Origin of the sequence: Bacillus sp. DNRA2, assembly GCF_012843265.1 — a bacterium.
GTDB lineage: Bacteria > Bacillota > Bacilli > Bacillales > Cytobacillaceae > Bacillus_BU.
Genome location: NZ_JABAIT010000025.1, coordinates 1 through 52,146, shown reverse-complemented (window position 1 = coordinate 52,146; position 52,146 = coordinate 1). Strand labels below are relative to the sequence as shown.

The following is a 52,146-nucleotide window of genomic DNA, read 5'->3' as shown; positions in this document are numbered from 1 at the left end:
GCTCGACTTGCATGTATTAGGCACGCCGCCAGCGTTCGTCCTGAGCCAGGATCAAACTCTCCAAGAAAGTTGATTTAGCTCATAAAAGTTACGTTGGCTAGTGTTTTTGACCGAAGTCAATCACACTATAATTTGTTTATTGTTGACGTTTGTTTGTTTAGTTTTCAAAGAGCAATTTTTATCGCTTTGTCGAAAGCGACTTTTTAATATTAACAGATTGTTAATATTGCGTCAACCACTTTTTTAATTTGTTTTTTTAAAATGTTTCTATGTTGTGGCAACAGATAATAATATACCACCATTACAAAATCAGCGCAAGACGTTTTCGTCACTTTTTTTTCAAAATGCTAATAGACAGAATATTTAGACTGATTTTTACCACAAAAAGTCTTTATTTTATTTAAAAAAGCAGGCCAAATTCTTTGGCCTGCTCATCATTTATTAGCGATGACGCATCAATGGGAATAATAATACATCACGAATAGATGGTGAATTGGTTAATAACATCACAAGACGGTCAATACCAATTCCTAAACCTCCAGTTGGAGGCATGCCATATTCTAAAGCTTCCACGAAATCATCATCCATTAGATGTGCTTCATCATTTCCTTGTTCACGTTCTTTTAATTGCGCTTCAAATCTTTCTCTTTGATCAATAGGATCATTTAGTTCTGTAAATGCATTGGCATGTTCACGTGCGACGATAAATAATTCGAAACGATCTGTAAAGCGTGGATCTTCATCATTCTTTTTAGCAAGTGGAGAAATTTCTACTGGGTGCCCATAAACGAATGTTGGCTGAATTAATGTTTCTTCGACCTTTTGTTCGAAAAATTCGTTTACAATATGCCCATATGTCATATGTTCAGTAATTTCCACACCGTGCTCTTTAGCAAGCTGACGAGCTTCTTCTGTGCTCATTTCTTTCCAGAAGTCGGCTCCTGTTACTTCCTTAATCGCCTCAACCATATGGACTCGCTTCCACTCCGGCTTTAGCTCAACCTGGTATTCGCCGTATTGGACAGTTGTTGTACCAAGTACTTCTTGTGCAACGTGGGCAATAACGTTTTCTGTCAAGCTCATGATATCACGGTAATCCGCATACGCCTCATATAATTCAATCATCGTAAATTCTGGATTATGACGAGTTGATACACCTTCATTACGGAATACGCGGCCGATTTCATAAACCTTCTCTAGCCCACCCACAATCAAACGTTTTAGATGAAGTTCAATCGCAATACGCATGTATAAAGGCATGTCCAACGCATTATGATGTGTAATAAACGGACGAGCGGAGGCACCACCTGCAATTGCATGCATCATTGGTGTTTCAACCTCTAAATATCCATTGCTGTCTAAATATCGACGCATGGATTGAATGATAAGAGATCTTGTGATAAATGTGCTTTTGCTCTCTGGACTCATGATTAAATCCAAGTAACGTTGACGATAACGTTGTTCGATATCCTTTAAACCGTGGAATTTATCTGGTAACGGACGTAACGCTTTTGTTAATAAAGTAAACTCTTGAACTTTAACAGATAGTTCCCCAACCTTAGTTTTAAATAGAGTACCGGCAACACCAACGATATCTCCTAAATCAGCACTACCAAATAATTGATACTGTTCTTCGCCGACAGCATCGCTACGAACGTACAATTGTATTTGACCTGTTAAGTCTTGAATATGAGCAAATCCGGCTTTTCCTTTGCCTCGCTTAGTCATAATCCGCCCAGCTATTGATACAGAAACATTTTGTTGCTCAAGTTCTTCTTTTTCTAACTCACCGTAAAGGTTTACTAGTTCTTGAGAGTTGTTGGAACGTTCAAATCGTTTACCGAATGGATCAATACCTATTTCACGTAAATGATTCATTTTTTCGCGTCGAACCCTCAATTGGTCATTTAATTCTTCCTGGCTCATTTGTTTGATCACTCCATTTATAAAACTTTTTATGTCAGCCATTGGCGTTGAGCACTTACACTTTTTTTGCATACTTTATTATTTTACACAATCTTGACAGTTCAGACATCATAAAAGTATTTTAAATACAAATAAACTGCCAGTTTGACACTGGCAGTTTATTGTTTTAACAAAGGTATTATAGAAAAACTTGTTGACAAAGTCAAACTTATCCAACTTGTGAAGTCTGATATTCTTTGATACCGTCTACTAATCCATATAACAGATTAACTAATTCTGCTCTTGTATTACACTCATTTATACCGTTACGAACGATAGCGTTTCCTTTGATGCCCTTTAAGTACCACGCTGCATGTTTTCTCATTTCACGTACACCGATGTTTTCATTTTTCAAAGCAATTAGTCGATCTAAATGGAGTACACAGACATCAATTTTCTCTCGAGGGGTTGGCTCACCTATAAGTTCACCTGTTTCTAAGTATTTCACGGTGCGATAAATCATCCATGGGTTTCCTAGAGCAGCTCGACCAATCATGACTCCATCACAACCAGTCTCTTCTATCATCCGCTTTGCATCCTGAGGAGTATTGACATCCCCATTACCAATGATCGGAATATTGACTGCTTCTTTTACTTGGCGAATGATATCCCAATCCGCTTTACCTTCATACATTTGATAGCGTGTCCGACCATGTAAAGCAACGGCTTGACCGCCAGCTCTTTCAACAGCCAGCGCATTCTCAACTGCATAAATATGGTCCGGATCCCAACCCATTCGCATTTTTACGGTAACAGGTTTATCAACAGCGTCTACCACTGCAGCCACCATTTCGTAAATCTTATTAGAATCAAGAAGCCATTTTGCACCAGCATCTACTTTTGTAATTTTCGGAACTGGGCACCCCATATTAATATCAATGATATCCGCATTAGAATGCTTATCAACAAACTGAGCTGCTTCTACAAGTGTCTTCTTCTCACCACCAAAGATCTGGAGGCTAAGCGGTTTCTCTTGCTCATCTATATATAGCATATTCATGGTTTTTTCATTTTTATAGACGATACCCTTGTCACTAACCATTTCTGCACAAACTAAACCTGCACCGAATTCCTTTACTGTTAAACGGAATGCTGCATTACAGACTCCAGCCATCGGCGCGAGGACAACTGGATTCTTTAGTTCGATATTACCGATTTTCAACAAACAAGTTACCCCTTTCATCTAAGGTGCCTCTATCTATGCTCCAATGTTATTCTAGTTCATCCGGTGGCGTTAGTTCTTTGACGTCAATTTGCAGTATTGCCGCAACCTCCTCAAGAAATTCTTGAGTTGGAATCCGATTGCCTCGCTCGATTTCCCCTAAAATCGAAACAGACACACCGACTTTTTTCGCAAAATTCTCTTGGGTAAACCCTTTTAGCTTTCGAAAAGCGCGAATACGTCTTCCCCATTTATCCGCTTCCATATCCGTACTCCTTCTTTATCAGGTAGTTTCTCCACCCATAATTTCAAAGGTTTCTCTATCTTCGGTACGTGAATGTGATGGTTGATTTCTAAGAGAGGTATTAACACAAATGCTCTTTGATGCATCCGAGGATGAGGAACTATTAACTCTTCTGTTTCAATATTTTCTTGATTATACATTAGAATGTCAAGGTCTAATGTTCTTGGCCCCCATTTAATTTCCCTGATTCTGCCAAGGTCGTTTTCAATTTTTAAAGATAACTTTAGCAGTTCTATTGGGGAAAGTCCAGTTTCTACTTGTATCACCATATTTAGAAATGGGTCTTGGTCGACATAGCCAACTGGTTCCGTTTCATAAATTGATGAAATATTTACCACACTTATGTCTTTTTCGTTGGCTAGCGCCCTAATCGCCTGTTTCAAGTTTTCAAAACGATCACCAAGATTTGAGCCGAGCGCTAAATAAGCTGTATTCCTTCCCACTATGATCTGCTCCTTTTTATTTCAACGGCTACATGCTGGTAATGACCAGGGATAGGTGGGTCAGGTTTAATAACTTTTACTGTACATTCTTCTATTGCTGAATAAGCCGTTAGAATGTTAGTGGATATTGTTTCAGCTACCGCTTCAATTAATTTGAAGGGTGTTCCCTCAACAACTTCTTTACAAATGGAAAATAACTCAGCATAGTTGATTGAATCATCAAGATTATCTGTTTTACCTGCTTGCTTTAAATCGCAAGACACGATTAAATCAACGATAAAACGTTGACCAAGTGCTGTTTCCTCAGGAAATACACCGTGATAACCGTAAAACTCCATTTGTTTTAGTTCAATTTTGTCCACTATACTCCCCCTTTGACATTAAAGCATCCATCATTTTTGCTGCTCTTACGATTTCCTTAACATCATGAACTCTAACGATTTGGCACCCTTTTTGGATTCCATAACAAACCGTCGCCGTCGTCCCTTCTAATCGTTCACTTGGTGGCAGGTTTAAAACATTACCAATCATCGACTTTCTTGAAGTCCCCAATAACACAGGAAAGCCAAGCGCTACGATTTTATCCAAGTTTCGCATTGTTTCCAAGTTTTGTTCAAGATCTCTGGCAAAGCCAATACCTGGATCAAGAATGATGTTTTCGTCCTTCACTCCTGCTTGTCTGACCTTAATAATACTTTCATAGAGGTCGACTAAGACATCACGCATGAAATCATGATAATTACGCTCGGGTCGGTTATGCATCAAAATGATTGGCACCTGCAGATCTGCAGCCACTTTAGCCATGTCTGGGTCCGCTTTTGCTCCCCATATGTCATTAATAATATGCGCTCCGGCCATGACTGCTTGACGGGCTACCTCCGCTTTATAGGTATCAATTGAAATCGGAACTTGAACCTTTTCAACAAGCGCCTGAATCACAGGGATTACCCTGTCTAATTCCGCTTGAACAGAAATTTGCTCATAGCCAGGACGGGTTGATTCCCCGCCAACATCAATGATATCAGCTCCTTGCTCAACCATTTCGATTGCATGTTGAACAGCACGATCGATTTGATTAAAATGGCCTCCATCAGAGAAAGAATCCGGAGTCACATTTAAAATCCCCATAATTAACGTCTTATCACGATAATCAAGTGTATAAGGTCCACACTTGATGATGCTTTTTAGGTCTTTTTTCATTCAACAAACCTCCTGAAAGTTAACCACTGTTCCTGACAGGGGACAAATTCCTTCATAACCTTCTCTTATTTTACATGAAATTACAATATTTTTCATTGTAGCAAGAAAATGAAGTCATGTCTCATTTCATTTCCTTTATCTCCAATATACTGCATAAAAAAAAGGCATCGGCCGAAGCCTTTGCCTTTTTAGCAACATATTAATCTTCAAATTGATAAAGTGGTGTACTAAAGTAACGCTCACCGTTATCAGGAATAATCGCTAATACTTTTTTACCTTTTCCAAGCTCTTTGGCAAGTTTAAGCGCTGAATAAATTGCTGCTCCGCCAGAAACTCCTGCCAGGATTCCTTCTTTGCTCGCTGTATTTCGTGCTGCTTCATATGCTTGTTCAGTTGATACTTGAATAATTTCATCGTAAACGTCTGTATTTAACACTTTTGGTACGAAGCCTGCTCCAATACCTTGGATCTTATGCGGACCAGGTTTTCCACCTGATAATACTGGTGAATCAGAAGGCTCTACCGCATAAACTTTAACACCAGGGATTTCTTCACGAAGAACTTGACCTACACCAGTAATCGTTCCACCAGTTCCAATACCTGCGATAAATGCATCTAATTGTCCGCCAACTTGCTCAACAATCTCTTTAGCTGTTGTATTTTTGTGAACTTCTGGGTTAGCAAAGTTATTGAATTGCTGTGGAACGAAGTATCCGTTTTCCTTAGCTAATTCTTCTGCTTTACGGATTGCACCGCCCATACCTTCAGGTCCAGGAGTTAATACTAACTCCGCACCGTATGCACGAAGTAAATTGCGGCGCTCTAAGCTCATGGTTTCTGGCATTACTAAAATAGCTCGATAACCTTTAGCAGAAGCAATCATCGCTAAGCCAATTCCTGTATTCCCACTAGTTGGCTCAATAATTGTATCGCCTGGTTTTAATACTCCTTCGGCCTCTGCTGCTTCAATCATCGATAAAGCAATTCGGTCTTTTACACTACTTCCAGGGTTAAAATATTCTAATTTTAAGTAAACATCTGCGCTGTTTTCGTCAACTACACGATTTAATTTCACGATTGGTGTTTGCCCAACTAAATCTGCTACTGAATTTGCTACACGTACCATATTCTCTCCACCTCTTAATCCGAGTATTTTCATAGGTTTAATTAAATCCTACCAACTTACTCAGTATTTGTCAATCATTTTTGCGGGAAAAATTAAAAAATTTCTGCAGTAATCACCTTTTAAAATAAAACAGGGTAATAAAAAGGGTATTTGTTATGCAAACAGATACCCTTTTCTCGACTTTATTAATTTTCCTTATTCCCGTAAAACCATTCAACTTTCGCTTCGTTCCAGAAAACATCAGCATTCAATTTAGCTCCCATTTGCTCGAGCGCAAGCTGACGCCTGATTTGGTTTTTAACCTCGCTATATGAGTACTTCTTTTCAGAAATTTTTTCTTTTAAAAGAAAAATAGTATAACCTTCATCGGTTTTGTGTGGACCAGTCCATTTCCCCGGACTTAGTTTCTTGATTTTCATCAGGACTTCTGGCGTAACTCGTTCTTCCTCTTCACTGACAAAGCCAATATTACCACCTTGACTGGCAGATAATGAATCAATCGATTTTTCCATCGCTAACACTTCGAAGCTAGAACCTTGCTCTAATTCCTCGATAGTTTGCTCAGCTTCTTTTTTTGTATGAACAATGATTTGCGCTAATTGAAAGGAATTTGGAATATAAAACTGTTTTTGATTGTCATCATAATAGTTCTTAAGCTCTTTATTGGAGATTGCCACGTCCTTTGTGAGAATTTCCTCAAGCAGCAAGTTTAACTTTATTTGTTCCTTAAGCTTTTCTTCATTTTCTTCAAGGTTTTCCACATAGGAAGAGGTTTTCACAAATAATAATTCGCGCTCTACTTCCTTGTCAGTCACTGTGATTTTGTATTTTTTCGCTATTTGCTTAATAACCTTTTGATCAACTAAATCCTTGAGTACGCTCTCGCCATGCCTTGCTTCCATTTCATTTAGCCATTCCTGACGGCTAATCTTCTCGTTTCCAATCGAAGCGACTGATTCCCCTTGGTCATCTGACCGTAATTGAAAATAAGCAATGGTCGCAATATTGAAGACAACTAGACAGGCAATAACAATAAGATAGTGCTGTTTTTTCACAGACCTTCCTCCACTGCTTCTCCGTTATTGAGCTTCTCTATGTAACTCAGATAGTTCTTCTTTTGTGAACAAATAAAATTCATTACAAAAATGACAATGCACTTCGGCCTGGCCATCTTCTTCAATCATATCCTCAATTTCCTTTTTACCTAATCCAATAATGGCTGTGGCAAAACGTTCTTTTGTACAATTGCAGGCAAATTTAACCGGGAGAGTTTCCAAGAACTGAACATTACCCTTTCCTAACACTTCCTCAAGCAGCTCCTCTGGCGAGAGTCCCCTTTCAATCAAGGTCGAGACCGGTGGCATTTGTTTGAGACTTGCTTCAATCTTCGAGATCGTTTGATCATCTGTATCAGGCATAAGCTGAATAATAAAACCACCTGCAGCTAAAATCGAATTATCTGGATTCACTAGGACTCCTACGCCTACGGATGAAGGCACTTGTTCAGAGGAGGCAAAATAGTAAGTAAAATCCTCACCTAATTCGCCGGAAATAAGTGGTACTTGACCAGAGAAAAAGTCACGTAACCCAAGGTCCTTAACCACCGTGAGCATACCGTCTCTACCAACTGCTTTTCCTACATTCAATTTACCTTGATCATTATTTTCAAAGTGAATATGCGGATTTGTTACATATCCACGTACTTCTCCCTTTGTATTGCTATCAACTAAAATCGGACCGATGGGCCCGCCACCTTCGATTTTAATCGTAAGCTTGGCATCATCCTTCAACATCGCGCCCATCAACGCTCCAGCAGACAAGGTTCGACCTAATGCCGCCGAAGCAATTGGCCACGTGTTGTGCCTCTTTTGTGCTTCCGATACGGTTTCAGTCGATCTAACCGCATACGCTCTAACCTTACCATCAAAGGCTAGTGCCTTAACTAAATAATCGTTCATGGATTTGCTCCTTCCTTGATGACCTGATTATTTCTTTATGTTTTCCATATTTCGTTTATAAATTAATTTAAGTCCCTTTAAAGTTAGATACGGGTCAACCACATCAATCACTTTCGATTCTTCAGCGATTAATGTTGCTAGACCACCGGTAGCAATAACCTTTGGTGTTTCAGGACTTTGCGCTTTCATTCTTTGCACGATACCTTCCACTTGGCCGACATATCCATATAAAATACCTGCTTGCATCGCCGAAACGGTATTTTTACCAATGATATGGTCAGGACGGACGATTTCAATACGCGGTAGCTTTGCTGCTCTAGAATATAAGGCTTCTGTCGATATTCCGATCCCAGGTGCAATTGCCCCGCCCATATATTGATGATGTTCATTTACATAACAATAGGTAGTGGCCGTGCCAAAATCAACAATAATAAGTGGGCTCCCGTATTCATGAATCGCTGCAACTGCATTTACAATTCGATCTGCTCCCACCTCACGAGGGTTTTCATATTTAATATTGAGTCCTGTTTTGATACCAGGTCCGACCACAAGCGGCTTAACGTGGAAATATTTGTTACACATTCTTTCTAGCGCAAACATGATGGGAGGAACAACCGATGAAATAATGATTCCATTAATTTCTGAAAAAGATAAATTAGCATGGTCAAATAATTGCTTTACGATCATCCCAAATTCATCTTCTGTTCTATTTCGATTCGTTTCAATTCTCCAATGGTGTTTAAGTTCATCATTGTCATAAACACCTAAAACGATATTTGTATTACCAACGTCAAAAACAAAAATCACCGTACTCACCACTTTTCAATATTTTATCTCTAATGTGCATCATAACATAATTGGGATTAATCGTGAAAAAAAGGCGCTCGCTTGGAGCGCCTTTCTATGTGTTAATCAATTTTATTGTTAGAATCGTCGTCCTTGTTTTGTATTTCATCCTGCTTGGCAGAAATATTAACAATTACATCATCTAAGGTTGTCGTTGTCGTATCATTGGATGCACTAACCTTGCGATCAGGCAGAGCGCCATGATCTTTAAGGCTCTTAATTTGTTCTGCATCTAATGTTTCAACCTCTAACAAGGTATTGGCAATTAAATTCAAGAGCTCTCGATTTTCTGTTAAAATTTTTCTAGCATTTTCATAACAATCTTTAACGAAACGCTGCATTTCCAAATCAATTTCATATGCAATTGCATCTGAATAGTTTTGCTCGTTGTTAATGTCTCTACCTAAGAATACTTGACCTTGGGCTTGGCCAAATTGCATTGGTCCGAGCTTGTCACTCATTCCGTACTCTGTGATCATCTTGCGAGCGATACCTGTGGCACGCTGGAAGTCATTGTGAGCACCGGTACTTACTTCACCAAATACAATTTCTTCAGCAACGCGTCCACCGAGTAAACCAGTAATTTTATCTAACAATTCAGGCTTGGTCATGAAATAACGATCTTCTCTTGGCAACATAACTGCATAGCCGCCAGCTTGACCACGAGGGACGATTGTAACTTTATGAACCATATCAGCTTGGTCAAGAATAAGACCAATTACAGTATGACCCGCTTCGTGGAAAGCAACAATATTACGTTCTTTTTTAGAAATCACGCGGCTCTTTTTCGCTGGTCCAGCAATAACACGGTCAGTAGCTTCATCGATATCAAGCATATCAACCTTTTTCTTGTTGCGTCTTGCCGCAATTAAGGCAGCTTCATTTAACAAGTTTTCTAAGTCCGCACCAGAGAATCCAGGTGTTCTTGTAGCAATAGCCCGAAGGTTTACTGCTTCATCAAGCGGCTTATTACGAGCATGTACTTTTAGAACTGCTTCACGTCCATTTACATCAGGACGATCAACTGTAATTTGGCGATCAAATCGACCAGGTCTTAATAATGCCGGGTCTAAAATATCTGGGCGGTTTGTCGCTGCAATGATAATAATTCCTTCATTAGCACCGAAACCATCCATTTCAACAAGTAATTGGTTTAGCGTTTGTTCACGTTCATCATGGCCTCCGCCTAAACCGGCACCACGCTGGCGACCAACCGCATCAATTTCGTCAATAAAAATAATACACGGGGAGTTTTTCTTCGCATTTTCAAATAAGTCACGAACACGCGATGCCCCTACCCCTACAAACATCTCAACAAAGTCGGAACCACTAATAGAGAAGAATGGCACGCCAGCTTCACCAGCAACCGCTCTTGCTAATAATGTTTTACCAGTTCCAGGAGGTCCTACTAATAAAACCCCTTTAGGAATCCGGGCACCTAACTCTGCAAATTTGCGAGGGTCTTTAAGAAATTCAACCACTTCTACTAGCTCTTGCTTTTCTTCATCCGCTCCAGCTACATCTTTAAAGCGAACCTTTTTCTTCTCATCATTGTAAAGCTTGGCTTTACTTTTACCAAAGTTCATAACGCGGCTACCGCCACCTTGAGCTTGGTTTAACAAGAAGAAGAAGAGGATAAAGATAATGATAAATGGAATAATCGATGTGAAAAATGTTACCCAACCACTTGTTTCCTTTGCTGGTAACACTTCAACCTCAGCTTTTGCTGCGGCCTTTTTGATTTGGGACAACGATTCCTCACTGTTCCAAACATAAGTTAAGAAGTATTTTCCTTCTTCGTAATTTTTCAACTGTCCGCGGACTTGATAAACACCGCGTTCAGGCTGTAATGTAAGTGTAGTAACCTGGCCTTCTTCCAAGTATTGAATAAACTTATCGTACGTAATATTTTCGGTAGGCTCATTATTACCATTGAAAAAGCTAACTACGCCAATGATGACTAAAAATATCAATAAATAAAAGATGGTATTACGGAAGATCCGATTCATCCCTTACCTCCTCCCTACTGAGCAAACTATATTAAATAGTATCATAAAAAATTGCGGCATTACAAGGAATTAACCTTGTCAGGATTGCGATTCGCAAGCCGATATAGCATCCCACCTGCTTCTTATTTTTCTCTTAGTTGTTATTTGTATATACCTCAGGTTTCAAAACCCCAATATATGGAAGGTTCCGATACTTTTCGGCATAATCAAGACCGTATCCAACTACAAACGCATCTGGAACAACAAACCCTACATAATCAGCTTGTAAATCTGCTTTTCGACCTGTTGGTTTATCCAGCAATGTAACAATTTTAATTGATTTCGCTTTTCGATAACGGAATAGCTCTACAAGATAGCTTAATGTCAAACCACTATCGATAATATCCTCAATAATCAAGATGTTGCGGCCTTCAACAGATGTATCGAGATCCTTTAAAATTTTGACTTCTCCTGAAGAAACAGTTGAATTCCCATAGCTGGAGACATCCATAAAATCCATTTCTAAATAGGTGTCAATTCGCTTTAACAAATCGCCCATAAATGGCATTGCGCCCTTTAAAACCCCAATTGCCAAAGGAAATTTATCTTGATATTCCTCTGTCAATTCTTGAGCAAGATCCTTAATTTTAGCTTGGATCTCCTCTTCAGTAATTAATATCTTTTCAATATCTCTTTTCATTACTAGTTGCCCCCTAGAAGAATCATTGCATTTATATATTAATTGTATAGTGCCGTTTTCAGGTGTTCCCTCAGCGTCAAATTGGGATTTTTTCAGACCAGGCAACCACAGAATATGATCATTACTATCTGCGACAATCGGCCATTGGTTCCGCAAATGGATCGGGACTTTTTGATCAATAAAGATATCTTTTATCTTTTTTGTTCCAGACATACCTTTTATGCTCATTTTATCTCCATTTTTCCGGGTACGAATCACAAGTGGCAAGTTAATTTGCTGTGGATTCAATGTAATGGAAAAACAATCTTGTGTGTGAGGCTCAGCCTGATTAAATTCGATGGCTAATGATTGTCCATTCGGCAACTCAATCGTATTAGACTCCAGAATTTCATAGTGGTAGGTGTCTGCACACTCCTCAGCAAATTGGAAACTACAATTGTTGTATGAGCGTATTACCTTCAAATCATCTGGAAGATCAAGCTGTCCCGATGGATGGATATTCTTAATTAAGTTGAATATTTGATCAGTATGTATAGATTGAAGCTGGTCAAGCCTGTCAAGATAAAGATATTTTAATATTAGTTGAATCCCTCTCCGTTGTAAAGGCATTGGCATTGTTGAAAACATTTTTATGTCAAGAGAAATTTTTCCCGGTTCTGTTCTCATTACTGTATTCATTTTTTGAACCGTTAATTCCTGTAGAAATTCCTCATCACTTTGAAGTTCTTCGCTAAACCGCTGAAAATGATTATGCACTTGTGGATTTTCTTTTTTTAAAAACGGAAGCACATATTTTCGAAATCGATTACGGCTATAAATATCTTTTTGGTTGCTCGGGTCTCTCCTCGGTACAAGTTTACTCCGCTTGCAATATTCTTCTATCTCATCCCGAGTAACACTTAAAAATGGTCTGATAATTTGCCCATTGTAAAAAGGGCGTGCAAATAAAATCCCTGCTCTTGCCATACTTGAACTGCCACGAGTAAGTCTCATCAATATTGTTTCAATTTGATCATCACCATGATGACCGAGGGCTAAATAATGATATTGATAAGCCTCCATAACTTGATGATAAAATTGATATCGCGATTCTCTTGAAGCAACTTGGGCATTCTTATTCGTCTTTGCAATTACAGCCGGAACATCGATATGCGTAATTTCGCAAGGAATTCCAAGCTCATCGCAATATTTTTTAACAAAAGTTGCCTCAAGATATGACTCTTGGCCACGAAACATATGGTCTACATGCGCTGCGACGATAGATAAATTCCACAATTTTCGTCGTGACCATAAATAATGAAGTAGCGCTAAAGAATCCGGTCCACCAGAAACCCCTATCACCACCCCTTTATTGAATAAGTCAATTCCTTGATGCTTGAGAAAGAGGTCCACCTTATTTTCTAGCATGATAATCTTCCTTATTAATATTGTTAATAAAAGCTTATCATTTTTACTATGTTAGTTTCAAAATATAAAGCCTCATTTTACTAGTTTTTTGCTTTTCGCTCATCGTTTATCATACGAATGACATTCATAATAGTTTCAATATTTTACGGTAAAAGTTGTCCAAAAATATAAATCGTATATAAAGTAACGATAATCGCCGCAATAACCAATGTTTCGATGGTGTTGCTTTTCTTTTTTCGTTTCGTGTGTTGGGCCCTACTTTTTGTGCTGTTTGTTTTTCGTGTTGCACTTGGTGCTTGCTGTGTTTGACGTGGAACATGCTTCAAAGTATTAAGCATGTCGGTCCGCATCTGTCCAGCCGAATTGTAATTCCCTTGTAACGCATTAAGCAGTACTCCATCCAACTTCCTTAGTTCACTTTTTTGACGAATCATTTCTTTTAGTTGAAGGATGCCCCCACTTGTCTTCTTAAAGCGTTTTGGATAGATTGTATTAATCATAATCATGGCGACAGCAAATAAATCATAGCTTGGCTCAGCTTTTCTACTCCCAAGCCCCCAATAACCACGGTCGAAAAACTCGGTATATTCTTTAATCGCTCGCCCTTTAATCGTCGTTCCACCAACATCGATACATCGAATTTGCGGAGGAGGTCCTGAGACAATTAAATTCTCAGGCTTTAAATCTCCAAATACCCATCCATTTTGGTGGAGTTGATCCAAATCGGATAACAATTGTAAAATTAACACATTGGTCCATTCCTGGCCCTTTTTTTGAATATAAGACAAAAGGTCTGGCCCTTCGATATACTCCATTACATAAAAGGATATCTTACCAGTTCGTCTTACCCAATCATCTACATCAAGCAAAGAAGGCCCAAGGGTTGAACCCTGGACCTTAGCAAAGGATTTTAGCACATTTACCTCAGAGGTAATCGACATACTATTATCACTCATTTTTATTGCCACCTGCTTCTGATTGGCAGCTCGAGCCAAGTAAACAATGCCGTTCGCACCGTTACCTAGCTCTTTTACAATGGTATAACGGTTCTGGTGCCATTTCCCTTCGATGATTGTTCCAGGATTGACCTTACACTGACTCTTCAAAGAATGATTCATCATCACGAGATAACAAACTCCTTAGTGATCGTTTTTTCTGGAAGTAAGATAATGCCTCCCGAATCGCAGGTCCAGTTGGAGTAATCCCTCCTGTAATCAACTTAGAAAAAGCCTTTGTTAAATCACTCAAATTTGGAGTCCAATCTAACAGCTTTTCGACATCATTCTTTTTCCCGGGAAATACGAATACCGCAAAACGATTACCACCAGACCGAGCATTTAAGCTTAATGACAAGTCTAGTAATGCCTCTTTAACAGTAGGAAGTTTTTGTTTCATACTCGCACTCATATCAACAAGAATCAGCACCTCTAATTGGGCTGTCTCACCAAGTTCATCAACAACCTCCATCACTTCGCCCCGCTTTTCTGGAGGAAGATCTTCAACCGTTTTAGAACCACCAAGAATATGCTGTAACTCCTTATTAACTAAACCCTGTAGAGTTTGGGTCATCGCTTTTCTTGTTACCATTTGCACCGTTTGAGAAAGTTGAGTTGCATAAACAATCTGACTGACACCTTTACCCGCCATGGCGATATCTTCAATTTCCTGCATGCCTCTTTCATCAATTATATCTTGATCCATAACCCCAATAACATTAATGGTAATCCCCTGCTCATAAGCAAGTGCAGCCATCGCTACTGGGTCTTCACCTTGATTTGAGCAGCCATCAGTTATCAATAAAATCTGCCTTAATGTACCTGTCTTCACTTACTTCCCCTCCTGCACATGATTGCTATCAGCATCGCCACAATAAAAAATTTTTATACATATATTGATGGCTTGAAGGGAATAGTAAGCTTTATGCATTTTTCTTTTGTTTCATCACGGGGATTGACGCCCATTTTGGTGTATTATGCTTGATTTTCGACACCAAAATAGTCATATCATCATCAATCGAACCACCTCTTGAGCGAATCACTTCTTCAATAATCAAATCTGCTATTTGTTGTGGATCATCAGTTTGTAGTTCTTGTAACTTTCGTTTCATCCATAAATCATAGTTTTCAACATGCTTCGGACCTTCAAAGACACCATCGCTCATCATGATCAGTAGATCTCCAGCCTTTAATTGCTCGCCAACCACATCCACATCAAAATCTTGAAATATTCCCATTGGTAAATTGCTTGCCTGGATTTTCATGACCTTTTTCCCACGTTTAATAAAACTAGGTGTCGAACCAATTTTTAAAAATTTGGCTGAAGCATTTTGCAAATCAATCATTGCTAAATCGAGCGTTGAAAAAATCTCATCATTAGTTCTCAACGACAATACCGAGTTGACCGATTTTATCGCCACCTTTTCTTCGATTCCTGATTGCAGGATTTTTTGCAATAAGCTTATAGTTTCCATGCTTTCAAAATGGGCTCTCTCGCCATTGCCCATACCATCACTAATCGCAATCGCATATTTGCCTAGGCCCAGTTCAATGGTTGAATAGCTATCCCCAGAAACAAAGCCGCCATCCTTCGCTGCATGAGAAACTCCAGTTTCAACAACAAAAGCTTTCGCCGAGCCGAAGGTAACATGACATAATCCATTCGGATAAGTCGAGCATTCTTCTGCATTCACAACTATTGTCTCACCGAGAATATCTGACAGCATCGGCGCAATCAGCTTTTCACATTCCCCATGACCATTGCAATATGGAATGGTCATATCAATATCGACATTTCCTTTGATTAAACTATAAATTTCGACTTGTTCAACCTGGATTCCGAATTCCTGAATCGCCTCTAATATTTGCTCCTCTTGCTTATGATGATTCTCGCGTTCCCGTTGAATTTCATTTGCAAAATTTTCCATAACCTCTGAAACCCCTAAAAGCTGTTCGGCAACTAATCTACGACTTTCCTGAACTTGCTTCTTTAGTTTTTGATTCGCCTGAAAATAGGTTAGCTCTTGACCGATCATATCAACTACTTTATTTGCTCGAGTGCAGTGTTTTTCCCATTCACGCATCGTTTTTCCAGAAAGAACCCCATCATGATGATCCATCTCTCGCATCATATCACTCATAGATTCATAGGTTGTCTCAAAGTTCCTCGTCCAACAGTAATCCTTTTTAAAACAAGTTTGGCACGTTTTTTCTGTCACATTACTTAGGAAAAAATCCAATTCGCGTTCAGAATCGTCATATCGGTCGTTTTCTTCATGGGCAGTAAAGCTCTTAGACAGCGCTTGGAACACACTCGAAAATTGCGCCACCTTTGAAGCTGTCACATCACGCATTTTCCGCATATATTGCTGCTGTTCTGCTGCATATTCCGCTGTCCCTGGAATATGCCTGGCTAATCTTGTTGTAATTCCTCTTGGCGTGATTAAAAATAAAAAAATGGCAGCCAAGGTTTCATAGATTGTCTTTGATAGCTCTCCGCCTCCTTCCCCATACATTCCAACTAAAACAGTTGCGATTAATAAACCGATTGCGACTCCAATCTTTTTACCTTCCTTAAGAAGTCCCCCTAATAATCCGGAAAATGCCAGTAGACTCATTTGGAAAAAACTTGAGACATTCGCAAGGCTTAAAATTAAACCAGTGACGACTCCAACGGTGGACCCAACAGTGGCCCCGGCAACAAACGCGAATATTAATACTAAATATCTAGCAACAATGTGCTCAATTGATAGATTGTAGACTGACCAACCAATTGTTCCCGTCATGATCGAGGCTAGCATAATAATCATACAAACGATTTCTTCTGTTTTTAATAGCTGCTTTCGTTTGTTGATCGATATGAGCGGAATACTTTGTTGGAAAATCAATGTCAATATCGAGCCTAAGCCTGCTTCAACGCCAGCCATAACTCCATCATAAATCGATAATTGCTGTTCGAGAAATAAAACCTGGAGGAGGTTGCCCACTAGTAAAGTAATAAATACGATTACAGGAACGACTTTTAAATCATTGTTATTCCATCGATGAGTCATTCGGTAAATTAGCAGGAATACACTGGAACAAGCAAATGACAATACTGCATCAGCAATGGATATCGTCGCAGCACCAGCAATAACCCCAATTAATGCAAGCGGTGCTCGTTCTCGTTTCATCAAATAAACAGCCGCAAAAAATGGTAGGCTGAATGGAGTTAGTTTTGATAAGATAAGAGCTCGTCCTAGTAAAAACCCAATAAATAAAAGAATATAGCCCTTTTTAATAAAAAAGCCGTCTAGTTTTAGAAACAGTTTATTTAATCCATTAGTGAATTCCAGTTTCGGACTATTAAAATTTACTTCACCAATTGGCTTAGTAAAATTCTGCTCTGTCTTAGCCATTAACCACACTCCCTTGCTTTCATGATTATGATGCTTATTATAATAAGAAAGATTTCAGAATATTGTCACAATCACAAAGGGTATTCCATTTTTTTCTCGACTTTTTTCACTGTCTTTTTAACATTAAAAGCATTTCCCGACAGATTCACCGAAAAAGTTATTGACACTATTATCATTCGACTGTAATATAATTTTTGTGCTTAATTTTTGGCGGTGTAGCTCAGCTGGCTAGAGCGTACGGTTCATACCCGTAAGGTCGGGGGTTCGATCCCCTCCGCCGCTATAACGAAAAGCGGAAGGCGCTTAGCTTTCGGCGACAAGCATAAGGCAAGCAGGCCGAAAGGTTGAACTTTACCTTTTGGACTGATTGACTTATGACCTCGAGCCGATGGCGCCTGCAGCTAGACATTGAAAAGCGGAGTTCGCTTGCTCAGCCCCGACTGGCATAAGACGAATCACGCAGGAGGCGTTAGCCTCTGGAGTGATTTGGCTTATGACCCGAGGGGCTAGCGAACGGAGCTGGACATCGAAAAGCGGAAACGGCTTGCCTACCAAACCCAACAATTTTATTACGGCCCCTTGGTCAAGCGGTTAAGACACCGCCCTTTCACGGCGGTAACACGGGTTCGAATCCCGTAGGGGTCATACTAAAACGCATGGATTATTTAAATCCATGCGTTTTTTTCGGACATTGAGTTCGTTATTTTCATAAATAATGCTCCTTTAGAAAGATTTCCGGACAATAAGGCCTCTATTCGCCTAAGTATCAAGCTAATGACATCCTTCAAGCTTAATTAAGGAATTGTATGTCCGTTAAACAACTAAAATCACCAATTTTCATTCAAATAAGGGAATATATGTCCTCTCAATTCCATACCAACAAGATGAAAAGGAAAATAAGGTCTTCAACAAAAAATCACTGCAAAAAAGACAAGCCTCAATCGACCTGTCTTAAAATACTCAAAATATATAATAATATATCATAGCTATTTAGCATTAAAATAAGCAACAAGTTATTAGCTTCTTTTGGCGCCTCTACCACCGCGTTTAGACTCCGTATGACGCTTCAGTGACGATAAGCGATCTTCACTATCCTTTAAAAAGCGAGCCATTTTGGATTCGAAATTTTCGACTTTGTTATTGCGGTGATCATTTGTCCGATTATGGCGAGGACGCTGAGAGTGAGAGTGCGAATTCGAATGTGATTGCGGCTTCGATTCAACCCTGTCTTTAGCCTTTTTAATGGATAATCCAATCTTTCCATCTTTTTCAACATTCATAACTTTAACTTCGACAACGTCTCCAACTTTCAAATGGTCATTGATGTCCTTCACATAATTATCCGCGACCTCACTGATGTGAACAAGGCCAGTTGAACCCTCTGGTAGCTCCACAAACGCTCCGAATTTCGTAATGCCCGTTACCTTTCCTTGTAACTTGCTGCCTACTTCGATTGACATATAAAAAATTTTCCTCCTTAAAATTGTAAAAAATCATATTACTCCATATTATACAAAAACGAAAAAAAGCGTGTCAATTTACCAACTATTTAACCTCTTTCTGCTTCTTTTCCTCAGGTATATTGAAGATAATTTCATTATTATCTGATAAGAAATAATCTCGTCGTGCAAGTTTAGCGATATAGTCCTTATCATTAAGTTTAATGATTTCCTCTTTTAAGGCGTTTTGCTCATCCTTTAATTCTGAAAGGTTGTGTTGCAATTTTTCCTTTTCTTCCTGCTTTTTATCAATCGTTGAGGCTTGCGAAATGAGTGTTGAGATCATTAAATATCCTGTTGCAATGACCATTAAAGCGAAGAAAAACAAGCGTCGGATTAATTTTTTTCGCTTTCTTGCAACGCGGACCTCCGCGATTTCATGTTGATGTGTTAATTCGGTTTGAATTTTGGCAACGTTCTTTTTGATGGCACTCAATCTCGCAGACCTCCTTTATTTATTTTTTATGGTGAGTTTTATTTTTAATAAAGGCCATTACCTTACTAAAATATTTCTTGATTTTTCCCAGAAATCCTGCCATTACATTATATAACTTCTCGACGTTTTTTTTAATCCCTTTCGGCAAAAGTTTCCAAAAAATAAACAATATCCATTTGATTGGTTTTAACAATAACAGCAAGGTCCAGGCTAAAATTTTAGCGAGCGTTTTTCCTAATGAAAATAGTCCTTTCCCGATAAATATAATGGTCGATAAACTAAACATCAGTAGCGCCAAAATTGGTTTGTAGACTAAACCCGTAAATAGTTTTACAAGGAATTGCCAAATTGCTACAACCCAGGAAATTGCGATTTCCAACATGTGTAGATAAATTCGCTTTAACAGGCTTTGATAAGCAGCGAAGCCGCACAATAAGGCAATGAAGATGTAAAATCGCATTTCTCCCTCATTTACGAGGAATAATACATAGAAAATCAACAGACCCTGTAGCATCCAAAATAAAACGTCATTCATAAATACAATCCAGCTTTTTCGGGAAGCTCGCTTCAAAAAGCGGTTATACGTATCAAATGCTGCTCCAAAAAAGGAGCCCATGCCAACCATAGTCAGCATGGTAATAAACTGCGTGGACAGGGTCATCGGAACAACTTGCTAAAGAAGCCTTTAGCTTTCTCCCCGTGCTGATCATCTAGATAGAGTAACTCATACACCTTCCCTTTAATAGCGACAATTCCTTTATCAACATCAAGGTTTTTCATTTGCAAATTTTGCCCTTTTATCGCTAGAAAGCCCATAACAGTTTCTAACAGGAACTCCTCATTATCAAAGCTTTCTACCTGCTTTACACCGGTAATTTCCAGCAAACGTCTTCCTCGCATGATTACATCATGGTCCTGTACAGATGATTTCGTTGTATTTTGATCATAATATTGGTTCAACATTGATCCCTCACAGTCATAGTGCTGGTTTTTGTACAAGTTTATGAACTTGCGGGGACAATTAGAACACACTCATAACCACTCTAATTTGCTTACGCCTCTGTTACGCGTTCTTCACTTATAATTGTATACATTTCAGCCGCTTCGTCCTTACGGGAGGTTTCTTGAATTCGCTCAATTTTTACCGTCACAATTCTGGTCCCAAATTTAACCTTTAATACATCGCCAACTTTTACTGTTGAGCTGGATTTAGCTTGTTTTCCATTAATATCGATGCGGCCTTGATCAGATATTTCCTTCGCAACTGTCCGCCGTTTAATCAGGCGTGAAACCTTTAGAAATTTATCTAAACGCATAAAATCTCCTCCTTTACATTGCAATTTATAAGCCTTGTTCCTTCGCTTCATCCCAATATTTATCTAATTCTGCTAACGTATGGTCAGCAAATCCCCGTCCACTTTCCTTAACCCGCTTTTCAACGAATCGGAACCGATCAGTAAACTTTTGGTTTGTTGCTAACAACGCCTCTTCTGGGTGAATTTTGTAAAATCTTGCTAAATTAATCATAGCAAACAATAAGTCGCCAAACTCTTTTAAGGCATTTTCAGTCGGCTTCACGCCGCTGACTTCTGCCTTAAATTCCTGTAATTCTTCGATCACCTTTTCCCAGACCGGTTCAACCTCTTGCCAATCAAAGCCCACCTTTGCTGCGCTCTTTTGCAGTTCATAGGCTCTTAGCATTGACGGTTGTGACAGACTAATATGGTCTAAACGCGAAATTTCATCCTCGTTTGATTTTTCGCGTGATTTAATTTCATTCCAATTAGTCAAAACATCTTCAACGCCATTTACTTCTACTGATCCAAATACGTGTGGGTGGCGGCGAATCATTTTTGCGGTAATGGATTCGATTACATCTTGAATCGAAAAATAACCGTCATCTTCACCAATTTGTGCATGTAACATAACCTGAAGCAGGACATCTCCTAATTCTTCAATCATATGGTCAAGATCATCATGCTCGATTGCTTCGATTAACTCATACGACTCTTCGATTAAGTATTTTTTAAGACTGCTGTGGGTTTGCTCTTTATCCCAAGGACAACCATTTGGACCACGGAGGTCTGCAATAACCTGTCTCAGCTTATCAAATTCCTTATAAAGGATATTTTCTTCGCGAACAGGAGGTACATAAACAGATGTTAAATTATTTACTTTCACGACACGATCTAATTCAAACAAGGCAATTGCTTCGATTTTTTCATCACTGCTTCCGGCTGCACTAACGACAAAGATTTGATAATCGTCAGGTAAGCGTTCCATTAAGGTTAATTTCACATTGGAGGCAACATATGTATCATATACTTGGCCAATAATAACATGTTGCTGTAAATTGAAGCTTTCCCTCGTAAGTGTTGTTGCATCTAATAATTGAAACCCATCAATCGGATCAATTTTTAAAGCCTGAAACATTGCATCAATAAAGCTCTGTCCCCCAGCAAACTCGATTTCAATCTCGCGAGCCGGTCCTTTTTCCAATAAAAGCTGAACGGTTTGCTCGGCGACCATGGGATGTCCTGGGACAGCATAGGTAATCGCCTGGTGCTCTGCCTTTTCAAGCAATATTTCACTAATTTCTTCGTACACATGCTCGAACTGATCATATTTCTCATATATATAATCAAAAGAATTAAACTGAACACCTTCCTGTTCAAGCTCAGCAACAACAGGATGTTCCTTTGTCCGCAAGTAGACAAGCCCAGCTTTAAGAACTTTTTTGTATACACCTAATGGTAATTGGTCCAGATCGCCTGCTCCCAAACCAAGTATCGTAATTTTTTTAGTCAACTAAATCATCTCCCGCTCTTATTCGGCAATAACAACGTTAACTTGTCTCCAAATGGCAGCAATGACAGCTCCGTCTCTTTAAATAGTCCACTTCGAAAAACAATGAATAAATAGAGACTACCGCCAATTACCACTCCAGTAATTGCCTGAATTGTTGCTAACACTCGACTTCCCGTAAAAAGAAAGTCTGTTAAACGCACATAGGCTAGCAAACTACTTCCCATGATAATTGTTGCCAAGACGATGGATTGACGAAAGCCTTTAGGCAACAAGCGCGCTTGTACAGTCTTCTTTAATTTTAAGCTTAAAAAAACGAAAATAAACATCATCGAAACAACCGATGAAATCGCTGCCCCAACCGTACCGTACTTAAGCACTAATGGAATGTTCGCAACGACTTTAAGGGCAAAACCTAATAAAATAATAACTGCAGGATATATCGATGCCCCTAATCCTTGAAGAATGCTTGACATCGTAATAATAACTGATGAGAAAAAAATCACTAAAGCGATAATCGCTAACACATTCGTCCCGTTGGAATTTTCAAATAACATGATATTGGTTGGCCTCATAATGGCTATCAAACCAATCGCCCCAGCAGCCCCAACCATCAAGCTAATTTTTAATGCTGTTTGAATCTTTTCTAATAACACTTGTTTATCACGTTTCACTTTTTCGCTGGAAATGAGTGGAACTAATGATAAAGACATCGAAGTCGCCAGAACTGTTCCTAATTGAATGAGCGGTTGGCCGCGATCATAAATCCCCTTCAGCTGCTTCGCCTCTAATGCATCAATTCCTGACGAAACAAGTAATGTGTATAAATTAATAGAATCTGCTAATTGAATAAAGATTAATAGCATTCCGGAAATACACACTGCAAATCCTTGAAGAGCAAGTGTTTTACTTATGTCGATTGCTTCATTTAACCTAATTGTTCTAATCAACCGCACGATTGATAAATGCCTTGTTTTTTTTCTTTTTTTAAAATAAACCAAAAGTAACACTACCGCAAGGATTCCTCCAGTAATGGAACCTAACGTAGCTCCGCTTCCAACAATATAAAGTGAATAACCTTCATTGATGAATAAAGCAGATAGACCTATGATTGTTGCCACCCGCATTAGTTGCTCGCCTACCTGTGATACAGCAGTTGGGAGCATATCTCCTTCACCCTGAAAATAACCACGCAACACGGCAGTAAACGGGAGAATTAAAAAAATAATCGAGATGACTCGAAATAAAATCGCTAGATGAGCATCATTCATGGTCACAGCCAACCAACCTGCACCTAAATACATCGAAATAAAACTTACCAAGCCTAGACCAAATAAAAAAAAGAAGGAAATCAATAATAATCGTTTTGCATCATTTCCTTTTTTTTCAGCATAAATTTTTGAAATAATGACAGGGAAACCATTTGTTGTCATCACAAGTGCCAAGCCATAGAAAGGATAGACTTGTTGATAAATATAAAATCCGACATCTCCGACCATATTTTGAAACGGAATTCGGTAAACTGCACTTAAAATTTTCGTTAAAATAGCCCCAATTGTTAAGATAAATACACCTTTTAAGACTGTTTTTTGCTCATGTATAGGGCTCACAAGCCCAGCCACCTTCCAGAATTAATTTCCATTTATTTTCCCAACGTATTATAGCATAATAAGAGCTTTGCGTTCAGTTATAAAAACAATAATAGCCTAAGCAAACAATGAAAAAAGGCAGCATAAGCTACCTTTTTATCAAAAACACTATGACTATATTGCAAAATTCCGATGTAAAAAATAGTCTACGTTTACGATTCCATTTGGCGGGCTAAAAAACTTGAAGCTGTTTCTACTGCTTTTTGTTCAACTTCACCCAAAGACCCATCCTTTGCTATAATGATCACAGCTCCAATTGGGTCACCATTAGCGATGATTGGACCAATTGTATACGCTGAAATCGTTTCATCGTTGCCATCAACTAGTGAAACATTTTCCTGTTGGTTCATTAAAACAGAATTACGCTCTTCCATAGTTTTTTCGATTAGGTCACTAATATTCTTGTTTAAGTAATCCTTTTTCGAACCACCTGCAACAGCAATATATGTATCTCTGTCGCATATTAACACGGGGTTGCCAAGGCTGTCATATAATGCCTCTGCATACTCTTTAGCAAAGTCACTCAACTCACTGATTGGTGAGTATTTCTTTAAAATGACCTCCCCATCGCGATCCACAAAAATCTCGAGCGGGTCACCTTCGCGGATTCTTAGCGTTCTACGAATTTCCTTTGGAATAACCACACGACCTAAATCATCGATTCGACGAACAATACCAGTTGCTTTCATCTAATGTTGCCTCACTTTCATCTGATGATTTGTTGTTTGGCAATGATTCATGGTGGTTCATTTGGTAAATCATCACCATGTTAGATATATTATCTTTCATCTGGAAAGTTCTATGCACAATCAATGATTTTTTCTCATAAATGATAATTATCCCAAAATTGTAAAATAGTTACATAATAATCAAAGCTATTCTAAGTCAAGTGATACCCCTTAAGTTATCGTTATGACACAATATTCTTTTCTGATTCTGACTTAGTTTCATATATCGCTTGAATAAGCTCCAAGGCAACTTCCATCCATTTTTGCGGCGCAATTCCTTTTATATGAAGCACAAGTTTAAATTTAGTACCGTCCTGTCCCATTCCAATCATACGTCCGTATTTATTACTAATTTGGACAACTTGTCTCATATCGATATTTTGACTTCCTTTTTCTGAAAAGAGAATCGTCACTTCTTGTTTTACTTGTTTAATAAGCTCAACTTTTGCAATTTGAGAAAATACCTTCATTTCAGCTATTTGGAATAAATACGCAACTTCATCAGGATATTCACCGAAACGGTCAATCATTTCCTCCTGCAACTCTTCCAATTCCTCAATGGCTGTTAATGAACGGAAGCGTTTGTACATTTCAATTTTTTGGTGGCCATCACCAATGTATGTGTCTGGAATATAAGCATCGACTTCGACATCTATTTCTAAACCAGAGGTTTCAGCCAAATCTATATCGCCTTTTCTTGCCTCAATCGCTTCCTTGAGCATTTGTGAATAAAGATCAAAACCAACTGAGTCAATAAAGCCATGTTGTTCAGCACCAAGCAAATTACCCGCACCACGGATGGATAAATCACGCATGGCGATTTTAAAACCTGAACCGAGTTCAGTAAATTCCTTAATCGCCTGTAATCTCTTTTCAGCTACCTCAGTTAACACCTTATCCTTACGATAAGTAAAATAAGCATATGCCACACGGTTTGAACGACCGACACGACCACGGAGCTGATAAAGCTGGGACAGTCCCATACGATCAGCATCAAAGACAATTAAAGTATTTACATTTGGAATATCCACGCCTGTTTCAATAATGGTGGTACTTACTAATACGTCAAATTCGCCTTCCAAAAAGCCAAGCATGACTGATTCAAGCTCATTTTCAGACATTTGCCCATGGGCATAAGTAACACGAGCATCTGGAACTAACATTGAGATCTCTTCGGCTTTTCTCTCAATATCCTCAACCCGATTATATAAGAAATAAACCTGTCCATCCCGTGCTAGTTCCCTTTCAATTGCTTCTCTAGCTAGTCCGCCGTTATATTCCATTACATAGGTTTGCACTGGAAAGCGGTTTTCCGGTGGTGTTTCGATTACCGACAAGTCGCGAACACCGAGCATGGACATATGAAGTGTTCTTGGAATTGGTGTTGCAGTTAAGGTTAACACATCGACATTAGTCTTTAGCTGTTTAATTTTTTCCTTATGTGTCACCCCAAAACGCTGCTCTTCATCAATGATTAACAGCCCTAAATCTCGATAAGTTATATCCTTAGATAGTAAACGGTGGGTACCTACAACAATATCGACTGTACCAGCCTTTAGTCCCTTCATCGTTTCCTGCTGTTCCTTCCTTGTGCGGAAACGGCTTAACAAACCGATATTAATCGGATTATCACCAAATCTTTCACGTAAAGTTTCATAGTGCTGCTGTGCTAGGATGGTTGTCGGGACTAAAAATGCCACTTGCTTTCCATCTGCAATTGCTTTAAACGCAGCACGAATCGCAACTTCAGTTTTACCGTAACCAACATCACCACATAATAGGCGATCCATTGGACGTTCCCGTTCCATATCTTTTTTAATTTCATTAATTGAACGAATTTGATCTTCTGTCTCTTGATAAGGAAAAGCTATTTCAAATTCACGCTGCATATCTCCATCTGGTGAGAAAGCGTGACCTTTTGCAGCTTCTCGTTCAGCGTAAAGCTTGATTAAATCATCAGCGATATTTTGGACGGAGGATTCTACCTTTTTCTTTACTCGCTTCCAATCCGTCCCGCCTAATTTATAGACTTTGGGCTCTTTCCCTTCAGATCCCACATATTTCTGTACTAAATCGATTTGCTCAACTGGGACATATAACTTATCACTACCTTGGTAGCGAATATGAAGATAATCCTTATGGACACCGTTTATGACTAGTGTTTCAATGCCAAGGTATTTACCAATACCGTGATTGACATGAACAACATAATCACCGACACGAAGCTCAGAATAACTCTTGATTCGCTCGGCGTTAGAAAGCTTTTGTCGCCTAGTAGATTTCTTGGCAGTTCGTTTATTAAATAATTCCTCTTCCGTAATCACTGCAAGCTTTTGAATCGGCAGCTCGAACCCGGAAAGTAAATTGCCTTCAGCAATCTGGATTTTCCCAATAAGTAAATCCTGACCTTTTCGATTAACAGCTGTTTCAATTCCATAGTCTTCTAGGACACGCTGCAGTTTTTCAACCCGCTCTTGGTTCGGGCCAATAAAAAGGACAGTGTATTTCCCCTTTGCCCACCGTTCGATCTCAGCTTTTAACACGTTCATCTGTCCGTGGAAATTCTGCATTGGTTTACATGATACGTTAATGATGTTCTGCGGATTCGTATTAGGAACATGGCGCAGGAACAATGATAAATAAGCAATTTTCTGCGGAGCTTTATGAAGCAATGGAATGAGCTGGTGCGAAATCTTCACGTCATGGGGAATTTTTCCTTCGCCTAATAAGCCTGTATACCATTCTGCTTCTTCTTTTTCCAAGGAATCATTCATTTCTTGAACTCTGCTAATTTCATCAACAAAAATGAGTCCATCATTCGGTAAATAATCTAGTAAACTATTGTCCTTTTCATAGGCATAGGATAAATATTTAAAAACTTGTTCAGGCTTTTGCCCCATTTGCAGTTGCTCAAGTTCATAGCCAATATTTTGAGTCAGTAATGTTTTAACAGCTTCCTGCTTCACTGATTTTAATGTTTTCGCAAGACCCGTCTCGATATGGCTAATCAACTTATCAAAATGTTCAGGTTCAAAAATAAATTCTGCTGCTGGAGTGATGGTAATTTCCTTAAGCTTCAGCTTTGAGCGTTGGTCATCCAACGAGAAAGTCCGTATTGAATCAATCTCCGTATCAAACAGCTCAATTCTGAGCGGATCTATTTCGGTTAGCGGATAAATGTCAATGATTCCTCCGCGAACACTAAATTCCCCCGGAGCTGAAACCATCTCGGCACGAATATAACCCATTCTCACTAATTTGTTTAATAATTCGTCGAGATTAATATCATCGCCAATTTTAAGGGACACCTGACATTGTGTCCATATAGCCTTAGGGGGAACAATTTTTCTAAGACCAGCAACTGGGATGATGATGATCCCACTTTCCCCACTAATCAAATGATTCAGCGTTTCAATACGCTGTGCCTTAAGTTCAGGGCTAGCAATACTAATTTCTGTAGCAATTAATTCATTTGCTGGATATAAATAAACGTCCTTCTCCCCAATAAGATTGATCATATCATCGTATATCTTTTGGGCCTGTAAAAGATTATGAGTTACGATTAATTGTGGTTTTTTTGTTTTCTCATAGACGGAAGCAAGGAAAATTGTCCGTGCCGACCCTGATAGGCCAGCAATTAATTGTTCCTTAAGTCCTCCATTGAAACCAGCAATGATTGATTGAAGATCGTCTAGTCTTGTAATGACACTTTTAAGCCCTTCCATCCGAAACCCTCCTCTCATCCAAAAGCGTAAGCGGCTTGCTTAGCCCCGACAAGCACAAGACGAGCCGGCCTGAAGGTCGTTCTTTGACCTTCTGGACGGATTGGCTTGTGACCTCGAGGGGCTAGCCGCTGGAGCTAGCCGATGCAAAAGCGTAAGCGGCTTGCTTTCCATATATATAACAGAAAAACGCTTTGGATTGCCTTCCAAAGCAGTTAATGTATTAAGAAATCATATTGATGATATTCAGGATTTCTTGTCAAATGTTCCTGACAATCCTCACAAATCGCAGCTATATGGATATCACCTTGTTGATCATATGAAACCATTTCCTGTCGTTCCTCAGCTGATAACTTGTTCAACCCCAGCTGTTCGCTATGTATTGACATTTGATCAATGGTACCGATCTTTGTCCCACAATGTCTGCAATGATAATGAATAGCCAAGTGACTTCCTCCTCAAAACTCCGTAGATAATGATATTATTTACGATTTGGAGGAATCTTATTCGTAAGTCTATTGTATGTTATTTTACTTGCAAACATGTAATTTTTAAGCATTGAATTGATTCATTACTTGTAAAAAAGGTTGATTTAGCCATTCCTTAGCTGCTGCTGCGCTTTTATTAATGACTTCGATCATTAATTCCTCTTCTTCTTTTGAAAATCGACCTAATACATAGTCAGTTACCTTCATCCCGTTTTTTGGACGGTCAATACCTACGCGAATCCGGTTAAAATTATCTGTGCCTAAATGGGCAATTGTTGATTTAATCCCATTGTGACCACCAGGGCTCCCCTTTTGGCGGAGTCGAATTTTTCCGACCGGTAAATCTAAATCATCATAAATGACAACAAGTTCATCTGGTTCAATCTGATAATAGTCCATCACAGCACGAATCGACTCTCCAGACAAGTTCATATATGTTAGCGGCTTTAATAAAAACACTTTTTCCCCACTAATATTTCCCATTCCATAAAGACCTTTATGTTTAGCCTGATCTAATTGGATATCAAGATCATGAGCAAGCTTATCAATCACTTTAAAACCAATATTATGTCGGGTATGTTCATACTGTTTTCCTGGGTTGCCAAGACCGACGATTAGCTTCATGGTTCCACCCCCTCATATTTGACTATTTCCATGATACTATAAAAGACGTAACCTGGAACTAGGTTACGTCTAAAAATATTATTGATTTGGACTCGTTTCTCTACCTTCAAGATTATCAGGAAGGCCGCCTTCTTGCTGCTCACCTGTACTAATTTCCTTTTCCTGCTTCGGCGGAAGAATTGTTACTAAAACTTCCTCCGGATCATGATTAATCGTAAACTGGTTAGCTGTATAAATATCCGCAACAGTCAAATGTTCTCCTACCTGTAAATCCGATATATTAATATGGATTGTTTGTGGAATTTGATCTGGTGTTGCCGTGATAGATACCTCGTGAAGTGTTTGCTGTAATACGCCGCCATCCTTCACTCCTGCTGCCTCACCATCTAATTGAATCCGAACGTCCACTTGCAGGACAGTAGACATATCTACTGTTAGAAAATCAGCATGAATGATATCTTGCCTGATTGGGTCCTTCTGGTAATCAGACAAAACCACGTCGCAGCTTTTTCCTTCAACTTGCAGAGATATGACTCCATTTCGACCATTATCGCGAATAGTCTTCATTAAATCGCCGACATTGACTGAAACGGTTTGATTCCCTGTGTTTCCACCATAAATAATTGCGGGAATATCACCACTGTCCCGTAAGTTTTTTAAGATGGAACGTTGTGATCCACTACGCTCTTTTGCTTCTAAAACAATACTCATCACGTTCACCTTCCTCAGTTAATTTCGGTGGGTTCTCTATAAAAGTGCCCTAAATGAGGAAGGAATAAACATCTTTTCTTTAATGACTATTCAAATAACACACTGACAGATTGTTCTTCGTGGACACGAATAATCGCATCCCCAAGCAATGAAGCAACAGAAAGATTAACGATTTTATCGATCAATTTTTCTTCTGGAATTGCAATAGAGTTCGTGATAACTAGCTCTTTAATATTAGAATTTTCAATACGACTCATTGCCGGACCTGACAATACAGGATGTGTACAGCAAGCATACACTTCTGCAGCACCGTTTTCAGCAAGCGCATTAGCTGCAAGTGTTATAGTACCAGCAGTATCAATAATGTCATCAATTAAAATGGCCACTTTACCTTCAATATTACCGACAATATTCATAACTTCAGCCACATTTGGTTTTGGTCGACGTTTATCGATAATCGCAATTGGAGCTTTAAGGCGTTCAGCCATTTTGCGGGCACGAGTAACCCCACCATGGTCAGGCGATACAATGACAATATCTTTATCATAATGTTTATTTTTAAAGTATTCTGCAAGGATTGGTACACCCATTAAGTGATCGATTGGAATATCGAAGAAACCTTGAATTTGTGGTGCGTGTAAATCTAATGTAATGACACGAGTGGCACCGGCAGTTTCAAGTAGGTTTGCCACCAATTTTGCTGTAATCGGCTCACGAGCACGAGCTTTACGATCTTGACGAGCATAGCCATAATAAGGCATAACAAGATTAATTGTTTTAGCAGAGGCACGCTTTAATGCATCAATCAAAATAAGTAATTCCATTAAATGTTCATTAACTGGTGAACTTGTAGATTGAATAATAAATACATCACAACCACGAATACTCTCTTCAATGTTGATTTGAATTTCACCATCACTGAAACGTTTAACTGAGCATTTACCTAGTTCAACGCCAATAACTTTTGCAATTTCCTCGGCAAGCTCTTTGTTTGAATTCAAGCTAAATACCTTTAAATTTGGATCTAAATATTGATTAGACATGTAAAGCCCCTCCAGCTTATTTCTTTGAATTTAATTTTTGAACGTAATTTTCTTTATTTACTTGTCGTGCGCGTGCAATTGACAGGGCATCCTCAGGAACGTTATTCGTAATGGTTGAACCTGCTGCCACATAGGAGCCTTTACCAATTGTGACCGGTGCCACTAAATTGGAATTACAGCCAACAAAGACATGATCTTCGATTTTCGTTAAAAATTTATTTTTTCCATCATAGTTGACGGTTATGGAACCACAGCCTATATTTACATCCTTACCAACTTCTGCATCACCAATGTAGCTGAGATGAGAAGCTTTACTGCCTTGGCCAAATACAGCTTTTTTTATTTCAACAAAATTACCAATTTTGACATCATCGTGAATATCTGACGAAGGTCGAATGTGTGCAAACGGCCCAATATTTACATGTGCACCGATTGAACTATCATGTGCCACGGATTGGCGGATTGTTGTAAAATCACCAATTTGGCAATCTTTTATTTCACTATTAGGTCCAATGATACACTCAGAACCAATGATAGTTTTTCCTGAAAGGACTGTACCAGGATAAATAGTGGTATCCTGACCTATTTCGACATCAGCACCAATGTAAGTAGTTAAAGGATCAATTAACGTAACCCCATTACGCATATGAACTTCATTGATTCTAGATTTCATGATTCGTTCTGCTTCACTAAGAGCAACCCGATCATTTACCCCTAATGTTTCTTCGAAATTGCCCGTTTGGTAAGCCGTTACAATTTCCCCTTGTTTTTTCAGGATTTCGATTACATCAGGCAAATAATATTCACCTTGGACATTATCGTTTGATACTTGTTCGAGTGCGGCAAACAGTGCTTGATTATCGAAGCAATATGTACCTGTGTTGATTTCTTTAATACTGCGCTCTTGTTCAGATGCATCCTTATGTTCGACGATTTTTTCAACATAACCGTTAGCGTTACGAACAATGCGGCCGTATCCTGTTGGGTTATCAGTTTTTGCTGTTAAAACTGTCACCTTTGCCTTCATTTCTTCGTGTTGTTTGAAAAGCGCCTCCATCGTTTCAGCCTGAATAAGTGGAGTATCACCACAAACGACGATCGTTACACCTTGTTTTCCTGCCAAAATTTCTTTTGCTTGAATTACCGCATGTGCCGTACCTAACTGACTTTCCTGCAATGCATATTGGCTTTTATCACCAAGTTGAGCTTTTACCTTTTCCGCTCCATGACCAATAATTGTGACCACTTCATCTATGTTAAGCTTTGAAACTTGATCAACAACATGCTGAACCATTGGTTTGCCACATACAGGGTGCAACACTTTATAAAGCTTTGATTTCATTCGTGTCCCCTGACCTGCAGCCAAAATTATTGCATACCGTGTAGACATGTATGGCCCTCCAATTTACCTTTTTATCCATTAAGAATATATCTTAAATAGCCGCTTATTTCAAGGGAACTTCACAAAGTGCAAATAATTGTTATGTTAGGGGGAAAATTGGGAATTTTTTTTGAGAGGGATATTTTGCGGTTACAACCGAGGGTATGACTTATTAAAGGCTGTGTTAAACTGGTCTGTTGATTTCCGTTACAGGCGCTTCGCGCACCTTAGGGGCGGGCGGTGAGCCTCCTCGGCGCCATAGCGCCTGTGGGGTCTCACCTGTCCCGCTGCTCCCGCAGGAGTCTTCGCGCCTTCCACTCCAATCAACTTTGCCAAAACACAACATTCTGCTTTAACACATCCATATTAAAAAAGAGCCATACTTTTGATAGTAGGCTCTCGATGTTCAACAAATTTTTTTAGGATGCTCCAGCTTCTTCAAATTCAACTTCTAATTCACCTAATCGATGGTATTCCGCCAATACGGCTTCTTGAATTTTGCCTCGAGTCCCCGAATTAATTGGATGGGCAATATCACGAAACTCTCCATCTGGTGTCCGTTTGCTCGGCATCGCTACAAATAATCCATTATTTCCGTCAATTACACGGATATCATGAACTACGAATTCATTGTCTAATGTAATTGAAGCGATTGCTCTCATGCGGCCATCTGTGTTAACTCGGCGTAATCTTACGTCTGTCACTTCCATCATGTTCACCACCTTTATAATTTTCGAAATGAAAACCACCTAAATTATTCAACAAGTATTTCCATTTTTCCTCCTTTACAAATATCTTTTTTCAAAAAATTGGCTCAAATTGTGAACAAAAAATGAATCGATTTTCGAAATATGTGATATTCAGCACAGCACTTAAATGATTTTTGTGATAAGACCCTAAATACAAATAAAAAAGCTCGTTATTAGCTAACGAGCGCAATTACTTCTATTTCCACCAGTACATCTTTTGGTAAGCGTGCGACTTCCACACAAGAACGAGCTGGTTTATGTACCGAAAAATATTCTCCGTATATTTCATTCATTGCTGCGAAATCGTTCATATCCTTTATAAAAACAGTTGTTTTAACAACTTTTTCAAGCGACGATCCAGCTTCAGTAAGCACTGCTTGTAAATTTTTAAACACTTGGTGTGTTTGAACTTGGACATCACCTTCAACCAATACCCCTTCAGCTGTTAACGGAATTTGCCCCGAACTGTAAAACATATTATTGACTAAGATTCCTTGTGAATATGGACCAATTGCCGCTGGTGCAGCATTCGTTTGGACTACCTTCATTTTTAAAACCCCCAAGATATTTTAATGTTTATGTAAATAGCTAGTTGTTGTTTTTCCTAAGCCAAATTACCGGTTAGGTTGAAAAAATTTCCTTCGCTCACATTAATCGTTTTAGCCCTTTCATCGACATCCGATAATCTGACTAAAGATATATATTCATCGACCAATCGTTCCTCAATATCTTCCGATTCAACTAACACCGCAATTCCAGCCAATTGTGCTTTAAATTCCTCAAGAAGGCTTTTCATTCCATTAACTGTTCCGCCTGCTTTCATAAAATCATCAACAATTAGCACTTTTGAACCTTCTGCTAAGCTTCGTTTTGACAGAACCATTGTTTGAATACGTTTGGATGAACCAGATACATAATTAATACTAACAGTAGAACCTTCTGTTACCTTGCTATCTCTTCGAACAATAACAACCGGTACATTTATTTGTGAAGCAATCGCATAGGCGAGTGGTATCCCCTTTGTAGCGACCGTCATGACCGCATCGATATCAGCAAATGCATATGCAGATGCAAATAACCGCCCTGCTTTACGAATAATGGAAGGGTTCCCGATTATATCTGTCATATATAAATATCCGCCTGGAAGAAGCCGCTCTGGACTGGCCATGAGCTCACATAATTCGTTGACAAATGGTCTTGCCTCAGCTTCACTGACCTTCACATAATACTTTACCCCACCTGCCGCTCCTGGGACCGTTTGTAGAGTACCAATTCCTCTTTGTTCAAAGGTATCCTTGATTATCGCCAAATCTTCACTAATCGATGATTTAGCAGATTTATAGCGTTCAGCAAAAAAAGTAAGCGACACTAATTCGCGGGGATGTTCAATTAAAAAATGAGCCATGTCAAGTAAACGTTCACTCCGTCGGAATTTCATAAAAGGGACCTCCAAAAACCGAATGTTTAACGATAATATATCATTAATATCCGTATTCAATCAAGCTTATGACGGTCGCCTAAAATCCTGACAGCAAAAACTTGATCACAAAAACCTCGTAAGCCATTATAGATTCGATGCATTCGTGAATCATGCTGAACAAGGCAAAATACCGTTGGACCACTGCCACTCATCAACACGGCATCTGCCCCAAAACGGCGCATTTGCTCCTTAATTTGCGCTACCTCTGGATGGAGATTTAGTGTCACATCCTCAAGGACATTTCCTAGCGTTTGACACACTTTCTGATAATTACTTGTTTGTATCGCATTAATCATAGTCGCAGTATTTGGATGAGTGATTTTGTTTAAGTCCAAACGGCGATATACATCAGCGGTAGATACCCCGATAAACGGCTTGGCTAAAATCACCCAGCATGTTGGTGGAACAGGAAGCTCAGAGATGATTTCACCACGCCCCTTGGCCAGTGCGGTCCCTCCATAAACACAAAAAGACACATCTGACCCAATTTCAGCACCAAGGACTGCTAGTTCATCAAGAGATAAACCAAGCTTCCAGAGCTTATTTAAACCCCTTAGCGCTGCTGCAGCATCACTGCTGCCACCTGCAAGACCAGCAGCCACTGGTATCGTTTTTTCAATAGCAATTCTGACTCCTTGTTTTACATGAAAACGGTCCTTTAACAGCTTTGCAGCCTGATAAGCTAAATTCCGCTGATCATCCGGAACAAAGCGGTTATGGGATACAATATGTATTTCATCTTTATCTAATAAAGAAAGCTCAAGGCGATCAGCTAGATCAATCGTTGTCATAATCATTTCAACCTCATGATAACCATCAGGGCGTTTATATAAAACATCTAATGACAAATTGATTTTCGCCGGTGCTTTCACTAACAGCTTCAACATCTCCACCTACTTTACAAAATTCGACGATATCTTCATATTTTGTCCTATTTTACCATAAATCAGACTTGTAAGAACGGAACTTCCTTACATTATTCTGAATTATAAACATTATTTTCCTAAGATAAGGCTTTTTCTATTTTATCAAAGGCTACGTTAAACACGAATGTTGATTTCCGCTCCAGGTGCTTCGCTTTCCGCGGGGCGGGCGGTGAGCCTCCTCGGCGCTAAAGCGCCTGCGGGGTCTCACCTGTCCCGCTGCTCCCGCAGGAGTCTTCGCACCTTCCGCTCCAATCAACTTGGTAAAAAAATTTAATAAAACTTGAACAAAAAAAAGAAGTCAAGGTTAATCCCTGACTTCTTTTGCCGCGTGATTTATATTGATTGTGTCGTGAAGCAAAAAAGAGAAATTTATTGTTTGTTTGAAAGTTGTGCCTGGGCCAACTCGATCGCTCTCTTTACCATATTCCCGGCATCACGCGATCTAATGCCGCCCCAGCCTTCCTTTTGAACAACGTCATAAAAACCAAGCTCTTTGGCCAGTTCTTCTTTAAATCGTTCAGACATAATCCCTCTTCTTCTTCTGCTCAAATCCAACAACCTCCTCATTCACGCACGCCTTCATAGTTTGTGAATTTATCTAAAAGTTATTAGAAAACAAAATAAAAAGCAGTAAACAAGAGTCCACTGCAATTTAAAACAAGTATTAACTTAATGCTACAGTACCAGTTGGATCTTCATAGAAGGTAATCTGAACCGTCTCTGTTAAAATGTCTGCGTAGCTGTATGATACCCGTTCAAACGCATTTTCTTCCTGATCCAATTCAATCACAAATACAGAAGGATATGTTTCTGCTAAAACACCGGAACGTTCAATCGTCTTCCTCCGTCCCCCATTCGCCTTTAGCATCAGACGTTTCCCTAGATTTGAGTCGAGAGCCTTCTTAATATCCGCTAATGTTTTTGGCATTCGGTCCACCTCACTATGAAAAGTATAACACTTTTAGCTAAAAAAGTCAAACAAAATATAAAATTATAACAGTCAAATAAATTGATTGTCAATGTTTTTCATTCCACTTTTTTTGCTAATTTTCTACATTTTTATATTGACCGAAATCTCCATAAATTATGTATGTATATTTCCTTGATATAACACTATATATTAGATGATTGGAAATTAATAAAGATTATACTTAGCAGAAAACTTTTCTTATAAACCTTTTAACCCTTCTTTACTTCAGGCAAAAATAAGCCGAATTTTGTAGACGGCTTATTTTCTCCTTTCATCCTCAAGTGGGAGCTTATAGGGCATACCTGTTCGAAGAACACCTTTCGTTTCTATTCCACCTAACCCTTTTTCACCAGTTAACGTATTTCTTAGTACATCCCATACATTTATTCTTTCCATAAAAGGGGTAAAGCTAATTTTCGCTACAATATATACCGGATCAAGCGCATGGATATTTACCCGAGATGGAGAACTTGCGAAGTTAGCCCCCGCTTTTATTAATGATTCAAAATGGGACTGGCAGGCACCTGCAAAAATGACTAACTGATCCAGATGGGGAACTTTCTTTCGAGCTTCTATAACTGTTTGCATGAAATGTATGGAATGTCGATAGGCATTAATATCTGCCATCTTCCCTTTCGACTTTGAATACGAATCATGACCAGTAATCACTAATATATCTGGTCGATAAATATCCAGAAGCTGGCCCACCTTAAGAGGCATTTCCTTTTCATTACAATGCACTCCATAAACCGGGACCCCTACCTTCTCATAGACAAGCATACATTTTTTTAAATAAGCAGGATCACCATCAATATGCAAAACCTTGCCTGGAACTTGAAAAATATTAATATCCTTACTAAAGCCATCCGTTGCCGCAAATTCTTGTTTTTCTTTTATCAAACTAACATCCTGACGAAATAGTTCATATGATTGCTGTTCTAGCGACCGGAATTCCTGCGATTTTTTGCGCAGCTCCGCTGGATTGATTTTGATAAGATCTTCATATGGCGCATCGGCGATTAACCGAAAATCTTCCCCATAAAGGACAGCGTTTTTTTTCCCTGAAACTTGCCTTAGGTCAATCACGCGGAAGAGGATGTCACAATGGTATGACTTTCTACCGACTATATCCATCATTTTTATCGTCACAGTCATCCACTCCAAATGGCCATGTCTGGCCTTCCTAAACTAAATATTACTAGTATAGGCTATGCAACCACCGCTTTGGTTGTGATTATTGCATAAAATAAAAAGGATCGCCCCCCTGTAAGAGACAATCCTTAAGCGATAATTAGTATATCGATATAATAATATTATTATGCAAGATTAAGCTTCATTTTTAAAAAAGGGTAATAATGCATCACTAAGGCGTGCATATTCCTGAATCGATAACGTTTCGCCACGTCTCCCAGGGTCAATTTGCGAACTTTCTAACGCAATTAGAATGGAATCCTTTTTCTCTTTTCCAAATGGCAATTGATTCGTTAAATTATTTAATATTGTTTTGCGCCTCTGAGCAAAACTTGCCTTAATGACTTGGAAAAAGAAAGCTTCATCTACCATTTCCACCGCTGGCTTTTCACGTAGCGTTAATCTAATGATGGCTGAATCGACATTGGGCTGTGGAATAAACACAGTCTTTGGCACGGTCATGACTACTTCGGCTGTCGTGTAGTATTGTATCGCAATGGAAAGCGAGCCATAATCCTTCGTTCCTGGATTTGCTGTGATTCTCTCAGCAACCTCTTTTTGAAGCATGACGACAATTCCACGAATCGGAAGCTTCTCCTCCAACAACTTCATAATGATTGGCGTTGTGACATAGTAAGGTAAGTTGGCAACGACCATTACATCTCGAATACCCGCAAACTTCTCCTCCATTACCGCTTTCACATCTGCCTTTAGTACGTCCTGATGAATGATCTCAACATTATCATAAGGGGATAGTGTATCTTTAAGAATCGGTAATAAGCGTTGGTCGATTTCAAACGCGACTACTTTTTTACTGCGGCGTGCCAAATGCTCTGTTAACGCACCAATACCCGGTCCAATTTCAATTGCTCCAGTTTCTTCCGTAATATCGGCATGGTCGACAATCCGCTTTAATATATTAGGGTCGATTAAAAAATTCTGCCCTAGGCTCTTTTTAAAGGAAAATCCATATTTTTCAAGAATCGCTCTTGTACGTAATGGTGTTGCAATATCCTTATCCATTTTGCTCCTCCTGTCGTATGACCGCCATCGCCGCACTAAACTCGGCAGCACTTATTTGAAACATCATTAATCGCTTATGTAACTGTTTGCCGTTTGTATAACCAATTTTAAGCAGCTTGCCCAATTGCTCTCTCCGTTCCTTTGCCCCTGATCCACCTATTAGCCCTGCATCTACTAAATCATCTTGAGTAATGATTTCTTTAATACCGTCATGCATTTCATGAGCTTGACTAAGTGCTTGGATAATCACCTCAATTGAGGCGTGTTCAACACCGAGACCTTTACCGTTTCGAGCAATTGCCTCTGCTTTATTGATAAAAGCGTGCTTAACACCTGGTACGTGCTGGGTAATGGTGTGGCGAATCTTCTCACCAGGAAAATCTGGATCAGTTAAGACAATCACACCTCGCGTCATTTGAGCTAATTTAATTTTTTCAATTGTTTCTTCATTAATTGCTGAACCATTTGTTTCGATTGTATCCGCATCAACGGCACGTCTTATCGCAGTGGTATCATCCTTGCCCTCAACCACTATGACCTCTTTAATTTTCATCTAAAAGCCTTCCTCCATCTAAATCATCCTCCTACTATATTAAAGAAAAATTGCCAAAATGCAAAATGCAGAGGAAATTTTTCCTCTGCAAATCGCTAGATTATAAAATTCGTATTTTGACTTTTCTAACGCCCCAACGATAGGCCTCCGCTTTTGAAGGGATAAATATATCAATTTTGTATCCTTTAATCGCAGATCCGGTGTCAGCAGCTACGGCATAGCCATAGCCCTCAACATACACTTTTGTCCCTAATGGGATAATGCTTGGGTCAACGGCAATGACCTTTACATTCGGATTTGCTCTTAAATTGATCCCTGTTGCGGTAGTACCTGAACAGCCGTTGCACGAGGCTGTATAGGCAGTTGAATTCACGATAAATTCTTGACCACTAGCTTGGCCACGGGAAATTTGTTGCGCAAGTGACATTGTGCCAACAGCTACAACCTTGTCTATTTTATCCTTGAGCTTTATTTCACTTAAAATATTTCTAACAACTTCCTTACCATTTTCAAAAACTACTTCGTATGTTCGTTTAGTTATACCCTGTTGACCTTCTTGAACAACTTGTTCAGTTCCTTGTGAGAGGTTATTATCTTGTTTCGTGATTACCGCGAAATCAACTGGTTCTTCCACCACATCGGTGACTTTTTCTACCCTAATCACGTTAATCACTCCATCATTTGTGAGTGATTGTTCCGGCTTAGGCTCAACTCGGTCTAGTTCATTCAGTTTAACTCCCTGTTGTACTAAAAAGTCAGCGACCGTAGTCGAAGTTGACCATACCTTCTGCTCTTTACCACCATCATTTAGTGTAATCGAAAGAGCCGATTTTACTTTTACCTTTAAGTTGTTTCTTAGTTTAGTCTTGGGCCTGGGAAGTACCTCGTCATGATCATTTAAAGCGATTTTTTGCTCCTTCAATAATTGTGCAACTGTTGTGGCTGTCGTCCAAACCGTTTTCTTCTCGCCGTTCTTGACAAGTACGACCTGTTTTGCCGGTTTATAAACAACCTTTAGATTGTTTTTAACCTTAGTGTTCCCTTTGGGAAACACATAATCTTCTGAGTGAAGTGAGATTTTTAAATCATTAAAAATTCCCTCAACGGTGTTCGCATGAGTCCTAATGATTTTTTCTTGACCGTCGATTGTTAATGCTACAGTTTTCTTACTCGTTTCATAAAAAATTCCGAAAGCAGCTGCAACAAAAACTATAAAACTAGCAATTAATACGGTCCATCTCCTCTTCCTCGAAAGATCGGAAAACAGGTTTTTCATGTTTTTGAGTACGATGAAAAACGCCTCCTTTTCTCGAGTGAATTATATAGACTATTCTGCCGACTGTCAACTAAACACTTCCCCTGACGTAAACTTATTATGCAAAAAGTCAAGTGACAATGTAAAGAAATTTATATCGACATGTTTATCCTATGAACCCACGGAGGCGTGTAGAACAGGTAAGAATTATTAAAAATTAGGACAGGCTTCACCGTCATCCGACAGTATTCACCATCATTTTATGTCGAATATTTTTTTGGCATTTTCCGTTGTTATCCTACAAATATCCTCAAAACTTTCTCCTTTTATGTCAGCGATTTGCTCAGCAACTAATTTTACATAGCTCGGTTCATTGCGCTTTCCCCGATATGGATGTGGTGTAAGATAAGGGCAATCTGTTTCAATTAATAGTCGATCCAACGGAACCACTTCAGCAACCTTTTTTGGCTGTTTGGCATTTTTAAATGTAACCGGTCCACCTAGTGAAATATAAAAATTCATTTTTATGCATTCCATTGCAATTTCAGGGCTACCGCTAAAGCAATGCATAATACCCCCAACTTCACTGGCGTTCTCTTCCTTCAGAATTTCAATAATATCTGCAGTAGCATCTCGATTATGAATGATAATCGGTAGCTTCACCTTACGGGCTAATTGAATTTGTCTTCTAAAGACTTCATGTTGTACCTCTTTAGGTGATTTATCCCAGTAATAGTCAAGACCCATTTCTCCGAGCGCAACCACCTTTGGATGAGCAGCTAGTTCTTCAATCCAAGCTAAATCCTCATCTGTCATATCAATTGCATCAACGGGATGCCAGCCAACACTGGCATAAAGGAAATCATAGGCTTCAACCAGCTCGATTGCTTTTGTAATGGTAGGACGATCAAATCCGACGACTATCATTGACGTGACACCTTCAGCTAGGGCGCGATCGATGACCTCTTGTACATCGTCTTTATATTGTTCTGCGTTTAAATGGACATGTGTATCAAATAGCATGATTCATTACTCCCTTTATCCTGTGAATTCATCATTAGTTTAACTTTTTCATACTCAAAAACAAAATATTACGTCGAAAATTGTTACACGTGGAACATTGAAAAGCGGAAGCGGCTCGTTCAGGGGTGACAGGCATAAGATAAGCCGGCATGAAGGTCGTTCTTTGACCTTCTTGACGGATTGGCTTATGACCCCGAGCCCCTTGCCGCTGGAGCTAGCCAAATCGAAAAGCGGAAGGCGCCCGTTTATCGGCGACAAGCATAAGACGAGCCGGCCGAAAGGTTGCCTTTTGACCTTTTGGACGGATTGGCTTATGACCTCGAGCCGATGGCGCCTGTAGCTAGCCAACAACATATAAAAAGCCTTTAATCTGCTAATAACAGATTAGAGGCTTTTTCATGAATTATTTTACTTTAGAGCCATTTGGTAAGGTTTGGTCTACGGTTGCTAAAGATAGTTGACCATCATGACTTCCGGCTAAAATCATTCCTTGCGATAGTTCTCCGCGTAACTTCACTGGTTTAAGGTTCGTTACACATATGACCTTACGACCAACTAATTCTTCAGGCTTATAATATTGGGCAATTCCTGAGACAACCTGACGTTTTTCATAACCTAAATCCAACTGCAGCTTTAAAAGCTTATTAGCTTTCGGAACCGCTACACACTCAATAACCTCAGCGACTCTTAATTCAACCTTCATGAAGTCATCTATTGTTATTTCATCAATCTCAGGCTTTTCAGGTGCAGCAACTTTCGGCTCTTCTGCTTTCGCAGGTGGTGCCATTTGCTCTTTAATGTAATTTACCTCTTCTTCTACATCAAGGCGAGGGAAAATTGGCTCTCCTTTTGTTACCTTTGTTCCAGCTGGAATTTTGCCAAATTCCAAAAGGCTATCCCAGCTTGTTAGCTCAACACCTTCAATGCCTAACTGGGCAAAAATCTTAGCTGGTGCTTGAGTTAAGAACGGTTTTAACAGAATGGCTACTCTTCGTAATGATTCCGCAAGATGCGCCATAACATTCGCCAATGCAGGCTTTGTTGTCTCCTCTTTTGCCAATACCCATGGCTGAGTCTCGTCAATATATTTATTTGTACGGCTAACAACCTGCCAAATAGTAGATAATGCAACCGAAAACTCCATTCGTTCCATTGCATCCTCGTACTTGTTTACAACTTCTTGATTCATATGAAGTAATTGCTGATCAAACTCACTGTTCGAACCGCTATATTGTGGAATTTCACCATCAAAGTATTTATTAATCATCGCAACTGTTCTGTTTAATAAATTTCCAAGATCATTGGCTAAATCAAAATTGATGCGATCAACAAAACCTTCTGGTGTAAATACACCGTCAGCACCAAATGGAACTTCACGCAATAAATAATAACGTAAAGAGTCTAATCCATAACGCTCAATTAACGTAACAGGATCAACAACGTTCCCTTTAGATTTTGACATTTTGCCATCTTTCATTAACAACCAACCATGTGCAAAAACCTTTTTTGGCAGCGGTAAATCAAGGGCCATAAGCATGATTGGCCAATAAATTGTATGGAACCTAACAATCTCCTTCCCAACTAAATGGACATTAGCAGGCCAATAGTGTTGATATTTTTTATCATTGTCTGTTCCATAGCCTAATGCAGTGATATAATTCGACAAAGCATCAATCCACACATAAATGACATGCTTTGGATTCCCTGGTACCTTAATACCCCAATCAAAAGTCGTCCTAGATACTGCCAAATCCTCTAAACCCGGTTTAATGAAGTTATTAATCATTTCATTTTTACGGCTTTCAGGTTGGATAAAATCAGGATTTTCTTCATAATAGGCAAGTAAGCGATCAGCGTACTTACTTACTCTAAAGAAGTATGACTCTTCCTTCACTTTCTTTACAGGACGTCCACAATCTGGACAGTTTCCTTCAACTAATTGGATTTCAGTATAGTATGATTCACACGGGGTACAGTACCAACCTTCATATTCACCTAAATATATATCGCCTTGCTCCAGAAGCTGGGCAAAGATCTTTTGAACAACCTCTTTATGACGCTCCTCAGTTGTTCGGATAAAATCATCATAGGAAATGTCCAACTTTTTCCAAAGTTCTTGAATTCCCGCTACAATTTCGTCAACATAGGCTTGCGGTGTAACACCCTTCTCCTCAGCCTTTTCTTGAATTTTTTGACCATGTTCATCCGTTCCAGTTAAATACATTACATCAAAGCCGCGCATCCGCTTATAGCGTGCCATTGCATCACCTGCAACCGTAGTATACGCATGTCCTATATGAAGATTTCCACTTGGATAGTAGATTGGAGTCGACAGATAAAAAGTGCTTTGTTTTTCCTCCATTAATATTCCTCCCATTAGAACCTCAATAAACATCATCGAGGTATAATTCTTGTAAAAAAGCTTTATAAATAGAATGATTTCCTATGTAAGCATTACCTCTTATATCATCAAAATATACCTAAAAATACAAAATTGTGCAACAAAACCTTGCTCCATCAATTCATGTTTTCATAAAACGAAGAATTATGTTGATTTATGTCGTTTTTTGTCGAATATTAACAGAGTAAGAGATATTTAAAAATAATGATAATGATTTTTGTTCTCTATTAATATGCTATAATTAATAAACCATAATTACCATACACGTTGATAACTCAGGGTTCTTTAAAGATAGGTAAAAATTACTATTGTGACAAAAATAAAAATAATTGACGTTTATGGTAATGGCTGGTATTATTAAATCAGAAAAGAAAATGTCGAATAATGACGAATAAAAACCATAATAGAGAGAAACACATAGTATTGAGAGGAGATTAATGTAATGAAATCTACAGGAATTGTACGTAAAGTTGATGAATTAGGTCGTGTTGTAATCCCAATCGAATTAAGAAGAACACTTGGAATCGCAGAAAAAGATGCTCTAGAGATTTATGTTGATGACGAAAGAATTATATTAAAAAAATATAAACCAAACATGACTTGCCAAGTTACTGGTGAAGTATCTGATGAGAATGTAACACTAGCAGATGGCAAATTAATTTTAAGCCGTGAAGGTGCAGAGCAATTATTGGAAGAAATCAAAACGGCATTCGATTTAAAAAAATAATGTAATACAAAAGGCTGACTTATTGTCAGCCTTTTGTTTCGCCTTCGACATGATATATCTGATATACCTCTCGTTTATTCAATTCTCGATCTTTTGCCACCTGTTTAATTGCATCCTTTGAAAGCATTGATTTTTCATTTATGTAAAAATTTACATGTTCAACAACCGATAAATTTAGCCACCAGCTTTCTACGTTATCGGCTTTAGCCTGCTCTTCACTTAGCCCCTCGATAACAAGGCAAAACTCACCCCTTATTTCATCCTTATTCGACCAAGCAATCGCTTCTTCTATTGTCCCACGAATGAACTCCTCAAACTTTTTCGTTAATTCCCGACATAAGACAATTTCACGATTTCCTAAGACTTCAAGCAATAATTGTAAGGTTTCCTTTAAACGATGAGGAGACTCATATAAAAGCGTGGTAGCTGTCTGCTTAGCTATTTTTTCAAGTTCCTTACGTTTTTCTTTTTTCTGTCGGTTTAAAAAACCATAAAAATAAAATGGTTGGGTACATAAACCAGATGCAATTAATGCTGTTAACGCAGCGTTAGCACCTGGAAGTGGCACAACCCTCAGTTGCTCTGCGACAGCTGCTTGAACCAATTCGTATCCTGGATCCGAAATTGTTGGCATCCCCGCATCACTCACCAACGCCACAACCTCACCTGCACGCAATCTGCTTAACAGTTTCTCACCACTGGTTCGCTGGTTATGCTCATGGTAGCTGACAATCTGCGTATCAATCTCAAAATGATTCAGCAGCTTAATTGTGTTTCTTGTATCCTCAGCGGCAATGATATCAGCTTCTTTTAAAATCCTGATTGCCCGAAAACTAATATCCTCTAAATTCCCAATTGGCGTTGGCACCAAATACAGAATACCACCATCTGCCCCCGTCTCAAAGCTCTTTTGCTGCCACATATCCTTCACCTGCTTCTTTTAATAAATACTGTTCCTTCTTCTTTCGTGGCCAACTTTTAAACTCATATTCAGCCTTCAATGCATCGCTCTTATTAGAAAAGGCTTTCTTGTACAAAAGCTCGACTGGACCTCGCCCTCTAGTATACTTTGCACCCTTTCCTTGATTATGCAACTCGATTCGTCGTTTGAGATTATTCGTATAACCGCCATAAAAACTGCCATCACGACATTTAAGTACATAAAAATAATGATTATTTTCCATATAAAATCTCATTAACTTCAGACGTATACTCATTGTTCTCATTGTACACAAACAAGGGTGGTAAAATCTTCAAATCAGGCTGTCCATCCTTGATTGCTTCAATGAGAAGAGTATTAGCATCTTTCCCAGGCTTAGGGTGAACGAACTGTATCCGTTTTGGCTCCAAACGATATTGCCTCATAAGGGTAATAATATCTAATAACCGACCGGGACGATGAACAAATGCCACCTTACCTCCCTGCCTGACAAGCTGGCTCGATACACGAACAACATCCTCTAGCGTACATAATATTTCATGACGAGCAATTGCGAGATGTTCATTTTCATTAATTTCATCTTTATTTGGTGTGGAAAAATAGGGCGGATTACACGTCACTACATCATATTTCCCGTGACCAAGTTGCTTTGGCATTTCCTTAATATCACCATGTATCATCTGTATCTGTAAATCAAGACCATTGTATTCAATACTACGCTTAGCCATATCATAAAGACGCGATTGTATTTCAACTCCAGTTATTGTCGCCTTCGACCTGGTGCTCAATAATAATGGGATAATTCCATTTCCACTACATAAATCAACAATCTTTCCCTTTTGGATTGGGACATAAACAAACTTCGCTAACAAGACGGCATCCAAAGAAAATGCAAAAACAGAGGGGCTTTGAATGATCCTCATCTCTTCCGCTAATAAATAATCCAAGCGCTCATCATCTTTTAACATAACCATCTTTTTGTCCTCCCAAAATCAATCAAAGAAAATTGAAGCTTCATCAAAAAATCTATTCGAAAAAACAGCCTTCCTAATCCAGGAAGGCCACACTTATTTCTTATTTAAAAAGGAAAGGCAGAATAAACAATCCCCTTCTTTTCGAGGGCTTCCAAAATGGATATTACAAATATGGAAGCCTTCTTGATAAAGACGGGCAAGATTATCATAACCTTCACCAATATCAAAACTTGCTCGGTTAGTTGCAGTTGCCTGTGCTTTGTCCTTTTTTATCGGCTTTTTCAAGTGCACATCGTGATTCTCTGCAAATTCAAACCGCTTCCTCAACAAGTCATTTTCGAGCTTTAACGAATTATTCTCCTCGAGTATTTCCGCAAGATGCTGCTTTAACTCGCCAAGCTGTTTATATAATTGACCAATTTGTTCTTCCATATTAATCACTGAATCAAAGATTTCTTTTTTATCCACCTAGTCCACCTCATTAATCTGTGGATTGTATCGAAACGGCGCCTTCTTTCAAAATCTCATCAAGCGTATATTCGAGTACACGTCCTTGATCGCTATATTCTACTTGAAGCACCCGTTCTAAAATATTTAAACCAACGACCTTCCCAATTCCATGAGGCGTTTCAATCTTTTCCCCTAAATCAGGCAACTGTTCTTTCGCACTTTCATACTCATCATTTTCATATTTTAGGCAGCACATAAGTCGGCCGCATAAGCCTGAAATTTTTGTCGGATTCAATGATAGATTCTGATCTTTCGCCATTTTAATCGAAACAGGATCAAAATCCCCAAGGAATGTGGAACAGCACAGCATTCTTCCACACGGACCAATTCCACCTAACATCTTCGCCTCATCGCGAACACCAATTTGACGAAGCTCAATTCTCGTCCGGAAAATCGCCGCCAAATCCTTCACCAACTCGCGAAAATCAACTCGTCCATCAGCGGTAAAATAGAAAATAACTTTATTACGGTCATACGTATATTCCACATCAACTAGCTTCATATCTAGCTGATGTTCATTCACTTTGCTACAGCAAACCTCATAAGCTTCTTTGGCGGCTTGCTTATTTTCCTCAACAATCAGTTTGTCCTTTTGGTCAGCTAAACGTAATACTTTTTTTAGCGGCAAGACTACATCCTGTTCATCAACCTGCTTACGACCTGTTACGACTTTCCCATATTCAACACCACGAACAGTCTCAACAATGACAAATTGATCCTTTTCTATTGGAAGATCCCCGGGATCAAAGTAATATATTTTACCCGCTTTTTTAAAGCGCACTCCTACTACATCATACAAATGAAGATCCCTCCTGCAATTTTAGCACAAGCTGCTCCATTAACAGCTGTTGATTCATATTTGCCTGCAACTTCCGCTTTGCTTCTAATATAGCTGACATCTGTTCAGCTAGGCCTCGTCCTGATGATTGTAATGCATACTGCTTTAACCGATCTATTTCTGCTTGAAAAACAACCTGCTGTTCGTTCCCAAGCTGAATATATAATAAATCTTTATAGATAAGAAGTAATAGATCAAGACCACGATCTAGTTGTTCTTTTTCTTTAAAGTGCTCAAACCATTGATCTTGAAGAGTTACAAGTGCTTCAAGAGGACTTTTTTTCAGCACTTCATATAATTTTACCACTATTTTTTGCGCTTGTGCAAACCAATCATCTTTACCTAGCTCCAACGCCTCATCAATATTATTAGTTAACTGCGCCAACAGTGGCGCAATTCTAGGATCTATTCCTTCGGCAATGAATTTTTCTATTAAATGTTTTGGAGAAAGTGGCGTAAAGGTCAATATTTGGCACCTTGAAAGTATAGTAGGTAGAATTTTTTGGACCTGTTCTGTAATTAAAATGGCGTATGTCTCTTGATGTGGCTCCTCCAAAAATTTTAATAAACTATTTGCTGCATTAACTGTAATCTTATCGGCGTGAAGAATCATGTATATTTTTTGCTTCGATTCAACGCCTGTTTTAGAAAATTCCTCTTGTAGCGCAATAATTTGTTGCTTTTTAATCGATAGACCATCTGGCTCAATAATATGAAAATCGGGATGATTGCCTGTATCAATTCTCTTACAATTGACACATTTTCCACAAGGAACATACTCATCCTCAAGCTCTAGACAAAACAGGCTTTTTGCTAGAAGCAAACCAACTTCCTTTTTTCCGGTGCCTCTTAAACCTTCAAATAAATAAGCATGAGCGACCCGTCCTCTGATTAAACTATGCTTTAACATTTTTAATACGGTTGGCTGGATGATTTCAAGTTGATCCCAAGTTTTTGACAAATCCATCACTCACTTACATTAATTAGTTAGATGATTACTGTAGTATTTCAATAATTTTAGTTAATGCATCATCAAAAACGCTTTCTACTGGTTTTGAAGCATCAATCGTGTGGATCCTTTCAGCAAACCTTCTGGTTAACTCATGATATCCCTCACGAACCTTACGATGAAAATCTATTGTTTCTAAATCCAATCGATTAACCTCACGCCCCTGATGCTGGTTAATCCGCTGTAATCCAAGTTCTGGGTCAATATCAAAATATAAAGTTAATCTAGGCATCATATCTTCAATGGCGAACTTATTAATACTATAGACTTCATCAATACCTAATCCGCGGGCGTAACCTTGATAAGCTAATGAGCTATCTATAAAACGATCGCAAAGGACCACTTTTCCTTGGTCAAGGGCAGGCTTAACTCGTTCTATTAAATGCTGACGGCGAGCGGCAGCATACAATAATGCTTCTGTACGTGGGTCCATCGCGGTATTTTCTTTTGCCAATATCACACTACGTATTTGTTCGGCTATATCAATACCACCTGGTTCTCTTGTTTGAACTATTTCTTTTCCCTGTTGCGTTAGGTGTGCAGCGATCATCTGAATGATTGTTGTTTTTCCCGCGCCTTCAGGACCTTCAATTGAAATAAATACACCTTTATCTATCATTATGTAACCTCCAGTAGTTGTACAACACTAAAAAACCATTATATAGCCTTTCTTTAACAATTCTCCACCTTGGAATCTAGTTCCTTTATTTATATGCCAGAGAATTTGGGCCATATCGCCTTCTGTTATCATTTCCCCAGGAAATAATAGCGGTACCCCCGGTGGATAAGGAATAATCATTTCGGCACATATTTTCCCAATTGCTTGATCAAAACAGATTTGTGTACATTCCCTTTTATCCATTTCTGCGAAAGATAATTCTAGTAATGAAATCTCTTTTTTATAAAAAGCTGGATACTCCTCAGTAACATTTACCACTTGCTGTTCTTGCTCAGCTAATAACCGGTTTAACATGTTAAGAACCTCAGCAAATGGAAATTCCATTCCATCTTTTAGCAAGGGAACTATTAGTAATAAATTTATCGGGTCAGCAAGCTCTGCAAACATCCCAGCCTGCTCAAATATCTCCTGTAACGCAAAGCCGCTCAATCCAACTGTAGATTGAATGGTAATTTTTAATAAATCACCAGCATCATTTTCATATGTTAATACCCTTATTCCAGGTAGCTGTCCTAATCCCTCTCGAAATCGCTGGATTTGTTCGTTTAAATATTGTCGATCACGTAGTGTTAAAGTACCAAGATAGCTACGCGCTAGATCCAAAGAAGCCATTAACGGATATGACGGACTGCTCGACTGCAAGATATGTAAATACTTCTCCACTTTCTTTTGCGAAATTAGCTGACTATTATAATGTAAAAACGAGCTCATTGTCAGCGCCGGTAATGTTTTATGGGCAGATTGAACCACCATATCCGCACCCAACGAAACAGCTGAAGCCGGAAACGGCTCACCGGCAATAAAATGGGCACCATGGGCCTCATCCACTAAAATAGGAATATTATTTCGATGTGCCAATTCAATCATATCACCAAGATTATAGACCATCCCATAATAATTAGGATACGTTACAATCAATGCCTTTGCATCTGGATACAGTTCCAAAGCAAGCCGAATTGAAGCAACAGTTGGTCCAGCAGCAACATGCCAATTTTCATTAAATTCCGGACTGATAAATACTGGCTTGGCACCACTTAATTGAAGTCCATTTAATATCGACTTATGGCAATTTCGTTGTACCAAAACGATATCACCTTCATTAACAGCTGCCAAAATCATTACCAAATTTCCGACAGTTGATCCATTCACCAAGAAGTAACTTCTTTCCACTTGATAAAGACTAGCTAATAATTGCTTTGCTTCCAGTATCACACCCTCTGGCGAATGTAAATCGTCTAAACCGCTTAATTCGGTAACATCAAGTTTTAATAGGTTGCTATATGTAGATACTCCCTTTTCGTGAAAAATCGCCCCATTTTTATGTCCAGGGACATGGAAGGAGATTGGGTTACTATGATTATGACTAATTAGTTTATCATATAAAGGTGTCTTCGACTGCAAATTCATCATTATCACCATCATTATTTCATGTACTATAATTTCTATTTTTTCCCGTTCATACTAAGAAACAAGTCTTTTATATTTTATCAAATACTCATCCATTTTGGACTAAACTCCTTATATATTCAAAAAAATTAGTGCCCCTAATGAGCACTTTTATTTAAAATATTTATTTATATTGGCTTATGAATATATTTCAGGCGAAGTTGCCTTCTTTAATTGTTGAATAAAAAATTTATATTTGGGATCATCCGTTTCTGTCCTAATTAAATCAGTTTCGCAATCTGTACAAATATACGATGTGTATAGATGGATCCCCTTCATCTTATTTTCCTGGCAAATTACACACTTCTTTCCTACTTGCTGCGAACTCATTATTCCCACCTCCATATTTCTATTCTTGACGTGCCGTTCGATTTGTATACAATTTTTCGAATATTCATTTCGGAGATGACCGCATTATATTTTATGTCTTTATAATCGTTTGGGTGTATGTCTAAGCGGAGGTTTTTTATAAATAATGACTTGACTGGGGCAGACATTGGTTCTTGTAAGTTGATATCGGAAGTGAACAGACCAGAGGAGTTTGTAGCGGTGCGTTGCGGACATATAATCCCTAATTTGAATCAAATATCGTGATTTCTCTTTAATTCGGACATAAGGTGCCTTATTGTAGCCAAACGATGGCCATTTACTTAGATTTTTTGCAAATAAGGTTATCCGTGTCCGAAACTATTGTAAATGCCTCATTTTTTTAAAAATAACGAACTACATGTCCGAAACAAAAATGCACAAAACAAAAAAACAGCCTTATCAGCTGTTTTTCGTTTGCCCGGCAGCGTCCTACTCTCACAGGGGGAGAGCCCCCAACTACCATCGGCGCTGAGAAGCTTAACTTCCGTGTTCGGTATGGGAACGG

51 protein-coding genes, 2 tRNA genes, 2 rRNA genes and 1 pseudogene are annotated in these 52,146 nt (G+C 38.9%); 3 read left to right on the top strand and 53 right to left on the bottom strand.

Features of this window, described 5'->3' with window-relative positions; translation table 11 throughout:
• The 17 genes and pseudogenes from HHO41_RS18255 to spoIIE form a co-directional block, all read right to left on the bottom strand.
• A 16S ribosomal RNA gene (locus HHO41_RS18255) occupies positions 1–67 on the bottom strand; the annotation flags it as partial.
• Positions 68–441: 374 nt separating this feature from the next.
• Entirely contained in the window at positions 442–1,926 is a 1,485-nt protein-coding gene (gene lysS, locus HHO41_RS18250) for a lysine--tRNA ligase (protein WP_169101330.1), read from the bottom strand.
• A gap of 208 nt (positions 1,927–2,134) precedes the next feature.
• Positions 2,135–3,130, bottom strand: coding sequence for a tRNA dihydrouridine synthase DusB (dusB, locus tag HHO41_RS18245; RefSeq protein ID WP_169101328.1), 996 nt, complete (start codon positions 3,128–3,130; stop codon positions 2,135–2,137).
• A gap of 46 nt (positions 3,131–3,176) precedes the next feature.
• Positions 3,177–3,392: a helix-turn-helix domain-containing protein gene (locus tag HHO41_RS18240; RefSeq protein WP_169101326.1), complete on the bottom strand. Its 216-nt coding sequence runs from the start codon at positions 3,390–3,392 to the stop codon at positions 3,177–3,179.
• Positions 3,344–3,874, bottom strand: a complete 531-nt coding sequence (folK, locus tag HHO41_RS18235) for a 2-amino-4-hydroxy-6-hydroxymethyldihydropteridine diphosphokinase (protein ID WP_169101324.1) — start codon at positions 3,872–3,874, stop codon at positions 3,344–3,346. Before folK ends, HHO41_RS18240 begins: the two co-directional genes overlap by 49 nt.
• Entirely contained in the window at positions 3,874–4,236 is a 363-nt protein-coding gene (gene folB, locus HHO41_RS18230) for a dihydroneopterin aldolase (protein ID WP_169101322.1), read from the bottom strand. The genes folK and folB overlap by 1 nt, the downstream gene beginning before the upstream one ends.
• Positions 4,223–5,074: a dihydropteroate synthase gene (gene folP / locus HHO41_RS18225; protein ID WP_169101320.1), complete on the bottom strand. Its 852-nt coding sequence runs from the start codon at positions 5,072–5,074 to the stop codon at positions 4,223–4,225. Before folP ends, folB begins: the two co-directional genes overlap by 14 nt.
• Positions 5,075–5,273: 199 nt before the next feature.
• Complete coding sequence (cysK, locus tag HHO41_RS18220) at positions 5,274–6,200, bottom strand: cysteine synthase A (protein WP_169101318.1); 927 nt, start codon at positions 6,198–6,200, stop codon at positions 5,274–5,276.
• A gap of 185 nt (positions 6,201–6,385) precedes the next feature.
• Entirely contained in the window at positions 6,386–7,255 is an 870-nt protein-coding gene (locus tag HHO41_RS22755; protein WP_169101316.1) for a peptidyl-prolyl cis-trans isomerase, read from the bottom strand.
• Positions 7,256–7,279: 24 nt separating this feature from the next.
• Entirely contained in the window at positions 7,280–8,158 is an 879-nt protein-coding gene (hslO, locus tag HHO41_RS18210; protein ID WP_169101314.1) for an Hsp33 family molecular chaperone HslO, read from the bottom strand.
• 27 nt (positions 8,159–8,185) lie between these two features.
• The gene (locus tag HHO41_RS18205) at positions 8,186–8,965 is read right to left on the bottom strand and encodes a type III pantothenate kinase (protein ID WP_169101312.1); all 780 of its coding nucleotides are present in this window, start codon (positions 8,963–8,965) and stop codon (positions 8,186–8,188) included.
• Positions 8,966–9,066: 101 nt separating this feature from the next.
• On the bottom strand, positions 9,067–11,013 hold the full coding sequence (ftsH, locus tag HHO41_RS18200) for an ATP-dependent zinc metalloprotease FtsH (RefSeq protein ID WP_169101310.1): 1,947 nt from the start codon (positions 11,011–11,013) through the stop codon (positions 9,067–9,069).
• Between the two features lie 133 nt (positions 11,014–11,146).
• Positions 11,147–11,692, bottom strand: a complete 546-nt coding sequence (hpt, locus tag HHO41_RS18195; RefSeq protein ID WP_169101341.1) for a hypoxanthine phosphoribosyltransferase — start codon at positions 11,690–11,692, stop codon at positions 11,147–11,149.
• 126 nt (positions 11,693–11,818) lie between these two features.
• Positions 11,819–13,099, bottom strand: a pseudogene (gene tilS, locus HHO41_RS18190) (tRNA lysidine(34) synthetase TilS); the annotation flags it as partial.
• A gap of 143 nt (positions 13,100–13,242) precedes the next feature.
• The gene (locus tag HHO41_RS18185) at positions 13,243–14,220 is read right to left on the bottom strand and encodes a protein kinase domain-containing protein (RefSeq protein ID WP_169101338.1); all 978 of its coding nucleotides are present in this window, start codon (positions 14,218–14,220) and stop codon (positions 13,243–13,245) included.
• A complete protein-coding gene (locus tag HHO41_RS18180; RefSeq protein WP_169101308.1) occupies positions 14,189–14,926 on the bottom strand; it encodes a VWA domain-containing protein in 738 nt (245 codons plus the stop codon). The genes HHO41_RS18185 and HHO41_RS18180 overlap by 32 nt, the downstream gene beginning before the upstream one ends.
• A gap of 91 nt (positions 14,927–15,017) precedes the next feature.
• Positions 15,018–17,492, bottom strand: coding sequence for a stage II sporulation protein E (spoIIE, locus tag HHO41_RS18175; RefSeq protein WP_169101306.1), 2,475 nt, complete (start codon positions 17,490–17,492; stop codon positions 15,018–15,020).
• Positions 17,493–17,701: 209 nt separating this feature from the next.
• Between spoIIE and HHO41_RS18170 the strand changes: the two genes are divergently transcribed.
• Both HHO41_RS18170 and HHO41_RS18165 read left to right on the top strand, forming a co-directional pair.
• Positions 17,702–17,775, top strand: a tRNA-Met gene (locus tag HHO41_RS18170).
• Between the two features lie 290 nt (positions 17,776–18,065).
• Positions 18,066–18,137 (top strand) — tRNA-Glu (locus HHO41_RS18165).
• A gap of 371 nt (positions 18,138–18,508) precedes the next feature.
• Here the strand turns inward: HHO41_RS18165 and HHO41_RS18160 are convergent.
• The 26 genes from HHO41_RS18160 to metG form a co-directional block, all read right to left on the bottom strand.
• Positions 18,509–18,952 carry a S1 domain-containing RNA-binding protein gene (locus tag HHO41_RS18160; RefSeq protein WP_169101304.1) on the bottom strand — a complete coding sequence of 148 codons (444 nt, stop codon included), beginning with the start codon at positions 18,950–18,952 and terminating at the stop codon, positions 18,509–18,511.
• 85 nt (positions 18,953–19,037) lie between these two features.
• Positions 19,038–19,427: an FtsB family cell division protein gene (locus HHO41_RS18155; RefSeq protein ID WP_169101302.1), complete on the bottom strand. Its 390-nt coding sequence runs from the start codon at positions 19,425–19,427 to the stop codon at positions 19,038–19,040.
• A gap of 19 nt (positions 19,428–19,446) precedes the next feature.
• Entirely contained in the window at positions 19,447–20,088 is a 642-nt protein-coding gene (gene yabQ, locus HHO41_RS18150; RefSeq protein ID WP_169101300.1) for a spore cortex biosynthesis protein YabQ, read from the bottom strand.
• On the bottom strand, positions 20,085–20,390 hold the full coding sequence (gene yabP, locus HHO41_RS18145) for a sporulation protein YabP (RefSeq protein WP_425457455.1): 306 nt from the start codon (positions 20,388–20,390) through the stop codon (positions 20,085–20,087). The genes yabQ and yabP overlap by 4 nt, the downstream gene beginning before the upstream one ends.
• A gap of 89 nt (positions 20,391–20,479) precedes the next feature.
• Positions 20,480–20,743 (bottom strand): RNA-binding S4 domain-containing protein, encoded by a 264-nt coding sequence (locus HHO41_RS18140; RefSeq protein WP_169101298.1) that lies wholly within the window; start codon positions 20,741–20,743, stop codon positions 20,480–20,482.
• A gap of 25 nt (positions 20,744–20,768) precedes the next feature.
• Positions 20,769–22,235, bottom strand: a complete 1,467-nt coding sequence (gene yabN, locus HHO41_RS18135) for a bifunctional methyltransferase/pyrophosphohydrolase YabN (protein WP_169101296.1) — start codon at positions 22,233–22,235, stop codon at positions 20,769–20,771.
• A gap of 5 nt (positions 22,236–22,240) precedes the next feature.
• Positions 22,241–23,842 (bottom strand): oligosaccharide flippase family protein, encoded by a 1,602-nt coding sequence (locus HHO41_RS18130; RefSeq protein ID WP_169101293.1) that lies wholly within the window; start codon positions 23,840–23,842, stop codon positions 22,241–22,243.
• A 191-nt stretch (positions 23,843–24,033) separates the two neighbouring features.
• On the bottom strand, positions 24,034–24,570 hold the full coding sequence (gene spoVT, locus HHO41_RS18125) for a stage V sporulation protein T (protein ID WP_169101291.1): 537 nt from the start codon (positions 24,568–24,570) through the stop codon (positions 24,034–24,036).
• A gap of 221 nt (positions 24,571–24,791) precedes the next feature.
• Positions 24,792–28,334, bottom strand: coding sequence for a transcription-repair coupling factor (gene mfd / locus HHO41_RS18120; RefSeq protein ID WP_169101289.1), 3,543 nt, complete (start codon positions 28,332–28,334; stop codon positions 24,792–24,794).
• A gap of 212 nt (positions 28,335–28,546) precedes the next feature.
• Positions 28,547–28,777 carry an anti-sigma-F factor Fin gene (gene fin, locus HHO41_RS18115; RefSeq protein WP_169101287.1) on the bottom strand — a complete coding sequence of 77 codons (231 nt, stop codon included), beginning with the start codon at positions 28,775–28,777 and terminating at the stop codon, positions 28,547–28,549.
• Between the two features lie 105 nt (positions 28,778–28,882).
• Positions 28,883–29,443 (bottom strand): aminoacyl-tRNA hydrolase, encoded by a 561-nt coding sequence (pth, locus tag HHO41_RS18110; RefSeq protein WP_169101285.1) that lies wholly within the window; start codon positions 29,441–29,443, stop codon positions 28,883–28,885.
• A gap of 78 nt (positions 29,444–29,521) precedes the next feature.
• On the bottom strand, positions 29,522–30,154 hold the full coding sequence (locus HHO41_RS18105) for a 50S ribosomal protein L25/general stress protein Ctc (protein ID WP_169101283.1): 633 nt from the start codon (positions 30,152–30,154) through the stop codon (positions 29,522–29,524).
• An 86-nt stretch (positions 30,155–30,240) separates the two neighbouring features.
• Complete coding sequence (locus tag HHO41_RS18100; protein WP_169101281.1) at positions 30,241–31,197, bottom strand: ribose-phosphate diphosphokinase; 957 nt, start codon at positions 31,195–31,197, stop codon at positions 30,241–30,243.
• A gap of 16 nt (positions 31,198–31,213) precedes the next feature.
• Positions 31,214–32,587, bottom strand: coding sequence for a bifunctional UDP-N-acetylglucosamine diphosphorylase/glucosamine-1-phosphate N-acetyltransferase GlmU (gene glmU, locus HHO41_RS18095; RefSeq protein ID WP_169101279.1), 1,374 nt, complete (start codon positions 32,585–32,587; stop codon positions 31,214–31,216).
• Between the two features lie 410 nt (positions 32,588–32,997).
• Entirely contained in the window at positions 32,998–33,288 is a 291-nt protein-coding gene (gene spoVG, locus HHO41_RS18090; protein ID WP_003347151.1) for a septation regulator SpoVG, read from the bottom strand.
• A gap of 212 nt (positions 33,289–33,500) precedes the next feature.
• Positions 33,501–33,875 carry a RidA family protein gene (locus HHO41_RS18085; protein ID WP_169101277.1) on the bottom strand — a complete coding sequence of 125 codons (375 nt, stop codon included), beginning with the start codon at positions 33,873–33,875 and terminating at the stop codon, positions 33,501–33,503.
• Between the two features lie 56 nt (positions 33,876–33,931).
• Positions 33,932–34,765 carry a pur operon repressor gene (gene purR, locus HHO41_RS18080; protein WP_169101275.1) on the bottom strand — a complete coding sequence of 278 codons (834 nt, stop codon included), beginning with the start codon at positions 34,763–34,765 and terminating at the stop codon, positions 33,932–33,934.
• 56 nt (positions 34,766–34,821) lie between these two features.
• The gene (gene ispE / locus HHO41_RS18075) at positions 34,822–35,691 is read right to left on the bottom strand and encodes a 4-(cytidine 5'-diphospho)-2-C-methyl-D-erythritol kinase (protein ID WP_169101336.1); all 870 of its coding nucleotides are present in this window, start codon (positions 35,689–35,691) and stop codon (positions 34,822–34,824) included.
• Positions 35,692–36,102: 411 nt separating this feature from the next.
• Positions 36,103–36,300 carry a small, acid-soluble spore protein, alpha/beta type gene (locus HHO41_RS18070; protein ID WP_169101273.1) on the bottom strand — a complete coding sequence of 66 codons (198 nt, stop codon included), beginning with the start codon at positions 36,298–36,300 and terminating at the stop codon, positions 36,103–36,105.
• A 97-nt stretch (positions 36,301–36,397) separates the two neighbouring features.
• Positions 36,398–36,661: a biofilm formation stimulator Veg gene (gene veg / locus HHO41_RS18065; RefSeq protein ID WP_169101271.1), complete on the bottom strand. Its 264-nt coding sequence runs from the start codon at positions 36,659–36,661 to the stop codon at positions 36,398–36,400.
• A 300-nt stretch (positions 36,662–36,961) separates the two neighbouring features.
• Complete coding sequence (yabG, locus tag HHO41_RS18060; RefSeq protein WP_169101269.1) at positions 36,962–37,852, bottom strand: sporulation peptidase YabG; 891 nt, start codon at positions 37,850–37,852, stop codon at positions 36,962–36,964.
• 177 nt (positions 37,853–38,029) lie between these two features.
• Positions 38,030–38,917 (bottom strand): 16S rRNA (adenine(1518)-N(6)/adenine(1519)-N(6))-dimethyltransferase RsmA, encoded by an 888-nt coding sequence (rsmA, locus tag HHO41_RS18055; protein ID WP_169101267.1) that lies wholly within the window; start codon positions 38,915–38,917, stop codon positions 38,030–38,032.
• Positions 38,910–39,470 (bottom strand): ribonuclease M5, encoded by a 561-nt coding sequence (rnmV, locus tag HHO41_RS18050; RefSeq protein ID WP_169101265.1) that lies wholly within the window; start codon positions 39,468–39,470, stop codon positions 38,910–38,912. Before rnmV ends, rsmA begins: the two co-directional genes overlap by 8 nt.
• A gap of 100 nt (positions 39,471–39,570) precedes the next feature.
• The gene (locus HHO41_RS18045; RefSeq protein WP_169101256.1) at positions 39,571–40,746 is read right to left on the bottom strand and encodes a G5 and 3D domain-containing protein; all 1,176 of its coding nucleotides are present in this window, start codon (positions 40,744–40,746) and stop codon (positions 39,571–39,573) included.
• A 234-nt stretch (positions 40,747–40,980) separates the two neighbouring features.
• Entirely contained in the window at positions 40,981–41,748 is a 768-nt protein-coding gene (locus HHO41_RS18040; protein ID WP_169101246.1) for a TatD family hydrolase, read from the bottom strand.
• 403 nt (positions 41,749–42,151) lie between these two features.
• Positions 42,152–44,110 carry a methionine--tRNA ligase gene (metG, locus tag HHO41_RS18035; RefSeq protein ID WP_169101244.1) on the bottom strand — a complete coding sequence of 653 codons (1,959 nt, stop codon included), beginning with the start codon at positions 44,108–44,110 and terminating at the stop codon, positions 42,152–42,154.
• A gap of 481 nt (positions 44,111–44,591) precedes the next feature.
• Here metG and HHO41_RS18030 point away from each other — a divergent pair, with 481 nt between their 5' ends.
• On the top strand, positions 44,592–44,876 hold the full coding sequence (locus HHO41_RS18030) for an AbrB/MazE/SpoVT family DNA-binding domain-containing protein (protein WP_169101242.1): 285 nt from the start codon (positions 44,592–44,594) through the stop codon (positions 44,874–44,876).
• 25 nt (positions 44,877–44,901) lie between these two features.
• Here HHO41_RS18030 and rsmI read toward each other — a convergent pair whose 3' ends face one another.
• The 10 genes from rsmI to rrf form a co-directional block, all read right to left on the bottom strand.
• Positions 44,902–45,798: a 16S rRNA (cytidine(1402)-2'-O)-methyltransferase gene (rsmI, locus tag HHO41_RS18025; protein WP_169101240.1), complete on the bottom strand. Its 897-nt coding sequence runs from the start codon at positions 45,796–45,798 to the stop codon at positions 44,902–44,904.
• Complete coding sequence (locus HHO41_RS18020; protein WP_169101238.1) at positions 45,776–46,060, bottom strand: GIY-YIG nuclease family protein; 285 nt, start codon at positions 46,058–46,060, stop codon at positions 45,776–45,778. The genes rsmI and HHO41_RS18020 overlap by 23 nt, the downstream gene beginning before the upstream one ends.
• Positions 46,050–46,790 (bottom strand): tRNA1(Val) (adenine(37)-N6)-methyltransferase, encoded by a 741-nt coding sequence (locus tag HHO41_RS18015; RefSeq protein ID WP_169101236.1) that lies wholly within the window; start codon positions 46,788–46,790, stop codon positions 46,050–46,052. The genes HHO41_RS18020 and HHO41_RS18015 overlap by 11 nt, the downstream gene beginning before the upstream one ends.
• 93 nt (positions 46,791–46,883) lie before the next feature.
• Positions 46,884–47,258: a DNA replication initiation control protein YabA gene (yabA, locus tag HHO41_RS18010; RefSeq protein ID WP_169101234.1), complete on the bottom strand. Its 375-nt coding sequence runs from the start codon at positions 47,256–47,258 to the stop codon at positions 46,884–46,886.
• A gap of 13 nt (positions 47,259–47,271) precedes the next feature.
• A complete protein-coding gene (locus tag HHO41_RS18005) occupies positions 47,272–48,099 on the bottom strand; it encodes a PSP1 domain-containing protein (RefSeq protein ID WP_169101232.1) in 828 nt (275 codons plus the stop codon).
• On the bottom strand, positions 48,092–49,099 hold the full coding sequence (gene holB, locus HHO41_RS18000) for a DNA polymerase III subunit delta' (protein WP_169101230.1): 1,008 nt from the start codon (positions 49,097–49,099) through the stop codon (positions 48,092–48,094). The genes HHO41_RS18005 and holB overlap by 8 nt, the downstream gene beginning before the upstream one ends.
• A 34-nt stretch (positions 49,100–49,133) precedes the next feature.
• Positions 49,134–49,766, bottom strand: coding sequence for a dTMP kinase (gene tmk, locus HHO41_RS17995; RefSeq protein WP_211171215.1), 633 nt, complete (start codon positions 49,764–49,766; stop codon positions 49,134–49,136).
• A gap of 27 nt (positions 49,767–49,793) precedes the next feature.
• Positions 49,794–51,236 carry an aminotransferase class I/II-fold pyridoxal phosphate-dependent enzyme gene (locus HHO41_RS17990; protein WP_348981319.1) on the bottom strand — a complete coding sequence of 481 codons (1,443 nt, stop codon included), beginning with the start codon at positions 51,234–51,236 and terminating at the stop codon, positions 49,794–49,796.
• A gap of 174 nt (positions 51,237–51,410) precedes the next feature.
• Positions 51,411–51,602: a sigma factor G inhibitor Gin gene (locus HHO41_RS17985; RefSeq protein WP_248278526.1), complete on the bottom strand. Its 192-nt coding sequence runs from the start codon at positions 51,600–51,602 to the stop codon at positions 51,411–51,413.
• A gap of 455 nt (positions 51,603–52,057) precedes the next feature.
• Positions 52,058–52,146, bottom strand: a 5S ribosomal RNA gene (gene rrf / locus HHO41_RS17980); the annotation flags it as partial.

Coding starts and splice junctions, on each gene's coding strand:
- lysS (WP_169101330.1), bottom strand. CDS start 1,926: ATGAGCCAGGAAGAATTAAATGACCAATTGAGGGTTCGACGCGAAAAA.
- HHO41_RS18240 (WP_169101326.1), bottom strand. CDS start 3,392: ATGGAAGCGGATAAATGGGGAAGACGTATTCGCGCTTTTCGAAAGCTA.
- folP (WP_169101320.1), bottom strand. CDS start 5,074: ATGAAAAAAGACCTAAAAAGCATCATCAAGTGTGGACCTTATACACTT.
- cysK (WP_169101318.1), bottom strand. CDS start 6,200: ATGGTACGTGTAGCAAATTCAGTAGCAGATTTAGTTGGGCAAACACCA.
- hslO (WP_169101314.1), bottom strand. CDS start 8,158: ATGAACGATTATTTAGTTAAGGCACTAGCCTTTGATGGTAAGGTTAGA.
- ftsH (WP_169101310.1), bottom strand. CDS start 11,013: ATGAATCGGATCTTCCGTAATACCATCTTTTATTTATTGATATTTTTA.
- hpt (WP_169101341.1), bottom strand. CDS start 11,692: ATGAAAAGAGATATTGAAAAGATATTAATTACTGAAGAGGAGATCCAA.
- HHO41_RS18185 (WP_169101338.1), bottom strand. CDS start 14,220: ATGATGAATCATTCTTTGAAGAGTCAGTGTAAGGTCAATCCTGGAACA.
- spoIIE (WP_169101306.1), bottom strand. CDS start 17,492: ATGGCTAAGACAGAGCAGAATTTTACTAAGCCAATTGGTGAAGTAAAT.
- HHO41_RS18160 (WP_169101304.1), bottom strand. CDS start 18,952: ATGTCAATCGAAGTAGGCAGCAAGTTACAAGGAAAGGTAACGGGCATT.
- yabQ (WP_169101300.1), bottom strand. CDS start 20,088: ATGACCCTGTCCACGCAGTTTATTACCATGCTGACTATGGTTGGCATG.
- yabP (WP_425457455.1), bottom strand. CDS start 20,390: ATGTTGAACCAATATTATGATCAAAATACAACGAAATCATCTGTACAG.
- HHO41_RS18140 (WP_169101298.1), bottom strand. CDS start 20,743: ATGCGTTTAGATAAATTTCTAAAGGTTTCACGCCTGATTAAACGGCGG.
- spoVT (WP_169101291.1), bottom strand. CDS start 24,570: ATGAAAGCAACTGGTATTGTTCGTCGAATCGATGATTTAGGTCGTGTG.
- mfd (WP_169101289.1), bottom strand. CDS start 28,334: ATGGAAGGGCTTAAAAGTGTCATTACAAGACTAGACGATCTTCAATCA.
- pth (WP_169101285.1), bottom strand. CDS start 29,443: ATGAAGCTAATCGTCGGTCTTGGCAACCCAGGAAAACAGTATGAACAT.
- HHO41_RS18105 (WP_169101283.1), bottom strand. CDS start 30,154: ATGAGTATTGTTTTAGAAGCAAAAGAGCGTAGTGGATCACAACGTTCC.
- HHO41_RS18100 (WP_169101281.1), bottom strand. CDS start 31,197: ATGTCTAATCAATATTTAGATCCAAATTTAAAGGTATTTAGCTTGAAT.
- glmU (WP_169101279.1), bottom strand. CDS start 32,587: ATGTCTACACGGTATGCAATAATTTTGGCTGCAGGTCAGGGGACACGA.
- spoVG (WP_003347151.1), bottom strand. CDS start 33,288: ATGGAAGTGACAGACGTAAGATTACGCCGAGTTAACACAGATGGCCGC.
- HHO41_RS18085 (WP_169101277.1), bottom strand. CDS start 33,875: ATGAAGGTAGTCCAAACGAATGCTGCACCAGCGGCAATTGGTCCATAT.
- purR (WP_169101275.1), bottom strand. CDS start 34,765: ATGAAATTCCGACGGAGTGAACGTTTACTTGACATGGCTCATTTTTTA.
- HHO41_RS18070 (WP_169101273.1), bottom strand. CDS start 36,300: ATGAGGAGGTTGTTGGATTTGAGCAGAAGAAGAAGAGGGATTATGTCT.
- veg (WP_169101271.1), bottom strand. CDS start 36,661: ATGCCAAAAACATTAGCGGATATTAAGAAGGCTCTCGACTCAAATCTA.
- rsmA (WP_169101267.1), bottom strand. CDS start 38,917: ATGGATAAGGATATTGCAACACCATTACGTACAAGAGCGATTCTTGAA.
- rnmV (WP_169101265.1), bottom strand. CDS start 39,470: ATGAAAATTAAAGAGGTCATAGTGGTTGAGGGCAAGGATGATACCACT.
- HHO41_RS18045 (WP_169101256.1), bottom strand. CDS start 40,746: ATGAAAAACCTGTTTTCCGATCTTTCGAGGAAGAGGAGATGGACCGTA.
- HHO41_RS18040 (WP_169101246.1), bottom strand. CDS start 41,748: ATGCTATTTGATACACATGTCCATTTAAACGCAGAACAATATAAAGAC.
- metG (WP_169101244.1), bottom strand. CDS start 44,110: ATGGAGGAAAAACAAAGCACTTTTTATCTGTCGACTCCAATCTACTAT.
- HHO41_RS18030 (WP_169101242.1), top strand. CDS start 44,592: ATGAAATCTACAGGAATTGTACGTAAAGTTGATGAATTAGGTCGTGTT.
- rsmI (WP_169101240.1), bottom strand. CDS start 45,798: ATGTGGCAGCAAAAGAGCTTTGAGACGGGGGCAGATGGTGGTATTCTG.
- HHO41_RS18020 (WP_169101238.1), bottom strand. CDS start 46,060: ATGGAAAATAATCATTATTTTTATGTACTTAAATGTCGTGATGGCAGT.
- HHO41_RS18015 (WP_169101236.1), bottom strand. CDS start 46,790: ATGGTTATGTTAAAAGATGATGAGCGCTTGGATTATTTATTAGCGGAA.
- tmk (WP_211171215.1), bottom strand. CDS start 49,766: ATGATAGATAAAGGTGTATTTATTTCAATTGAAGGTCCTGAAGGCGCG.
- HHO41_RS17990 (WP_348981319.1), bottom strand. CDS start 51,236: ATGATGAATTTGCAGTCGAAGACACCTTTATATGATAAACTAATTAGT.
- HHO41_RS17985 (WP_248278526.1), bottom strand. CDS start 51,602: ATGAGTTCGCAGCAAGTAGGAAAGAAGTGTGTAATTTGCCAGGAAAAT.